Genomic DNA, 57130 nt, shown 5'->3' with positions numbered 1-57130 from the left:
TTCACCGCATGCACGGGCTGGCGCAGGTCGTGGCTGGCCGCAGCAAGAAAGCGGGACTTCTCCAGATCGCTGCGTTCGGCCGCTATCTTCTCCTGGCGCACCTGTTCCAGCAGCGCCAGGTTTTCATAACCCAGCCGCAACGCGTCCAGGTGGGTGCGGTTCATGCGATGGATGAACGCCAGGGTCGCGACCAGATATGCCAGGCCGCCCGTCACCAGCGCCAGATGGATGGCGGAAGGCTGCGCCGCCAGCGCGATGAACATCGGCGCGAAAGCCGGCACTTCGAACGCGTACATCACCGGCAGCATCATGTAGTTCGAATAGATGGCGCCCGTACCCAGTCCGAACAGGATGACGATGAAGAACAGCTGGTACTCCAGCGGGACGAAAAACGTCCAGTAGGCCAGGGGCAGTCCCCACAGGATGCCGGAGCACAGATTCCCGGCCAGCATGCGGCGCACCCAGCGCTGCGCCGCTGACGGGTCGGCGCGATGGCGGTCGTACGCCACCACGGCGGCCCAGCGCAGCACGCCCACGGCCAACGTGGCGCCCAGCCACAGCAGGATCTCGTGGTGGGGCAGCACGCCGATCAAGGCGAATGCGGAAAAACAGGCGCTGATCAGCGACCCGGCCAGGGCGAACGGAAAGCTTCGGCGCAATGCGTCGACCTGCACCTGATGGATGCGGGCGGCATAGGACGAACTTGGCGGCGTGGAAGCGGAAGTCTGACCGATGGTTGGCTGCAATGGCGTGGGGATGTTACGTGCGAGGGACCTGCCGCTTGCGCAGGGGCGGATCGAAACGTGTGCGGATTTTAGACCCATCGTGCGGATTTCCGCAGGCGCTGCGCGATTTTCGTTCGGCATTGACATTCCAACGGTGGAAAACCCCAGGATTTCCGCCTTGGCCCCGGGCGTATGCGCTCCCTGCCCGCTTTCCTGCGGCCGGCACCACGCCCGAGGCGCGCAACCCGTCAGACTCAATCCGACGGCCCGATCCGCGACGACTTGGTGGAAAGATCCGATGAAACTACCCGCATCCAGGCAAGAGCTGCTGTGTAACCTCCGCGACCGGCACAGGCAATTCCGCGTCGAGGCGGCCACCATACGCGCGAGCCTCTACCGAAGGACGGCCGAGGTGGGACATGCTTATCGCATGCCTATCGATGCCGCCACCGTGTTGGTCGACCTCATTCTTTGGAACACGATGATCCTGCAGTTCGCCGCCGCAGGGGCAGGAGATGCCGGCTCCCCCTTCTACAGCAGGGAAGCGATGCTGGACAGATTCTGCCGCCTGACCCACGGCTTCCGACGCGACTTCAACGGCAGCAGCCTGCACAGGCTGCATGAACTGACCCGTCTGGGGCAGGAACGCGTGGTCAGCAGCGTAGCGCGGCATACGGACGCCGCCCTCTTCGCGCCCTCGGGCGCAGGAACTGGAACCTTGGGCGGCCAACTCCAGATTCTGACTTGCATGGCTTATGCCAATGGGCTGTCGAAATTGCGCGCCTGGAAGCAGGCCGTGTAGCAGCATCGCTGCCCGGTCGCCGCGGACAAGGCTTGGGCCGCCGCTTTGACGCGGCGGCCCAAGCCCGGGGACTGGCTATGTCCTCCAGGGCCTGGCGACATTTGGCGGACCCTATGCCCCGGCGGGCATGCGCGCCGAATGCTCGGACCAACCTCCACCCAACGCCTTGTAGAGGTCGATCAGGTTGTTCAGGCGCGTCAGGCGCGTGCGCACCAGGATCTGTTGCGCGCCGTATAGCGAGCGATAGGCCTCAAGCAAGGTGAGATAGTCGTCCACGCCCTCCTGAAACCGCAGTTCCGCCAGCTCATAAGCGCTGCGGCTTGCCGTCACCGCCAACTGCTCCGAACGGATTTGGTCGTCAAGCGTGCGCTTGCCCGCCAAGCCATCGGCCACCTCGCGGAATGCCACCTGAATGGCCTGCTCGTAGTTGGCGATTTCCACCCGCTTCTTTACATGCGCCACGTCCAGGTTGGCCAACAAGGCGCCTCCCCGAAAAATGGGCAGCGTGATGTGCGGCAGGAACGCCCAGGCCCGCGACCCGGAGTCGAACAAGCCGTCCAGAGAGGCGCTGGCGGTTCCCGCCGAGCCCGTCAGGCTGATCGCCGGCAGGAAAGCGGCGCGCGCCGCGCCGATATTGGCATTGGCGCCGCGCAGCATCTGCTCCGCCGCGCGTATGTCGGGCCGTCGGACCAACAACTCGGAGGGTAGTCCGGTCGGCAAATCCGATGGAACGATACCGTCTGGCAGCGTCGTTGCCGCGTCCAGCTGGCTGGACAACTCGGGCGTCAGCGGCTGTCCCAGGAGCAGCACCAGCGCGTTGCGGTCCCTGGCTACTTGTCGCGTGTAGGCGGACCGGTTGGCCTCCGCATTACGCAACGCAATCTCGGCCAGACGCAGGTCGAGCTGCGTCGAGTTGCCGGCCGCAGCCAGATCGGCCGTCAGATCATACGAACGCTTTTGCGTGGCCAGCGTGTCTTCCGTCAGCCGCAACAGTTCCTGGTCGGCGCGCAGCGTGAGGTAGGCATTGGCCACTTCGGCAACCAGGCTCAGCTGCGTGGCGATCCGGTTCTCCTCCAGTGCCAGATATGTGGCCAGGGCCTGATCGCTGAGGCTGCGGATACGGCCCCAAAGGTCCAGTTCCCAGGCGGTCGTCACGCCGGCCACGTCATAGCGCTTCGAGACCTGGCCGTCCTGCGTGGCGCCAAGGTCGCCCGGAATGCGCTCGGATGCGCCACTGGCCGAGACGCTCAGGTTCGGCAGCATCGCGGCGCGCTGGATTCGGTACAACGCCTGCGCCGCTTCGACGTTGAGCGCGGCGCGGCGCATGTCCCGATTGTTGTGCAGCGAGATTTCTATCAATTGCTGCAAGAGCGGATCCCGGAAAAAGTCGCGCCATCCTATGTCGGCCGCGGCCATCGCATCGGGCTTGTGCCGCGCATCCTCGGCATCCGAAGAATAGGTCGCGTCGACAGGCGCAGCGGGGCGTTCGTACTTCGGCGCCAGGGAGCAGCCGGCCAACGCGGCCGCAAGCGTCAGCGGCGCGAGCTTCAGGCAGCGCCGGGAGCGGGTGTAAAGATGCTTCATGTCGTTATTCCTCCTGGCCATCATGCGTGTTGCTTGGCCGAGCGGGTCGCGGCCCGGCGGGCTTCCCGTCGCAGCGCCAATTTGCGCACCACGACGTAGAACACGGGCGTGAGCAACAGGCCGAACAGGGTCACGCCAACCATTCCCGCAAACACTGCGATACCCATGGCATGGCGCATCTCCGCCCCGGCGCCTGTGGCCAGCACCAACGGCACCACGCCGGCGATGAAAGCGAACGAGGTCATCAGGATGGGGCGCAGGCGCAACCGGGCAGCCTCCAGCACTGCCGCCAGCGGATCGGCGCCTTCGTCCTCCTTGGTGCGGGCGAATTCCACGATCAGGATGGCATTCTTGGCGGCCAAGCCGACCAGCACCACAAAGCCGATCTGCGTGAAGATGTTGTTATCGCCGTTGGACAGCCAGACCCCGCCTATCGCCGAAAGCAATGCCATGGGCGCGATGAGCAGCACGGCGAACGGCAGCGACCAGCTGTTGTACTGGGCGGCAAGAATGAGGAAGGCCAACAGCACCGCCAATGGGAAGATGTACAACGCTGAATTCCCAGCCTGCTTCTCCTGGTAGACGAGGTCCGTCCACTCGTAGACCATGCCTTCGGGCAAGGTCTCGCGGACGATGCGTTCTATCGCGTCCGTCGCCTGCCCCGAGGAATATCCCGGCGCGGGACCGCCGCTGATATCCGCCGACGGAAAGCCGTTGTAGCGGATGACCCTGTCCGGCCCGGACCCGCGCGTCAGCGTCACAAAGGCGCTCAGAGGAATCATTTCGCCACTGTCGTTGCGCACCTTGAGCATCCCGATGTCGTCGGCCTGCATGCGGAACGGCGCGTCGGCCTGCGCCATGACCCGGTAGGTGCGCCCGAAGCGGTTGAAGTCATTGACGTAGAGCGATCCCAGATTGATTTGCAGAGTCTCGAACACGTCCGTCAGCGATACCCCCAGGGACTTGGCCTTGACGCGGTCGATGTCCACCTGCAACTGCGGCGCGTTGGTCTGGAAGCTGGCCAGCATGTTCGCCAGTTCGGGAGCCTGCATGGCCTTCGCCATGATCTGCCCCTGCGCCTGGGCCAGCGCTTCGAACCCCAATCCGGCGCGGTCCTCGATCTGCAGCTTGAAGCCGCCCATGGCCCCCAGGCCCGGCACGGGAGGCGGCGGGAAGATACCGAGGAACCCGTCCGGAATCTGACTGAACTTGCCCATCAGCTTTCCGGCGATGGCGTTGGCGGAAAGCGAAGGATCCTGGCGTTCATCGAAGGGTTTGAGCATGGCGAACATCAGCGCCGAGTTCGGCACGTTCACCGGACCGTTGACCGAAAGCCCGGGGAAGGCAACCACGCTCTCCACGCCCGGTTCGGCCAGCGCGATCTCGGACATCTGCTTCACCGCCGCCTCCGTCCTGTCGAGCGAAGCGCCGCTGGGCAACTGTGCGATACCCACCAGGAAGTACTTGTCCTGGGCCGGCACGAATCCGTTCGGCACCTGGTGAAAGCCCAGCCAGGTCAGGCCGACGAAGCCGGCGTACAGCAGCAGCACGATGGCACTGCCGCGCACCGCCCGGCGCACCGTTCCGACGTAGGCATTCGAGGCGCTGTCGAAGAAGACATTGAAGCGCCGGAAGAAGCCGCCCAGCGCCCGGCCCATGATGCGCGTAAGCCAGTCGGCCTTGGCCGCGTCGTGATGCGGCTTGAGCAGGATGGCCGCAAGCGCGGGCGACAGGGTGAGCGAGTTGATGGCGGAGAGTATGGTCGAAATTGCGATGGTCAGCGCGAACTGGCGATAGAACTCGCCCTGCAGCCCGGACAGGAAGGCCGACGGAATGAAGACTGCCGCCAGCACCGAGGTGATCGCAATAATCGGCCCCGTCACCTCGTCCATGGCCTTGATCGCGGCCTGCCTTGGGGATTCGCCCAGGGCCATGTGCCGCTCCACGTTTTCGACCACCACGATGGCGTCGTCCACCACGATGCCGATCGACAGGACCAGGCCGAACAGCGACAGCGTGTTGAGCGAAAAGCCGAACATGTGCATCAGCGCAAAGGTCCCCACCAGCGACACGGGCACGGCCACCAGGGGAATGATGGACGCGCGCCAGGTCTGCAGGAACAGCACCACCACGATGACGACGAGAAGGATGGCCTCCAGCAGCGTGACCGCCACCGATTGCAGCGAGGCGCGCACGAACACGGTGGGGTCGTAGGCGATCCGGTATTCCACATCCTGCGGGAAGCTCTGCTGCAGCTCCTGCATCTTGCCGCGCACCGCATTGGAGACGTCGATGGCGTTGGCGCCGGGACTCTGGATGATCTGCAGAGCGGGCGCCGATTCGCCATCGATCAGGCTGCGCAAGGTGTAGGCATCCGCCCCCAGCGAAACGCGGGCAACGTCGCGCAGCCGGGTAACCTGGCCATCCGCGCCCGTCTTCACCACGATGTCGCCGAACTGCTCCGCGCTGGTCAGACGCCCCAGCGTGTTGACCGTCACCTGGTAGGCCGCCGTGGTATCCGGCTGCTGGCCCACCGACCCCGCGGCGACCTGCACGTTCTGCTCCCGCAGGGCCGCAACCACGTCGCTGGCGGTCAGGCCGCGCGCGGCGACGCTGGTGGGGTCTAGCCAGACGCGCATCGAGTACTCGCCAGCGCCCCAGACCAGCACGTCGCCCACGCCGGGCAGGCGCGCAAGTTCGTCGCGCACCTGCCGGATGGCGAAGTTCGATAGATAGAGCGAGTCGTAGCGTTTTTCCGGCGAAACCAGGTGCACCACCATCAACACGTCGGGTGAGGTCTTTTGCGTGACCACCCCGATGCGCTGCACTTCCTGCGGCAAGCGCGGCAAGGCGCGCGAGACCCGGTTCTGCACCTGGATCTGCGCCATGTCCGGGTCCGTTCCCTGCTTGAAGGCAATGGTGAGCACCATCTGGCCGTCGACGGCCATCTGGGAACTCATGTACAGCATGCCTTCCACGCCGTTGATCACCTGTTCCAGCGGGGCCGCCACGGTATCGGCGATCACTTCCGGATTGGCGCCGGGATAGCTTGCCGTCACCTGTACCGTGGGCGGGGTGACGGCGGGATACTCGCTCAGCGGCAACTGCCAGAACGCAATGCCGCCCGCCAACAGCATCAGCAACGACAGGACGATGGCGAAGATTGGCCGCGCAATGAAGAAATGAGGGAACTTCATGGGCGGGCCTCCGCAGCGGCTACCTGTTGCATAGGCACCATACGCGGCGTGACGCTCATGCCGGGGCGTACCAGCCCCTTGATGATGATCCTCTCACCAGCCTGCAAGCCGGTACTGATCATGCGCAGCCCATCCACCATCTGGCCCAGCTGCACCGCGCGGTACTGGGCCTGATTGTCGGCCCCCACGACCAGGACGTAGTTTTTCCCTTGGTCCGTGCCCACCGCCAGATCATCGACCAGAATGGCTGCGCGCTCGGCGCCGGTCGTCAGCCTGGCACGCGCGAACAGCCCCGGGGCCAACAGGCCATCGGGATTCGGCACGACGGCGCGGGCGCGGATGGTGCCTGTGCCGCGGTCGATCTGGTTGCCCACGAAATCCAGCGTGCCCTTGTGGGGAAAGCCCTGGTCCGTCGCGAGCGCCACGGCGACCGGCAGCGACGCCTTTCCGCCCTGGGAGTCTGGCCGGGCCAGCCTCACGGCGTTGAGGTAGGTCGCTTCGTCTATGTCGAAGTACACGTGCACCGGGTCGATCGAAACGATCGTGGTCAGCAGGTTGGCCGCGCCCCCCGCCCCGCCGTTGACCAGATTGCCTTCGGTCACCATGATCCGGTCGACGCGACCTGATATCGGGGCCGTGATGCGCGCGTAGGACAGATCAAGCCGCGCCGCCGCCACGGCTGCCTTGGCCACCAGGATCTCCGCCTGGCGGGCGTTGCGCGCGGACACGGCGTCGTCATAGGTCTTGCGCGACACCGCGCCGGTCGCCACCAGCCGCTGGGCGCGGTCGAAGTCAGCCTGGGCCTGGCTGGCCAGCGCCTCGGCCTGGCGCAACTGCGCCGCGGCCGTGTCGAGCGCCACCTGGAATGGCCGCGGATCGATCTGGAACAGCTGCTGTCCTTTGCGCACCAGGCTGCCCTCGGGAACGCTGACGGCATCTACCGCGCCGCTGACCCGCGAGCGTAATTCGACGGATTCCGGAGCCGCCAGATATCCGGTGAAGTCGGTCGATGGCGCGATGACACGCTGGATCACTTCGGCGACCGGAACCTGAGGCGCCATCGGCGCGCCCGCGGAAGGCGGCGGCTTGCTTTCATCTCCGGACGCATCACCGGCCGCCCACGCAATGGTTCCGGCCGCCGCGATGGCTCCAGCCACGACAACGATTCTGAATTTTCGACGCATCGACATGCCCCTTCTGTACGGCAGGGCTTCGGCCCTTCCGAAGCGCTCTGCAGAAATTCGGCAAGGCTAGGGATTCCAACGACAGGAAGGTCAAGCATGCGCTGGCGGATGCGGCGGGCTATTGACCTTGCAACTGTTGGAAGCAATAGATTGGGACCGCCGTCTGAACGGCAAAGGGCATCTCGATGCCGTTCCATACCAACCCGAAGTATCTGGAGCAACCCAATGAGCAGTAGAACGGTGGACATCCGGCAGGCGCGAGCCAGGCTGCCGGTTCCGGACGGCCAGACCATACTCGAAGCAGCACTGCAGAATGGCGTTGCCTATCCGCACGGCTGCCGATCGGGCCGCTGCGGCAGCTGCAAATCGCGCCTGATCGAAGGCGCGGTGGAAATGCTGCCGCACTCGCGCTACGCGTTGACGGAAGAAGAAACGCGCTGCGGCTTCATCCTGGCGTGCCGCGCGGTACCGAAGAGCGATGTGGCGGTGGCATGGCTGGGCAACGACGAAGCAGCCGCGGCGCCAATCCAGAATGTGGAAGGGACCGTCGTTGCCATGGACGAACTGACGCACGACATCATGCGCGTAAGGATCCGACCTGAAGCAACGAATACCTTGCCGTTCGCCGCCGGGCAGTATGCCGACATCAGGTTCGGGCCGTCGCCGGCGCGCAGCTACTCGATGGCCAACAGGCCAGGCGATCGCGAACTGGAATTCCACATCCGCCGTGTTCCGGGCGGGGTCGCGTCGGGCTATGTCCACGCCACGCTGCAACCTGGTGAACGCGTGGCGCTGCGCGCGCCGCTCGGCTCCTCGCATCTGCGCGATGGACATTCCGGACCGATGCTCTGCATCGCGGGAGGTTCGGGATTGGCCCCCATCAACTCAATTGTCGAAACCGCGCTCGCGCACGGCATGAGCCAGCCGATTCATGTCTACTTCGGCGCGCGCACGGAACGGGATCTTTACTTCGTCCAGCATTTCGAGGCGTTGGCACGCCGCCACGCCAACCTGAGCTTTGTGCCCGTGTTGTCCGAGGCGCATGCCACGCCATACCGGACCGGCTTCGTCACGCAAGCCGCCGGCGCAGACCTCGCGGACTTGAAAAGCTGGAAAGCCTATGTCGCCGGCCCGCCGGCGATGGTGGAAGCGGCGATGGCTCTGGCGTTCGAGCGCGGACTGAACGTCCAGGACATGCACGCCGATGTTTTTTTTACGCCACAGTAACCAGCCGGACCGGCCCCTCCCCGGCCGGCGGCATGCTTGACCTTCCCATGTTGGAAAGCTCTAGTCTTCTCTCATGCCTCTACCCATTCCTTTGAGCGAGGAGACTCCCATGAACATCGGCGAAGCGTCCAAGACCTCCAAGGTATCGGCAAAAATGATCCGCTATTACGAGCAGATCGGCCTGATACCCGTGGCGCAGCGGAACTCGTCCGGCTACCGCGCCTACAGCCGGATCGATGTTCACCGGCTGCACTTCATCCGCCGTGCCCGCAACCTGGGCTTTTCAGTCGCCGAGACCAAGGATCTGCTGAGCCTCTGGCACGACCAGTCGCGCCAGAGCGCGGACGTCAAGCACGTAGCCCAGGAACACCTGGCTGAACTGGACCGGCGCATCGAAAGCATGCGGCAGATGGCCGACACGCTCGAGGCGCTGATCCGCTGTTGCGCGGGCGACGATCGGCCGAATTGCCCCATCCTGCACACCCTAGAGCAGCCGGACGAAAAAGAACAGGAGCCCGCCGCGCGCGGCGGCGCCGTGCTGCGGAGCGCTCGCAAGGAATCGCCGGCAAAACCCGCATCAGCTTGCTGAGCGCCTGGAATCCGATATGCCAAAAATCACCGTACTCCCGCATGCCGAGCTGGCGCCCGAAGGCGCCGAGCTGGAGGTGCGGGCTGGCACCACAATTTGCGAGGCCCTGCTGGCCAACGGCATTGAAATAGAACATGCATGCGACATGAGCGCCGCCTGCACCACCTGCCACTGCATCGTGCGCAAGGGTTTCGAATCCTTGAACGAAGCGAACGAGTCCGAGGACGACCTGCTCGACCGCGCCTGGGGGCTGGAAGCCCAATCCCGCCTGAGCTGCCAGGCGATCGTCGCGGAAGAGGACCTTACCGTCGCCATCCCCAAATACACGATCAACCATGCGAAGGAAGAGCATTAGGATCTGGCTGAGGTGTCAGGAACTTCGGCCGATGAGCCTTGCATCCTGTCGGCCGCCTGCCTCGTAGATGTCCCATGCCTGTCCGGCGCTGGCGTCATCATGGATCATGGCCATCAGCGCCCGCACCACCGATGACGGATCGGCGTGTTGGTAGACATTGCGGCCATACACCAGCCCCACCGCCCCTTCATCGAGCAACTCGCGCGACCGCTCGAAGACCTGCCGCAGGTCCTCCCGGCCGCCGCCGCGCACCAGCACCGGGCAGCGCGCCGCCTGCACCACGCGGTGGAAATCGCGCGTGGCGGTCGTGGGGTCGGCCTTGACGATGTCGGCGCCCATTTCGCGCGCCAGCCTGACCAGCGTGACGATCTTCTCCGCGTCGCCATCGACCATATAGCCGCCGCGCGCGGAATGCGGCGCCATGACCAGGGGTTCGATCATCAGCGGCATGCCATAGCGGTCGCAGTCCGCGCGTACCCGCGCGATGTTGGCGACGCACTGGCGGAACAGGTCGGGCTCGTCCGGCAGCATGAACAGGTTGACCACCACGCAGGCCGCGTCCATCTGGACCGCAGGCAGCACCGGGTCCTGCTCGTTCTGCAGCACGGCCCACATGACGCGGTGGGTCGTGGCGTTGTAGGGATTGCCCATGTCCAGCCGCATGACCAGCGCGGGTTTGTCGCGGCCGGGGCGTTGCTGGAGCAGGTCGGCCTGGCCATAGTTCAGCTGGATGGCGTCGGGGCGCGCGGCGGCCAGTTGTTCCATCACGGCCGGCATGTCCTCCAGTCCGGACAGGAAGCTGGGTTCATTGCAGACGCCGTGGTCGACGGCGATGTCCAGGCAGCGGCCGCCGTTCAGCAGGCGGTTCAGGCGCGCTTCTTTTCTGTGCAGCATGGGGATTCCTTGTTCAATCCAGTGTTTGCAGATGGCGCCCGGCTGCCAGGTCGATGGCGGCAATGTCTTCAGGCGTAAGTTCCAGCGCGGCAGCGCCGGCGTTCTGCCTGGCCTGCTGCGGCGTGCGGGCGCCGCATAGCGCCACGGTGACCCCGCCTGGGCGCGTGGTCCAGGCGATCATCAGTTGCGAAGCCGAGCAGTCCAGCCGCTGGCGCAGCGGTTCCAGTTCCGCGAAGAAGCCTTGCAGCCGGCTGCGATTGGCAACGCTGAAACGGGGGTTGCCGGCGCGCTGGTCGTCGCCGGTAAAGCGGCGCTCCGGATCGATGGGTCCGGCCAGCAGGCCGAGCGCCAACGAGGAATACCCGAGGATGCCGACGTTGTGGCGGCGGCATAGCGGCATCAGCGTGGCTTCGATCTCGCGGTCGATCAGGCTGTAGCGTTCCTGAATGGCGTCCACCGGGCCATGGCGCAGGTATTCGGCCAAAGTGCCGGGATCCACGTTGCTGACGCCGATGGCGCGGATCTTGCCTTGCCGCTTCAGATCCAGCAGGGCGTCCATGGTCTCGGCGACCGGCGTGCCGGCGTCCTGCCAATGCGTGATGTAGAGGTCGATGTAGTCCGTCTGCAGGCGCGCCAGGCTTTGCTCTACTTCGTGGAAGATGGAAGCGCGGCCCAGGTGGCGGTGCACGGCCTGGCCTTCCTCGTCGAAGAAATGCTCGCCTTGGCGTGTATGCCAGACCAGCCCGCACTTGGTGGCGATGACGGCCTGCTGGCGGCGCCCCTTGAGCGCCTGGCCGACCAGGCTTTCGGCGTGCCCCAGGCCATAGGCAGGCGCGGTATCGATAAGCCGCACGCCCGCGTCCAGGGACGCCTGGATGGCGGCAACGGCAGCCGCATCGTCCCCGCCGCCCCACATCCAGCCGCCCATGGCCCAGGTGCCCAGGCCGACGGATTCGCAGGCAATGCCGGACGCGCCCAGTGTTGTTGTCTTCATCGTGAAACCTTTTTGACGTTCATGAGATGGTCGACGGTGACCGCGGCCAGCAGGATCAGCCCCTTGACGACGTCTTGCCAGTAGGGCGACACGTCCAGCAGGATGAGCGAGCTGGTGACGACCGACAGCAAGGCCAAGCCCAGCACCGCGCCCAGCACGGTGCCCGAGCCGCCCTTGAGACTGGCGCCCCCGATCACCACCGCCGCGATGACGTTGAGCTCCATGCCCACGCCGAAGTTGGGCGTGGCAGCGCCGAAGCGGGCCGTGTAGACCACCCCTGCGACGCCGGCCAAGGTCGAGCACAGCACAGTGACCCAGAACTTCACGCGGCCGGTGCGGATGCCGGCATAGAGCGCCGCCTTTTCATTGCTGCCGGTGTAGAACACCTTGCGCAACAGGGCGGCGCGGCGCAACGCGAAATCGCTGATGACGACGATGGCGGCGAAGATCAGGATGACGGCGGGTATGCCCGCGATGGATCCCTGCCCGATGAACTTGAACTGCGGCGGCAAGGAGAACAGCGATTGCGGCGTGCCCTGGGTGATGGCCAGGCACAGGCCGCGCACGATCACCATGAACGCCAGCGACGCGATGAAATGGCTGAGGCCGATGCGGGTGACGCAGCCGCCGATGAGCGCGCCCACCATCGTGCAGACGGCGATCGCGGCCAGGCTGGCGGTCCATGGGTCCAGTCCCATCAGGAAGAGCTTGCCGGTGATGACCATGGCCAGGCAGACCACCGAGCCCACCGACAAGTCGATGCCGCCGACGATGACCAGTATGGTCATGCCGACCACCACGATGCCTTCGATGGAAAACGACAGCAGCATGGCGCGCACGTTTTCCCAGGTCAGGAAATGCGGCGACGCGAAGCTCATGACGACGCACAGTGCGGCAATGATCAGCAGCAGCCCCGCTTCGCGGAAGCTGCCCAGCCGGCGTCCCGGGCGGGCCCCCGTCGGCAGGCCGGTGGCCGGAGGCATCAGGACTGCTTGCGCCGCCGGCTGGGTTTTCAGGTCGCTCGTCATGTCGCCTCCTCGGCGGACAGGCCGGAGGCCAGCCGCAGCAATTTTTCTTCCGTCATTTCGCTGGCCGCCAGTTCTCCGGCGAGCCTGCCGTTGCGTATGACCAGGGCCCGATCGCACAGCCCGATGATCTCCGGCAGCTCGGACGAGATCACCACCACGCCCACGCCCTGATTGGCCAGGTCGCGCAGCAGGTGATGGATCTCGGATTTGGCGCCGACGTCCACGCCGCGCGTCGGTTCGTCCATCAGCAGCACCGAGGGGCGGGTCGCCAGCAGTTTGGCGATGGCCACCTTCTGCTGGTTGCCGCCCGACAGGCAACTGGCATCGATCGCCACGCCGTCCGACTTGAGCCTGAGCCGGGCGCCCAGTTCAACCGCCAGGCTGCGTTCCGCCGTACGTTTGAGCAGGCCGAAGCGCGAGCTGATGCGGCGCAGCGCCATCGATGACACGTTCTGCTCGATCGGCATGTCCAGGAACAGGCCGGCGGCCTTGCGGTCTTCGCTCAGGTAGGCGATGCCGTGGCGCAGGGCGTCGGCATAGCGGCGCAGCCGCAGGGGCTGGCCGCGCAGCCGCACGGCGCCTCGCCGCGCGCGCCGCAGGCCGCACACGGTTTCGGCCAGCTCGCTGCGGCCCGCGCCCATCAGGCCGGAGATGCCCAGGATTTCGCCCCGCCGCAGCGTGAACGAGATGCCGTGGACGGCGGCGCCGTCGGCAAGGTCCTCGACTTCCAGCAGGGTCTCGGCTGGCGCATCGCCAGCCGCTTGCCGGGGCGGATAATAATTGCCCAGGTCGCGCCCCACCATGCAGCGCACCAGCGCATCCGGAGAAAGCGCCGCAATGTCGGCGCTGTGCACGTCGCGGCCGTCCCGCAACACCGTGACGCGATCGCAGTGCTCGAAGATCTCGGCCATGCGGTGACTGATGTAGACGATGCCAATGCCCTGGGCCTTGAGGTCATGCAGGACGCGGAACAGCGCCACGGACTCCACTTCCGTCAACGCGGCGGTGGGTTCGTCCAGGATCAGCACCTTGCAGTCCAGCGTCAAGGCGCGGGCGATCTCGACCAGCTGCTGGCTGGATATGCCCAGCGCATCGACCCGCAAGCCCGGATCGATGTCCTGGCCCAGCCGCCGCAGCACGGCCGCAGCGCGCTCTTGCAGGCCGGCGTAATCCATCCAGGTCTGCGTGCCGGCGCTGATCATGGGCATGAAGATGTTCTCGGCCACGGTCGCGTCGCCGCAGAGCGAGATTTCCTGGTGGACCAGGCCGATGCCCAGGCGCATCGCATGGGCCGGCCCATTGATGACCACGCGCTCGCCTTCCAGGTAGATGTCGCCGCTGTCGGGCTGGTGGATGCCGTCGATGATCTTCATCAGCGTCGACTTTCCAGCGCCGTTCTCGCCGCACAAGGCATGGATTTCGCCCCGGCGCAGCGTGAAGCGCACGTCGGCCAGGGCTTTGGACGCGCCGAACTGCTTGCTGATGCCCTGCAGTTCCAGCAGCGCTGCGGGCGCCTTCATTCGTTGATGCCCTTGGTGCCGCGACGCGCCAGGTACTTGTCCCAATAGAAGTCGTCGGCGTTCGCCTTGCTGACGATGGACAGGCCGTTGTCCAGGAACGGCACGGCCATGGGGTTGGTGCCGTTGCGCTTGGCGTCATTCATCGGGTCGATCAGTTGCTGGTTGCGCGCCAGGAACAGCAGCATCATGCCCATATAGCCCTGCACTCCCTGGTTCGGGTTGACGGAACCGAAGACCTCGCCCGACTTGATCATGTCCAGGATCTTGGCGTTCACGTCGCAGCACAGGACCTTGATGTTCTTCTTGGTCTCGATGGAGGCCTGCGCCGCCCCCAGCGCCGAGTTGGCTTCGGGCATGAACAGGGCGCCCAGGCCGGGGTTGGCCTGCGCCAGGCTCAGCGTGGCCTGGTAGGCCTTGTTCGGATCCTGGTTGCTGGCCGCGCGGCCCACCAGCTTCATGCCGGGATGCTGGGTCTTCATGCGGTTGATGAAGGCGGCGACGCGGCGGTCATGGTTGTCCTGGCCGGGGTTTTCCAGCACCGCGTATTCGCCCTTGCCATTGAGCGAGGCCGCGATGGCGTCGGCGGCCTGCGCGCCTTCGCGGTCGTTGTCGGACGTGACAAAGGACACGCGCTTGGAATTGGGCGAGTCGGCCGCAAAGGTCACCACCGGGATGCCCATGGCCGCGGCGCGGTTGATGGGTTCGATGAAGGGGTCGGGGTTCATGGGATGCAGCAGGATGCCGGCCGGCTTGCGCGCCAGTTCCTGCTCGAACGAGGCCAGTTGCTTATTGACGTCGTACTCGGGCGTGCCCGAATAGCGGGTGCGCACGCCGAGCGAATGGCCCAGCTGCTTCATCATTTCGTAGACAGGGAACCAGTACTCCACCCCGGACACCATCACGTTCATCACGTAGACGTCGTTGGCGTTGCCGCGCAGCCCGGGGGCTTGCGGAGTGTTCTGCGCAAAGGCGTTGACGCTCGCCAGGCCGGCGCCCGCCGCCGCTACGGTCTTCAAGAAATCTCGTCTCATGTTCCGCTCCTTTTTTCGCATCGTTCCAAGAACCCTGCAGCCCTCGGTGCCTGTTGTTCAACCTTGTTTTGGTCGAATCGTTGTTATGACATCGACGAACTATATTGCAGCCGGATTTTTTAGATTACTAGGGGAAACACTGCTATTCTGCGGAAAATATCTGTAGACAATGTTATGACATGAAAACAGACATCTACCTGGGCATAGACATGGGCTCCACGGGCTTGAAGGCAGTTGCCTTCGAGGCCGGGAGCGGGACCACACTGGCCGCATCGGGCGGCGCGCTGCCCTATCGGCAACTGGCGCAAGGCGGTTGTGAACTGCCCGCGGGCGCCATCCAGACGGCGCTGGCGCGGGCCTTGCAAGGCGTGGCAACCCAGTTGGGTCCGCGCGTGGCCGACCTGCGCGCGCTGTGCTGCACCGGCCATGGCGCCGGCCTGTATGCGCTGGATGCAAGCGGCCAATTGCTGGAAGGCCGCGCGGTGGCATCGACTGACCAGCGCGCCGCCGCGCGCGCCCGGGCGCTGGGCCGCAACATGGGGGACGCACTGTATGACGAAGTCGGCTGCCGGCCGTGGTCAGGACAGTCGTCGCTGATCGCTGCAGAACTCTACGGCGCGGACGCCGCTCAACTCCGCCGCATCCGCCACCTGGCGTTCGCCAAGGACTATCTGGGATTCCTGTTGACCGGCGAAATCGCCACGGACGCCAGCGACGCCAGCACGGCCGGCCTGCTGTCGCTCAACACGGGGACTTGGTCCACGATGGCTTTCGAGGCCGCCGGCCTGTCCGGCCTGTCCGCCACGGCGCTGGCGCCCATCGCGCCCAGCGGCGCCGTGATCGGCCGGCTGCGGCCGGCCCAGGCGGCCGCTTTCGGTTTGCCCGCCGGCCTGCCCGTGGCGCTCGGCGCAATCGATCTGCTCGCCTCGCTGAAGGCGGTGAACGCGGAGCGCCAGGGGCACGCCGTGGCCGTGCTCGGCACCTGGTGCGTGAATGCCGTGGTGGCGCCGGCCCGCGAACCGAAGCCGGAGGTGGGCGCCATCGTCAGCTTCGGCGATCCGGACCGCAGGCTTTATCTGGAAAACAGCCCCTCATCGATGGCGAACGTGGCCTGGCTGGCGCGCACCTTGCAGTTCCAGGATGCGGCCGCGGCGGTGGATTGCGCGATGGGCGTGCCCCTGGGCGCCGACGGTCTGCGTTTTCTGCCCTTCATCAATGGCGGCAGCTGGCCGGCGGGAGCCTGCGCGGGTTACGTCGGCCTGCAAGGCCATCACACCCGCGCGCACATGGCGCGTGCCGTGGTGGACGCCGTGGTAGCGCTGCACGCGCGGCACCTGAAGCGCCTGGCGGCGCTTGGACTGGGCGTGCCAGACAAGGTCGCCGCGCTGGGCGGCGGCGCCCGGGACTTGCGTTTGGCGCGCCTGCTGGCGGGCTTTCTGGGCCACGCCGTGGAACGCTGCGGCGACGACGAAACCGGCGCGCGCGGCGCTGCGCTGTATGCCGCGCTGTCGCAGAACCCTGGCGGCGGCGACTTGCTGCCCGCCCCATGCGAACGGGTCGAACCTCTGGCCGCCGAAGCGCAGGCGCACGCCGATTTCTACGCCAGCTTCCATGGCCTGGTGGACAGCATGGCCCCGGCTTTCGGCCATCTTGCGGGATCCGCGCGATGACTCCTCGCACATCCGCTTTCATGCGCCCGGCTTCGTTGGCGGGACGCCATTTTTCGACGGTGATCGTAGGCGCGGGCATCAACGGGGCTGGCGTGTTCCGCGACCTGTCGCTGCAGGGCGTGGATTGCCTGATCGTGGACAAGGACGATGTGGCCGCCGGCGCCAGCAGCGCGCCATCGCGCATGATCCACGGCGGCTTGCGCTACCTGGAAAGCGGATCATTTTCCCTGGTGGCGGAGGCCACGCGCGAACGCAATCTGCTGCTGCGCAATGCGGCGCATCTGGTGCAGCCACTGGAAACCGTGGTGCCGCTATCCAGCCGCTTCGGCGGACTGTGGGGCAGCATGCTGCGCTTTGCCGGCCTGAACGCCTCGCCTGGCGCGCGCGGACTGTGCGTGGTGGGACTGGGCTTGCGCCTCTATGACAAGCTGGGCCGCAACCAGCGCGTCATGCCGGAACATCGCATCGAGCGCCTGCCGGCGGCGGACAGCGCGCTGTTCGGCGCGGCGGTGCGCTGGACCGCCACGTATTACGACGCCTGGATACGGCATCCGGAATGGCTGGTGCTGGAGCTGATCGACGATGCGCATCGCGGCCACCCGGCCTCGGTCGCGTCGAACTATTGCAGCGTGACGGCTTGCCAGGGCCGCGCCATTACCCTGCGCGATGCGCTGACCGGCGAATCCGTGCAAGTGACTGCCGACACGGTCGTCAACGCAACGGGCGCCTGGCTGGACCGCGCGGCTGGCGCCCTGGAAGGCGACGGCTCGCGCGTCATGGGCACCAAAGGATCACACCTGATCCTGGATCACCCCGCACTGCGCACCGCGCTCCAGGGACGCATGGCGTACTTCGAGGCGTCCGACGGCCGGGTGTGCATCGTCTACCCGTTCCTGGACCGGGTGCTGGTGGGATCCACCGACATTCCGGTGGATGATCCCGACCTCGCCGCGACCGAACCGGCGGAGATCGACTACCTGCTCGATGTACTGCATGAGGTGTTTCCCCGCCTGGACTTCAGCCGGAAGGACGTGGTCTACACTTACGTGGGCGTCAGGCCGCTGGCCCAGTCGGATGCCGACAAACCCGGGCAGATATCGCGCGACCACGCGGTGGTGATCGACCCGCCCAACGCGCGCCGCGAGGTGCCGATGGTGTGCCTGGTCGGCGGAAAATGGACGACGTTCCGTTCGCTGGCGCAACTGGCGGCCGACGCGGTGCTGCAGCAACTGGGCCGCGCGCGGCGGCAGTCGACCGAGCAGGTGGCGATCGGTGGAGGCGCGGGCATGCCCGCCGATGCGGCGGGACGGCAACGCTTTCTGGACAGCATTCAGGCCGCCACCGCGCTGGACCGCGGGCGCGTCGCCGAACTGTTCATGCGCTATGGTGCGCGGGCGGGCGCCGTGGCGGCGGATTTCGCCGCGGCGGGCGATAAGCCCTTGCGCCACGCGCCAGATCATTCAACGGCCGAGATCCGCTATCTGTGCCGCGAAACGTCTGTGCAGCACCTGGCCGACCTGGCGATCCGGCGCACCTTGCTGGCCATTCGCGGCCATGTCACGCCGGCACTGCTGGCGGAACTGGCGGATATCGCCGCAGCCGAGCTGGGCTGGAGCCCGGCGCGCCGGCAAGACGAGTTACGAGCCTGCACCGCGACGCTGCGGGACCGGCACTGTGTTCAACTTCCTCCAGACGAGGCGCCCTGGGCAGAGCCCGCCGATTCCGCCTTGGCTACAGGTTCGATTTCAAACTCTTTGACGACATGAGCAGCCCCATCTCCACCGAAGCCATATTGGACCGCAGCGCCGGCGCCCCGCTCTGGACACAGTTCCGCGACGTGGTGCGCGGCAAGATCCTGCAAGGCGAACTGGCCGTGGGCGACAAGCTGCCCACCGAGGCCGAGTTCGGCGAGCAATATGGCATTTCGCGCATCGTCGTGCGCGAAGCGCTGGCGGACCTGGTCCGCAACGGCCTGATCTACAAGATACGCGGCCAGGGCGCCTTCGTGTCGGCGCGCGAGCGCGACGAAGACTTCGTGTCCACCGTGCTGGGCTTTTCGGACGAAATGGAGCGCAAGGGCCGCACGGTACGCACCCAGGTGCTGCTGCAGGAACTGCGCGCGCCCACGGCGCACGAAGCCAGTTCACTGGGGCTGACCGAAGACAGCCAGGTGGTGGCGCTCAAGCGGTTGCGCAGCGTCGACGGCGAACTGCAATTGCTGGTGGAAACCGCCGTGCCCGCGGACCTGGTGCCGGGCCTGCACCGCACCCGCCTGGAAAACCGTTCGCTCTACGACGTGCTGCGCAGACAGTACGGCCTGCGCATCGTGCGCGCGGAACGTTGGATAGACGCGGTGCAACCGGACGCCCAGACCTGCGAATTGCTGGGCATGAAAGATCCCGAACCCATGCTGCGCATCGAGTCCATCGCCTATGGCGCCAACGGGCGGGCGCTGGAGCACTACCGCGCCTTGCACCGCTGCAAGTCCAGCCGGCTGCATGTGCAGACTACTACCTGAGACGGCAGGAGGCTGGCCTGTTTGGCGATCAAATTGACAGGATCACTGCGCGGCTGCTGTCGAAGTCAACGGCCTAACGGGCGGCTGCTCATGCTGTAGCGCCTGCCACAGATCATAGTTAGCCTGCATTGCGACCCAAGCCTGGGCAGTACTGGCCCCGGCATGCTCCAGACGGACGGCAAGATCCGGGCTGATGCCCGCCTTGCCGTTGAGAACTCGTGAAAGCGCCACGCGCGACATGGCCAGCCTGTCGGCAGCCTCGGTCAACGATAGCCCCAAGGGAACAATTACATCGTTCCGGAGAATTTCACCCGGATGCGGAGGGTTCTGCATCATGATTGGCCTTGAACGGCTGCTGGACATGCAATATGTCAGCCAAAACCTTCTGCGACAAGCCTCGTGTCTACCGCAGTTCTTGAAGTGGCATATCCTGAAGCATCCGTCCACGCAGATGGGCGCAAGACGTCAAGATGCTCTTCGAGCGCTACTCGAAGTGGATCGACAAGATGGCAAATCAGCCAGGGGAGAGACACGATGCGGCGGCTTGCTGCGCGGCATCTTCGGGCGAGGCAATCAGGCCTTCTGAACCGGAGTCGGAACAGCCACATTCAGGCCCGGTGCGGACCCAAGCCATTCCTTAGTCTTGGATTTGGTGGCGCGCCCGACAGGAATCGAACCTGTATCAAGAGCTTCGGAAACTCTCATTCTATCCATTGAACTACGGGCGCAGCGCAAGGAGGCGGTATTGTACCCAGTTTTCGCTGAACTGCATGAACGGGATCAAATCTTCCGGCAAACTCAGCGAAAACCCCGTCGGTTGCATTGGACTCGTGTCTATGACACCGTTATATAATCCAGCGTTTGCTTGCAAGGCGGGCTCTTCATGCCGCCGACTTGTGCAGTACTGATTTTCTGTTGCCGCCGCCAGGCGCCCCCGGTACCCGTTAGCAGGATTTGGTCATGAGCAACGAGCAGGAACACATAGAAGAGCACTCCTCCCCCATCAAGACCCCGAAGCAACTGATCGTCACGATCGTCCTGTCTTTCGTGATCCCGATCGCCATCATCATCCTATTGGTGAACATGGTGGTCTCGGGCACCAAAACAGGAGCGGGTTCGGACACGCTGTCCCAAGAAGCTGTCGCCAAGCGCATTGCCCCGGTCGCGGGTTTCCAGCTGGTCGATGCAAATGCCCCCAAGGTCTTCAAGACCGGCGAACAGGTCTTCGCCGCCGTCTGTACGGCCTGTCATACCGCCGGCGTGGCTGGCGCACCCAAGGTGGGCGATAACGCCGCCTGGGCGCCCTTCATCACCGCGGGCTACGACGCCATGATGAACGTGGCCCTGCACGGCAAGGGCGGCATGCCCGCCAAGGGTGGCAACCCCACGCTGTCCGACTACGAAGTCGCGCGCGCCGTGGTGTACATGGCCAACAAGTCGGGCGCTTCGCTGCCCGAACCCGCCGCTCCGGCCGCGGAAGGCGACAAGAAGGAAGCCGCTGCCGCTCCCGCCGCAGCGCCTGCAGCGCCCGCCGCTGCCGCCCCCGCTGCGGCAGCTCCGGCACCGGCCGCCGCCACGCCTGCTCCCGCTCCCGCTCCGGCAGCCCAAGCCGCCGCGCCGCAAGCAGCGGCAGTCAATCCGGCTGGCGAAAAGCTGTACAAGAGCGTCTGTTTCGCCTGCCATGCCACCGGCGTGGCCAACGCCCCCAAGTTCGGCGACAAGGCCGCCTGGGAGCCCTACATCAAGACCGGCATGGACGCCATGGTGAAGGTCGCCATGCAAGGCAAGCCGCCGATGCCCCCGAAGGGCGGCGCGGCCAACGCGTCGGAAGACGACATCCGCGCAGCGGTGCAGTACATGGTGGATGCGGCCAAGTGAAGTAAGGCTCGCGGCCCATGATGAATAAAGCCCCTTGATCTGATCAAGGGGCTTTTTCTTTGCGCCAGACCACGGGCGCGACTCGATTGCGAAGTCTTGTGCTGGCGCTCAGGCGCGCGCCACCCAGGCGCCTTCCACCTCGGCCAACTGGCTGCTGATCTGGCCGGCGGCCTCGATGACCGCCGCGCGGAACGGCTCGAGACGGCAATGCTCGGCGCGCACGATCAGGCTCAGCCCGGCCACCACGCGTTGCTCCAGAAAAATCGGCGCTGCAATGCCTATGGTCCCTGGCGTGATCTCGGAATCGCTGACGGCGACGCCCGCCTCGCGGATGGCATCGAGTTCCAGGCACAGGTCCTTCAGGCTCTTCCAGTGCGAAATGGCGCGCACTTCCTCTTCGTGGGCCAGGTACATGCGCTCCAGGGCGCGGCGGCTCTGGTGCGCCAGGATGACTTTGGAGGTCGCGCCGCGGAACATCGGCATGGTGGCGCCGCGTTCGTAGCGGCCCACGCGCGCGGCCGGGTCGCCGATTTCCTGGTGGATGCACATGACCTTGTCCTGGTAGCTGCGCGTGAGCACCGAGGCCGACGAGGGCGTGGTGGCCTCCACCAGCCGCCGCATCAGCGGCTCCGCCACCTTGAGCAAGGGGTCGCCATGGCGCATCAGCAGGTCGAAATGGGCAAACGTGGGCCCCAGCACGTAGCGCGCGCCCATCACCGGGGTCAGGAAATCCGCGCGCACCAGTTCCTGCACGTCGCGATAGGCCGAGCTGACGGACACATCCATTTCAACGGCGATTTCCTCCACCGACCATGCGGCGCTCCTGTCATAGAGCTGCAGGATGTGCAGTATCCGGTTGCGCGTCCTGATTTCACCCGCCACGTCGCCCTCTCTTTGTTGTTGCGCCTTTACGGCCCGCAATTTCGCATCCATTGCGAAATTTAATTTCTCCGCGATTCTAGCAGCGTCATCCCTCCCTCTGCCCCGGGGCCGTGGCGCGAAATCGCGGGGGGCTTGCCAAAGCGTCAACTCGATGCAAAAATTCATTTAATCGCAATGGTTGCGAATTTAATGTTTTTTGCAAAGGCGCATCATGGCAATCGATGGAACCTCCGAAACACGCATTCCGGTCACCTTGCTGACGGGATTCCTGGGCAGCGGCAAGACCACTCTGCTGAATCACTGGCTGCGCGATCCGGCGCTGGCCGATGCCGCGGTCATCGTCAACGAGTTTGGCGAGATCGGTATCGATCACGCGCTGATCGCCAGCAGTAACGACAACACCATCGAACTGAGCACGGGATGCCTGTGCTGCACCGTGCAGGGCGATCTGGTCGAGACGCTGCGCGATTTGCGCGCCAAGCGCAGCGCTGGCCAGATTCCGGCCTTCGACCGCGTCCTGATCGAGACCACGGGCATGGCCGACGTGGTGCCGGTCATCCAGGCCTTGATGACGTTTCCGGTGGCGCGCTCGTTTCGCCTGAACCGCGTGCTGACCGTGGTGGATGCCGTCAACGGGCCAGGCACCCTGGCGGCACACCCGGAAGCCATCAAGCAGGTGGCTGTGGCCGATGCCTTGATCGTCACCAAGACCGACCTGCCGGACGCGCGCGCCGCGGCGCTTGTGGACACGCTTGCGCAAGTCAACCCCGGCGCCACGCGCCTGGTCTGCGACCCCGCCGCCCGGCCGGACGCCGCCGTGCTGGACGGAGCCGACGTCTATGACGTGAATGTGCGCCCGGAGCAGGCGCGGCAATGGCTCAATGCCGCGCCCTACGCGGACGGGCATGGGCACCACCATGAACACACGCATGCGCATGACCATGCGCGCATCGACAGCTTCTGCCTGGACTTCGCCGACCCCTTGCACTGGTCCCAGGTCAGCGCCTGGCTGGATGCGCTGGTCATGGCGCATCCCGACGAGCTGCTGCGCGTCAAGGGCATCCTGCACATAGCCGGCCACGAACGGCCCATCGTGCTGCAAGCGGTGCAGCGCCTGTTCCATCCGCCTGTCGAGTTGCCGCAATGGCCGGACGCGGACCGGCAATCCCGCATGGTTTTCATTACCAAAGGCCTGAGCAAGGACTACGTCATGCAGGTCTGGGACACGGTGCGCGAGCGCGCCCTCCCGCCTGCCGCCCGCGCGGCCTGATCGTTTCGGCATTCCCCATCACAAGGAAAACAGCATGGACACTTTGATCAAGAACGGCCTGGTGGTCACTCCCCAGGGACAGGTGCGCGCCTCTATCGGCATCCGCGACGGCAAGATCGCCGGCTTGTACGAGGCAGGCAGCGAACCCGAGGCGCGCAACGTCATCGACGCCAGCGGCCTGGCCGTACTGCCGGGCGCGATCGACATGCACTCGCACCACCGCCAGGGCTCGCAGAAGGGGTTCGAGTACAAGGACACCATCCTCACCGCCACGCAGCAATGCGCCGCTGGCGGCGTTACCACCAGCGTGGGCATGCCCAACGTCAATCCGCCGCCCAACTCGCTGGACCTGCTGGAAAAGCAGTTCGCCATCTACCGCAGCGATGCCGTGGTCGACTGGAACTTCAACCCGGCGCCGACGATAGAGTCGGAAATGGAAGCCATGACCGCCACGGGTATCGCCGCGTTCAAGATCTTCATGGTGGTGGACACGGGCCGAGACTACCCGCACATGCCCGGCATCGGCGTGCATGATCACGGCAAGCTGCTGCGCATCATGCAGCGCTGCGCCGAACTGGACGTGCCCTTGATGGTGCATCCCCACGACCAGGCCCTGATGGACGTGATCGAACAGACCTACTGGGACCGGGGCGAACGTGACGCTCTCGCCTATGCGCGCGCCTACGCCGCCCACGATGGCGTGATCTGGGAAACCGCCATTGCCACGCTGCTGCGGCTGCAGAAGGCGGCCGGCTGCCACCTGCACATCCTGCACACCCAGACCGCCGGCAGCGTGCAGCTCATCCGCGAGGCCAAGGCGGCAGGCCAGAAGGTCACCTGCGAAATCAATCCCTGGGCCCTGTTCCTGGGTTGCGAATGGTCGGCCATCCAGCGCCTGGGCTCGTATGCGCTGTCGTACTGGGTGCCGGAGAAGAACGTGCCCGGCTTGTGGGAAGGCCTGAACGACGGAACGATCGACATCATCGCCACCGACCATGCGCCGCACACGCGCGAAGAAAAGGAAGTGGGCTGGACCGATGGCTGGAAAGCCCATACCGGCACGCCATCGACGCAGTTCTACCTGAGCATGTTCCTGACGGCGGCCCAGGAAGGCAAGATCAGCCTGGAGCGCGTGGCCGAGGCATGTTCGGCCAAGCCCGCGGAATTGTTCCGACTGCGCAGCAAGGGTGAAATCCGAGCGGGCCTGGACGCCGATCTGGTGCTGGTCGATCTGGAGACGGAATACGAGGTGCGTGACGAGGACGTGCTCAGCCTGGTGGGCTGGAGCCCCTATGCCGGCCGCCGCCTCAAGGGCAAGCCGGTGCACACGCTGGTGCGCGGCGCCACGGTGTACGCGGACGGTAAAGTGGTCGGCGCCAAGGGCGGCGGCCAGATGGCTGCCGCGGTACGCTGAAGCCCAGGCCGCGCATCACTACGACACAAGGGGAAAACATCATGAATCGTCGTCAGTTCTCGCGGCTGCTGGCTTCTGCGCCATTGCTGCTGCCCACGTTGGTCCGCGCCCAGGACGGGACCGCCATCACGTTGATCGTGCCGTATCCGCCTGGCGGCAATACCGACTACGTGGCGCGCATTACCTCCGATTCGCTGCGCCGCACCCTGGGCTCATCGGTCGTGGTGAAGAACCAGGCCGGCGCAGGCGGCACCATTGCCACCGATGCGCTGATACGCTCGCGCAACGACGGCAACACGCTGATGGTGGGCTCCATCGGCCAGGTTTCGCTGGTGCGGTTTTTGTTCAATGTGCGTTACGACCCGTTGAACGATCTGGTGCCGGTCGCCAACATCGCCAGCAATCCGCTGGTGCTCACGGTGCCGTCCAGTTCGCGTTTCCAGAGCCTGGCGCAACTGATCGAGTATGGCCGGGCCAAGCCGGGCGCGCTGACCGTCGCGCACGGCGGCGAAGGGTCGATGTCGCACATGTCGGTGCTGGTGTTTCTCAAGCGCGCGGGTGTCGAGGCGACACTGATCGGCTACCGGGGCGGCGCCCCCGCCCTGCTCGACACCATGGGCGGCACGACCGATCTGTACTCGGCCAACATCTCCGAAATCCTGCCGTACAAGGACAGCGGCCGCATTCGTTTCCTGGGCGTGTCCAGCCGCCAGCCCGTGCCTCAGTTGCCCGGCGTGCCGGCCATCGCCGACACCATCTCCGGACACGAGATCGAAACCTGGAACGGCCTGTTCGCGCCCCCTGGCACGCCCGCCGAAGTGGTGGACAGGCTGGCCGACGCCGTGCAGGTCATGCTGCGCGACCCGGAGGTGCTCAGTAAATTCGACGCGTCCGGCAGCCAGCCGCGGGCAGGCGAAGTAAAGGAGAAGTTCGCCCGGCGCATCCGCGACGACATCGCGCTATGGACGCCGCTGGTGTCCCTGATCGGGGTCAAGCCGGCGAACTGAGGCGGCCGGCGTCGCGAAAAAAAGCCCGCAAGACATGATGTCTTGCGGGCTTTTTCGCATGCCAGGGCGGCGCCTGCCATGCTCATCGCGTCACTCTTCGCCAGCCGCCTTGGTCAGCGACATGCCCAGCTGCACGCGGCGCTGCAGCCACAGGCTGGGGCGATAGCGTGGATCGCCGGTCACGCGCTGCATGCTCTTGAGGATTTCCAGGATGCGGTCGGCGCCGAGCTTGTCGCCCAGGGCCAGCGGGCCCACCGGATAACCCAGGCCCAGCGTCACCGCCAGGTCGATGTCCTTGGGCGTGGCGATCTGCTGCTGCGCGATGTCGCTGGCGATGTTGACGATGGTGGCGACGATGCGCTGGGCGATGAAGCCAGGCGAATCCTCGATCACCGTGACGGGCACGCCGTCCGCAGCCAGCAGCGCGTGCGCGGCGTCGCGCCACTTGGCTTCGGTGGCGGGCGACACCATGATGGTGCGGCGCTTGGCGCTGTCGAAAGCGTAGAGCGTGTCCAGGCCGACCGTGCGGGCCGCGTTCAGGCCTTGCGCGGAAACGGTGGTGGAGACGTCTTCGCCGTAGGGCGTGACCAGGATGAGCGCGTCGGCGTCGGGCGTGGAACCGGTCACCAGCGTGGCGCCCAGCTTTTCGACCAGCGCAGCGGCGCGGGCGTAGCCTTCACCGTGCTTGGGGCTGACCCAGACCTTCAGGTTTTCGGGCAGCGCCGGCACGGGCGGCTCGGCTGGCACTTGCTTCTGGCCGTCGGCGTAGACGTAGAAACCTTCGCCGGCCTTGCGGCCGATCAGCCCGCCCGCCAGGCGCACGGTGGTGATGGGCGAAGGACGGAAGCGCGGCTCGTCGAAGAACTGGCGGTAGATGGACTCCATGACGGGGTGCGACACGTCCAGCGCCGTCAGGTCCAGCAGTTCGAACGGACCCATGCGGAAACCGGCCTGCTCGCGCATCACGGCGTCGACCTGGGCGAAGGTCGCCACGGCTTCCTGCGCCACGCGCAGGCCTTCGGTATTCATGCCGCGGCCAGCGTGGTTGACGATGAAGCCCGGCATGTCCTTGGCGCGCACGGGCGTGTGGCCCATGCGGCGCGCCAGCTCGGCCAGCGCGTCGCCGACTTCGGGCGCGCTGCGCAGGCCGTCGATGACTTCGACCACCTTCATCAGCGCGACCGGGTTGAAGAAGTGGTAGCCGGCCACGCGCTGCGGCCGCTTGCAGGCGGCGGCGATGGCGGTGATCGACAGCGACGAGGTGTTCGACGCCAGGATGCAGTCTTCGGCCACCACGCCTTCCAGCGCGGCAAACAGGTCACGCTTGACGTCCAGGCGTTCGACGATAGCTTCCACCACCAGCTGGCAGTTGGACATGTCGGTCAGCGCGGTGGCGGATTCCACGCGTTCCAGCGCGGCCTGCGCGTCGGCCGCGCTCAGCTTGCCCTTCTGGGCCAGCTTGTCCCAGGTCTGGCGCAACGATTCGCGCGCAGCCGCCACGGCATCGGCGCTGGTGTCGTACAGGCGCACGCGCAGCCCGGCCTGCGCCGCGATCTGCGCGATGCCGCGCCCCATGGCCCCGGCGCCGACGACGCCGATGGTTTGAATCTCCTTCATCAACACTCTCCTGCCTTTATTGGATGGGGTTCAGGCCCGGCTTTGCGCCAGCGCCAGGATTTCTTCGGCCGACAGGCCCAGCTTCTCGGACAGCACCTGTTCGGTGTGCTCGCCCAGCATGGGCGGCGGACGACGGTACTCGACCGGGCTGTCGGAAAACTTCAGCGGGCTGGAGGCAATGGGCACTGTGCCCGCGGTCGGATGCGGCATTTCGCGCTTCATGCCGCGCGCCAGGACCTGCGGGTCTTCGTAGACCTGGTCCAGCGTGTTGATGGGGCCGGCGGGAACGCCCACGCCTTCCAGCGCGGCCAGCCAGTGGTCGCGCGCGCCGGTGGCCATGCGTTCGGCCAGGAGCGGCACCAGTTCGGCGCGGTTCTTCACGCGCTGCGGATTGGTGGCAAAGCGCGGATCGGCCGACAGCTCGGGCAGGCCGATCGCGCCGCAGTAGTTGCGGAACTGGCTGTCGTTGCCGACCGCCACGATCAGGTGGCCGTCGCTGGCCGCGAAGACCTGGTAAGGCACCAGATTCTGGTGCGCATTGCCGGCGCGCTTGGGCGCCACGCCCGAGGTCATGTAATTGAGGTTCTGGTTGGCCAGCATGCTGACCTGGCAGTCCAGCAGCGCCATGTCGATGTGCTGGCCCAGGCCGCTGCGCGAGCGCTCGTGCAGCGCGGCCAGGATGCCCACCGTGGAGTACATGCCGGTCATCAGGTCGGTCACCGCCACGCCCGCTTTCTGCGGCCCGCCGCCGGGCAGGTCATCGCGTTCGCCGGTGATGCTCATCAGCCCGCCCATGCCCTGGATCATGAAGTCATAGCCGGGGCGGCTGGCGTAAGGGCCGGTCTGGCCGAAGCCGGTGATGGAGCAGTAGATCAGGCGCGGGTTGAGCTCCTTCAGGCTTTCGTAGTCCAGGCCGTACTTGGACAGGCCGCCCACCTTGAAGTTTTCAACCAGGATGTCGCTTTGCAGCGCCAGTTCGCGCACCAGCTCGGCGCCGCGCGGCGAGGCGATGTCCAGCGCCACCGACAGCTTGTTGCGGTTGGCGGACAGGTAATACGCAGCTTCGGTGGTGTCGTTGCCCGCCTCGTCCTTCAGGTACGGAGGCCCCCAGGCCCGCGTGTCGTCGCCCGCGCCGGGGCGTTCGATCTTGATGACCTCGGCGCCGAGGTCGGCGAGGTTCTGGGTGCACCAGGGACCCGCCAGGACGCGGGTGAGATCCAGCACGCGTATGCCGGTAAGGGGAGCGGGACGTTGCGACATTAGTCTTTTCGCTAGAAGAGAAATGAAAACGTCCGGCTTGCGGCGGCGCGCAAGCCAGACTGGAATTCCGTCATGCCGGCGGCGCGCGGCCGCTGGCGCGTCATATGCCGGCGCGGCCATGGGCCGTGCGCCGGATCACCGTCAGTCATGCAGGATATTAGCCTCTTGCGCCGGGTCCGCGCTCAGGAATGCGCCTTGATGGTTTCGCGGGCGATCACCAGCTGCTGGATCTGCGAAGTGCCTTCGAAGATGCGGAACAGACGCACGTCGCGGTAGAAGCGCTCGACCGCGTACTCCGACATGTAGCCGGCGCCGCCGTGGATCTGCACCGCACGGTCAGCCACGCGGCCCACCATTTCGGTGGCGTACAGCTTGCAGCAAGCGGCCTGCATGGTGGTGTTCTCGCCGCGGTCGCGCATGCGGGCGGCGTCCAGCACCATGCAGCGCGCGGCGTAGAGTTCGGCCTGGCTGTCGGCGATCATGGCCTGGATCAGCTGGAATTCGGCGATGGGTTGGCCGAATTGCTTACGCTCAATGGCGTACTTCACGGCATCGCTCAGCAGGCGGTCGGCGATGCCCACGCACAGCGCCGAGATATGCAGGCGGCCCTTGTCCAGCACCCGCATCGAGGTGCGGAAACCGTTGCCCTCTTCGCCGCCCAGCAGCGCGCTGGCCGGGACGCGGCAGTTGTCGAACACCACGTCGCTGGTCAAGGCGCCGGCCTGGCCCATCTTCTTGTCGGGCTTGCCGATGGTCAGGCCGGGCGTGCCTGCTTCGACCAGGAAGCACGAAATGGAATTGGCGCGGCGTTCCGGCGCGGTGCGGGCCATGACAGAGAACAGGCCGGCGATGGGCGCGTTGGTGATGTAGCGCTTGGTGCCGTTGAGCACGTAGCTGTCACCATCGCGCACCGCGGACAGGCGCAGCGCCATTGCGTCGGAACCTGCGTCGGGTTCGGTCAGCGCGAACGAGCCGATCAATTCGCCGCTGGCCAGCTTGGGCAGGTAGCGGGCGCGCTGCTCGTCGGTACCGGCCAGCACGATGGCCTGCGAGCCGATGCCGATGTTGGTGCCGGCCAGCGAACGGAACGCGGGCGAGGTCTGCCCCAGTTCGAAGACCACTCGCACTTCCTCTTCCATGGTGAGGCCCAGGCCGCCATGGTCGGGCGAGATGGACAGGCCGAACAGGCCCAGGTCGCGCATCTCGTTGACGATGTCGGGCGGCACCTGGCCGCTTTCGGCGAGTTCGTCTTCGGCGGGGATCAGGCGTTCGTGCACGAAGCGGCGCACGGCGTCCAGCAACAGGTTCAGGGTTTCGGTATCGAGGGCCATGGTGGGAGTCTCAAGAAGATACGGGGCAAGCCGGGGACAGCCGCGCCTCAGGCGCGCATGCCTCCGACCAATAGATCGAAATAGCCGGCGGCGATGGCTTCGGCGCTGTCGCCCTGGCCGGGCTTGTACCAGCGCACCATCCAGTTCAGCATGGACAACACGGCGCGGCCCGCGGCGGCCACGTCCAGCACGCGGAACTCGCCGGCGGCGACGCCTTGCGCGATCAGTTCGCGCAGGCGCTTCTCGTAGCCGTCGCGCAGCCGGGCGGCGTCTTCGCGTTCGGTCAGGGCCATGCCGGAATAGCCGATCAGCATGGTGACGAATTCGGCGTGGTGCTGCTCGAAGTAGCGCGCGTGGCCCACCATGAAGGCGCGCAGCCGGGCCGTGGCGCCCTCCGCCCGCGCCACATCCTGGGCGACGGCCTGCGTCAGGCCGCTGAGCACGGCCAGGATGATGGCGTCGTAGATGTCCTGCTTGGTGGTGTAGTAGTGGTAGATGGCCGCCTTGGACACGCCGAGCGCGCCGGCCAGGTCGGATACCGAGCTGCCGTCGTAGCCGCTTTGGGCGAAGAGCTTGGCGGCTTCTTCCAGGATGCGTTCGCGCGGGGCCGCCACGGTGGGCGGCCGGCCGGCGCGGGCGCGTTTCTGGGCGGGAGGGGCGGAGGTCGCCATGGCAGCCTTTGCAAGGGCCGCGCCGCAGCTGCCGGAGGGACTCGCGTACCTCCATTGACAGCGCTTCAGCGCATGCCGTTTAATAAGGATTAATTAATTACCGGACGGTCGGTAGGTAATTATAGGCACACCCGCCAACGGTGTTCAAGTCCCGATGTTCAAGTTCTCCCGTGACCTTTTTCCGCGACGAAGCCATGCCCCACTCTCTCGTGAATGATTTGTACGGCCAGATGTCCCTGCCGGTCATCTGCGCCCCGATGTTCATCGTGTCCAATCCCAAGCTGGTGGTGGCGCAGTGCACCAGCGGCATCGTGGGTTCGTTCCCCGCGCTGAACGCGCGTCCGCAGAGCCTGCTGACCGACTGGCTGGACGAAGTCCAGGCCGGCCTGGCGTCGCACCGCGAGGCCAACCCCGGCGCGACGGTGGCGCCGTTTGCGGTCAACCAGATCATCCATCAGTCCAACGACCGGCTGGAGCAGGACCTGGCCGTGTGCGCCAGCCACCGCGTGCCGCTCATCATCACCAGCCTGCGCGCCCCCGGCGACCTGGTCAAAGGCATCCATGACTGGGGCGGCAAGGTGTTCCATGACGTGACCACCATCCGCCACGCCGAAAAGGCGCTGGAAGCCGGCGTGGACGGCCTGATCCTGGTGTGCGCCGGCGCTGGCGGCCATGCGGGCACGCTCAGCCCCTTCGCGCTGGTGTCCGAAGTGCGCCGCTTCTATGACGGCCCGCTGATCCTGTCGGGCGCGATCACCTCGGGTGCGCACATCCTGGCCGCGCAGGCCATGGGCGCGGACTTCGCCTATATGGGTACGCGCTTCATCGCCAGCGAGGAAGCCAACGCCAGCGAAGGCTACAAGTCCGCCATCGTGGACGCCAGCGCCTCGGACATCCTGTATACCCCGTTCTTCACCGGCATTCCCGGCAACTACCTGAAGGCCAGCATCGCCGCCGCCGGCCTGGACCCGGCCAACCTGCCGCAGCCAGACAGCGGCGCGTCCAATTTCGGCTCCACCCGGGTCAAGCCCTGGAAGGACATCTGGGGCGCGGGCCAGGGCGTAGGCGGCATCGCCAGCGTGCTGCCGACCCGCCAGATCGTGGACACGCTGCGCAGCGAATACGCGGACGCCAAGTCCCGCCTGGCCGACGGTTTCGGCGCATGAGCGCCGGCCTGCAGGTCAGCCGCGACGGCGCGGTGCTGACGCTGACCATCAATCGCCCGGACCGCCGCAACGCGCTGGATACGGCCACTTATGCCGCCCTGACCGAGCAGATCACTCTGGCATGCGCCGACACGGCGCTGGCGGCAGTGGTCCTGACCGGCGCGGGCGAGCATTTCACGGCGGGCAATGATTTGCGCGACTTCCAGGCGGAACGCGGCGCAGGCGACAGCGCCGCCTTGACCTTCCTGCGGGCGCTGGTCATGGCGGACGTGCCGGTCATCGCCGCAGTCGAAGGCTATGCCATCGGCATCGGCGTGACCCTGTTGCAGCACTGCGATTTCGTCCACATCGGCGAAGGCGCCACTCTGCGCATGCCGTTCGTGGCGCTGGGGCTGTGCCCGGAAGGCGCTTCCAGCCTGCTGATGCCGCGCCTGGCCGGCGCCCGCCGCGCCGCTGAATGGCTGTTGCAGGGCAAGGCCTTCACGGCGCAGGACGCCTGCGACGCCGGGCTGGCCACTTCGGTCACGCCCAAGGGCCAGGCGCTGGCGGCGGCGCAAGCCACCGCCGCCGACCTGGCGCGCCAGCCGCCGGCCGCGCTGCGCCTGACCAAGGCCATGCTGCGCCGCCCGGACCGCCAGGCGATCCAGGACACGCTGGACTATGAAGCCCAGCAATTCCGCATCCGCCTGCAATCCGAGGAAGCGCAGGCGGCGTTCGCGAAGTTCTTCAAGAAGTAGGAAAGCCGGATTGCGCGCCCTAGCCTGGCGCGCGTAATCCGTCGCCTCAGAACGGCGAATCCGGCCGGAAGTTCGGGGCGCGGCGTTCGCGCAGGGACTGGATCCCTTCGCGCACGTCCGGGCCGCCAAAGCCCATGAATTCCAGCGCCAGCGACGTATCGAAGCTCGGCCCGGCCATGCGCAGCCAGTTGTTCAGCGAGTACTTGGTCCAGCGGATGGCGGTCTGGGAACCGGCGGCCAGCTTGTTGGCGACCTCGAAGGCGCGGCCGATGAGTTCGGCCTCGTCCACGCACAGCGACACCAGGCCGATGCGCTCGGCTTCCTCGCCGGTCACGGTTTCGCACAGCATCAGGTAGTACTTGGCGCGCGCCATGCCGCAAAGCAGCGGCCAGACGATGGCGGCGTGGTCGCCGGCCGTCACGCCCAGGCGGGTATGGCCGTCGATGATGCGCGCGTCGCGCGCCGCGATTGAGATGTCGGCCAGCAGGCCGGCCACCAGGCCCGCGCCCACGGCCGCGCCATGCATGGCGGACACGATGGGCTTGTTGCAGTTGATGATGTTGTAGACCAGGTCGCGAGCCTCGCGCCAGACGCGGGTGCGCACGTCGAAGTCGTCGGCCATCTGCTGCACCAGGTCCAGGTCGCCCCCGCCCGAAAAGCCCTTGCCCTCGCCGCGGATCACCACCACCCGGGTGTCCGGGTCGGTGTCGATATCGCGCCAGATGTCGGCCAATTCGCGGTGCATGCGGTCATCGGCGGTGGACAGCTTGCCCGGCATGCCGCCCTTGGCGCCCATGATCACCTCCAGCACCCCGCCGGGGTGCCGGCGCAGTTTCAGGGACTCATAGGCGGAATAGTGTTCCAGCGTGATGTCGCTCATGTTCGTCTCCACGTAATCTTGTCTTGAGGCCGGGCCGGATGCCGGCCGGTTTGGGCGCACTATAGTAGATACGCGCTTTCGCGCCACGCCGCCATCCCCAGGAGCCTCAGCCCATGAACACACCCGCCCCGTCCGCCGGCGGCACCATCGACCGCGCCGCCCTGCCCGCCCTGTTCGCGCCGCGCGGCCAGGACACCCACAAGGGCAGTTTCGGCACAGTGGGCGTTGTGGGCGGCGGCCCGGGCATGACGGGCGCGGCGCTGCTGGCTGCGCGCGCCGCCCTGAAGACCGGCGCCGGCAAGGTGCTGGTCGGCTTCGCCCAGGACGCCGCGCCGCTGGCCTGCGATCCGCTGCAGCCCGAACTGATGCTGCGCGACGCCCGCTCGCTGCTGGAACAAGACTGGGGCGTCACCGCCTGGGTGGCGGGCTGCGGCATCGGCACGGACGCCCTGGCGGCCAACGCCTTGTCCGAACTGTTCGTGCTGCGCCGCGGCTCGCCCCTGGTGCTGGACGCGGACGGCCTGAATCTGCTGGCCCGCGGCGACATCCAGCCCAACTGGGGCGAGGGCGCCGTGGTGCTGACGCCTCACCCGGCCGAGGCCGGGCGGCTGCTCGGCATGGACACGGCCGAGGTGCAGGCCGACCGGCCGGCCGCCGCCAGGAAACTGGCCCAGCGCTACCGCGCCTGGATCGTGCTGAAGGGCGTGGGCACCGTGGTCTGCTCCCCGAATGGCGGCCTGTGGGTCAATACCAGCGGCAATCCGGGGCTCGCCACCGCCGGAACGGGGGACGTATTAGCGGGCATGCTGGGCTCGTTGATCGCCCAGAAGCTGCCGCTGGAGCAAGCGGTCGCCGGGGCAGTCTGGCTGCACGGCGCGGCCGCCGACGCGCTGGTCGCCCAGGGTGTCGGCCCCATCGGACTGACCGCCGGCGAGCTGGCGGATGCCGCCCGCGCCCTGCGCAATGGCGGCTAAGTTCCCTGCGGCATAAACATTTTTACAACATATAGGGGTTTACCCTAGAAATGGCATTGCTTTTATTCTAGGGTTATCCCTATAATGGTTTACCCCAAGACGAAACGGACTGGAGCAAACCATGAGCGAACTGACCCTGAACCACACTGCCCGCCTGACCGACGCGCTGGAGCGTGACCTGCTCCGCGGCGCCCTCGAGAACCAACCGAATTCCCATCCGCTGACCAGCCTGAAGAAGGCCGGCCAAGCCGTAGTGGCAGCTGTTGCCGCCGTGTTTTCCTTCATCGACGAAGTGAACGAGTCGATGAACAAGGCCCGCGCCGCCAGCTCGCGCTTCTCCGGTTCGCAGTGGTAAGCCCTGCCGCGCCGGCCTGAGTCGCGATCGATCTCCCGCGATTCAGCCCGGCGCGACCCCGCCGCAACGCCCGCCGGTTTCCCGGCGCCCCTTGCGGCGGTTCTTCGGCGCCCAGCCCCTCACCCGGGCGCCATCGCGCCGCGCAGGCCTCCAGACGAGGCAGCGCGGCGCCCTCTTTCCCCCTCCCTCTCCGCGTTTTCCCTAGCGCCGCGCTTGCCATTGCGCATTGACAGTGCGCGAAGCCCCTACCGATAATCGGCCCCTTGCCGTCGTGCCCGGCGCCAAAACCCCCTGAGCCCCTTCCAGGCGAGGCCGCCCGCGCGGCTGGCGCAGGCCGGTTTACACGCAGGCGCGATCCGGTTCGTTCCCCATCCGGAGTTTTCACCATGAAGTTGCGTACCACCCTGGCCCTTGCGGCCGCCGCCATTCCCCTGGCCGCCGCCCAAGCCCAGACGCTGAAGATCGGCCTGTCGGCCGAGCCCACCTCGGCGGATCCCCACTACCACAAGATGACGCAGAACGACGCCTTCTCTGCGCACGTCTACAGTTCCCTGGTGGGCCGCAGCGCCGACATGAAGCTGGTTCCGGCCCTGGCCACCTCCTGGAAGACGCTGGACGACCAGACCTGGGAATTCAAGCTGCGCGACGACGTCAAGTTCTCCAACGGCAAGCCGTTCACGTCCGAAGACGTGCTGTTCACCATCTGCCGCACGCTGAACAACGAAACCAACGTGTCGCAGTCCTATATGGACATGACCAAGCGCATCACCGACGTGCAGACGCCGGACGCGCACACCGTCATCATCAAGACCGGCGAACCCTTCCCGCTGATGCCCGCCGAACTGGCGCGTTCGCTGCCCATCGTCTGGAACGGCATCGTCGAACACGGCAAGCTCACGTTCGACCCCAAGAAGGGTTGCGGCGTGACCGGCCCCTGGCCCACCGTGGCCGACTTCAACAACGGCAAGGACGCCATCGGCACCGGCCCGTACACCCTGAAGTCCTACGTCAAGGGCACCGGCATCGAGCTGGTCCGCAATGAAAACTACTGGGGTCCCAAGCCGTACTGGAAGGAAGTGAAGTTCGTGCCGGTGCCGTCGGCCGGCCCGCGCCTGACCGGCCTCTTGTCCGGCGACTTCGACATGATCGAAAACCCCGCCGCCCGCGACCTGCCGCGCCTGAAGGACAACCCCAAGTTCGGTTTCGTCGCCACCCCGTCGACCCGCCTGGTGTTCTTCCAGCCTGACGTGGGCCGCAACCCGAGCCCCTTCGTCAAGAGCGCCGACGGCAAGAACCCGCTGCAGGACCTGCGCGTGCGCAAGGCGATTTCGATGGCCATCGACCGCAAGACCATCACCGCCCGCATCATGGACGGCATGGCCACGCCCGCCTTCCAGTACATGCCCGACGGCATGTTCGGCGCGCTGCCCCAGGCGCCGGAAATCAAGTTCGACCCGGAAGGCGCCAAGAAGCTGCTGGCCGAAGCCGGCTACCCGAACGGCTTTGAACTGACCCTGTCGTCGACCAACGACCGCTACGTCAACGACGGCCAGGTGGCGCAAGCCGTGGCCCAGTACCTGGCCCGCGTCGGCATCAAGACCAATGTGGACGCCATGACGGCCTCCATCTATTTCCCCAAGCGCGCCAAGCGCGAGTTCAGCTTCTCGATGGGCGGCTGGCCGGCGGAAACGGGTGAAGCCTCGGCCCTGTTCCAGCTGTGGGTGGCATCCCTGGATTCCCCCAACAGCCTGGGCACCAGCAACTACGGCGGCTTCAGCAATGCCGACTTCGACAAGGTCTACAAGGAAGCCATCGTGACGGTGGACGCGCCCAAGCGCGAGAAGCTGCTGCAGCAATCCACCCAGATCGCGCTGGACAACGTGCCGCTGATCCCGCTGCACTTCGAAAGCAGCATCTGGGCCTTCCGCAAGGGCATCACCTACGAAGGCCGCCGCGACCAGTACACGCTGGCCACTTCGGTCACGCCCGAAAAGAAGTAATCAGGTCCGCCTGAACGAAGAACGGCTGCCCCAGGGCAGCCGTTTTTTTGCCTGGGCGGAGGACTTCTGCGTCCTTGGCGGACTATGCGGCCGCCCTGCCTTGCAGCGCGTCGTCCAGCTCCCGCGCCAGCAATTCGACAAAGGCCTCGGCCGCTGGCGGCAGCACCCGGCCCGGCATGACCTGGATCTGCAGGGTGCGCGATTGCAGCTCGGCATTGGAAATCGGCACGGCGATCAGCTCGTCGCGCCGCAGGCTCCAGGCCACCGAGATATAGCCGCTGAGCATGATGGCGTCCGACCCGAAGACGAAGCCGTGCAAGGGCGAGGAATCGTTGCAGGTCAGCGCTGGCTCCAGCTGCACCGACTCCAGCGCGCAGCCCATCTCGAACAGCTGGCGCGTAGTGGTGCCCGGCCCGGTCAGCGCCAGCGGATACTGGCTGAGATCCTGCAGGCTGACGCTGGCGCGCCCCGCCAACGGATGGTCGGCCGCCATCACCGCATGCACCGGCGCGCGGCGCGAATAGCGCGGACTGACCCCGCCGATGCGTTCGGCGATGAAGACCATGCCCAGTTCCACGCTGCCTTCGGCCACCCGGCGGCTGACTTCGGCCGGCGACCCCACGTGCAGGTCGAAGCGGATGTTGGGCCAGTCGCGACGAAAACGCGCCATCACCGAGGGCAGGAAGATCCGCGCCACGCCCTCGACCGAGGCCACCCGGATCTCGTTGCGCGCGGCCCCCTTGATGGCGGCGATTTCCTGCAGCACGGAATCGGCTTCCAGCATGGTGCGGCGGGCATGCGCCAGCAGCAGCTGGCCCGCTTCGCTCAGGACCATGCCGCGCGCGGCGCGCTCGAACAGCGGCGCGCCCGCCTCTTCCTCCAGCTTGGCGATCTGCCGGCTGATGGCAGACACCGCCACATGCAGGCGCTCGGACGCGCCGCTCAGGCTGCCCGCCTGGGCGACCTCCAGAAAATACTTCAAGGCGATGCCGTGCACGTCAGCCCTCGCGGTTCTCAGAGAATGGGAATGGGGAACAAGCTTTGCCTTTTCTGCAAAGCTCGAGATAAATATTCTAATTGTAGAGAAAGCAGCCAAGCTCCTAGAATTCGCCCAATACTCAAAGGCGGCGCGCGCCTGACGCGCCCTATATATAAGGGAAAACCCGTGCTAGCAGCCTGTTTCAGCGCCCGTCGCGCCGCGGCGCCCGCTCATGCCGGCCGCTAGCCGCCCCCCCAGCGCCATCGCCTATACAATCCCGTCGCTTCATCGGAGTTCCCATGCCCACGTCCGCCCCCGCGTCCACACCGCGTCCATTTCTACTTGCCTGTCCGAACTTGTCGGCAGAGCGGGTGGGCAACACGGATACCCCGGGGGTCTGGCATTTCGATTCGGGCGTGCCGGGCAAACGCGTCATGCTGAGCGCGCTGATCCACGGCAATGAACTCTGCGGCGCCTGGGCGCTGAAGGACGCGCTGGCGGCGGGCCTGCGCCCGCGCCGCGGTTCGCTGACGCTGGCGTTCTGCAACCTGGCGGCGTTCGATCGCTTCGACCCTGCGAATTACGCGCCCGCGCGCTTCGTCGACGAAGACATGAACCGCGTCTGGAGCGACGACAAGCTGAGCGTGCCGACCAGCCAGGAACGCCGCCGCGCCGCCGAGATCCAGCCCTGGGTCGAGCAGGCCGACTGGCTGCTGGATTTCCATTCGATGAGCAATTCCGACGTGCCGCTGCAGCTGACCGGCATGGAGCAACGCAATATCGACCTGGCGCTGGCCCTGGGCAACCCCGCCACCATCATCGCCGACGCCGGCCACGCCGCGGGCGTGCGCATGCGCGACTACGGCCGCTTCGGCGAAGCCGGCGACAACGGCACCCGTTCCCTGCTGATCGAATGCGGCTTCCATGGCGCGCCCGAAGCGCGCGGCGTGGCTGTCGACCAGATGGCGCGCTTCCTGGTGGAAGCGGGCACGGTGGACCGCGGCGACCTGCCCGCGGATTGGTTCGCCCCCGCCGCGTCCACGCAGCGCGCACTGCGCGTGACGCATGCGATCGCCGCCAAGAGCGCCGATTTCCGCTTCGCCCAACCCTGGAAGGGCCTGGAAACGCTGGCCCGCGCCGGCGACCTGATCGGCTGGTCCGAGGGCGAGCCCGTCGTCACGCCTTATGACGATTGCGTGCTGATCATGCCTTCCACCGCCAATCTGCGGCCCGGCGTGACCGTCGTCCGGCTGGCGCAGCCCATCGCCTGAAGACCTGCGGCGGCCCGCCAGGAACGCCGCCCCGCAACACCATAACCAATACAACAAAGGGACAAAATCCATGTCTGCCCAGACGCTCTACCGCAGCATGCTCACGGCCTTCGCCATGGCCGCCTGTACCACCGCGGCCATCGCCCAGGATGCCGCCGGCGTTCTGCGGATCGGCCTGTCGTCCGAGCCGACGTCGATGGATCCGCACTACCACCAGGCCACGCCGAACGATGCGATGACCTCGCACATGTTCGAGACGCTGGTGGGGCAGGATGCCAAGATGAACCTGATCCCGCGCCTGGCCACGGCCTGGAAGCCGGTGGACGACACGACCTGGGAATTCACGCTGCGCGATGGCGTCAAGTTTTCCAACGGCCAGCCCTTCACGGCACAGGACGTGCTGTTCACTTTCTGTCGCGTGGTCAACAACGAGCAGTCCATCAGCAGCTCGTACCCCTCCATCGTGCAGAAGTTCGCCGACGTGCAGGTGCGCGACGGCAACACGCTGGTGATCAAGACGCGCCAGCCCTATCCGCTGCTGCCCAACGACCTGACCCGCATGGGCATGCTGTGGAACGGCATCGCCGAACATGGCCCGATCAGCTTCGACCTGAAGAACAAGTGCGGCGTCACCGGCGCCTGGCCTACCGTGGCCGACTTCAACACCGGCCGCTCCGTGATCGGCACCGGGCCCTACACGCTCAAGAGCTACGTCAAGGGCACCGCCATCGAACTGACGCGCAACGACGCCTACTGGGGCGCGAAGCCGGCATGGAAGGACGTAAAGCTGGTGCCGGTGCCTGCCGCTGGCCCGCGCCTGACCGGCCTCTTGGCGGGCGACTTCGACCTGATCGAAAATCCCGCCGCGCGCGACGTGAAGCGCATTTCGGAAACGCCGGGTTTCGGCCACGTCATCACCCCGTCGGTGCGCGTGGTGTATTTCCAGCCCGACGTGGCGCGCAATCCCAGCCCTGGCGTGAAAGCCGCGGACGGCAAGAACCCGCTGCAGGACGTGCGCGTGCGCCGCGCCATTTCCATGGCCATCGACCGCAAGGCCATCGCCGACCGCATCATGGACGGCGCCGCCACGCCGGCCAACCAGTTCCTGCCTGACGGCATGTTCGGCACCCTGCCCAACCCGCCCGCGCTGAAGTACGACCCGGCCGCCGCCAAGAAGCTGCTGGCCGAAGCCGGCTACCCGAATGGCTTCGAGCTGACCGTCTCATCGACCAACGACCGCTACATCAACGATGCGCAGGTCACGCAGGCAGTGGCGCAATACCTGTCGCGCGTGGGCATCAAGACCACCGTCGACACCATGACGCGCTCGGTCTACTTCCCCAAGCGCGCCAAGCGCGAGTTCAGCTTCGCCATGGGCGGCTGGTCGTCGGAAACCGGCGAGGCCTCGTCCTTCCTGCAATACTGGGTCAGCGCGTTCGACAAGGAACACGGCCTTGGCACCAGCAACTACGGCGGCTATGACAACCCCGAGTTCGACCGCGTGTTCAAGCGCGCCCTCGTCACCGTGGACCCGGCCGCGCGCGAAAAGCTGCTGCAGGAATCGCTGACGCTGGCGTTGGCCGACCTGCCCAGCATTCCCCTGCATTTCGAAAGCAGCATCTGGGCGTTCCGCAAGGGACTGACCTATGAAGGCCGCGCCGACCAGTACACCCTGGCCATGTCGGCCAAGCCCGCCAAGTAAGACCCTACGCGGCGCCCGCAAACCCTGAGCCCACCAAGGAAATAATCTCGTGGCCTTGTTCATCCTACGCAGACTGATACAGAGTCTGTTCGTGCTGCTGGCCGTTTCGGTCGTGGTCTTCTTCGCGGTCTATGCCGTGGGCGATCCGATCGAACTGCTGGTCAGCCCCGAAGCCAGCCAGGCCGCACGCGAGGCGATGATCGCCCGCCTGGGCCTGGACCTGCCGGTATGGCAGCAATACACAGGATTCCTGTGGCGCGCGCTGCACGGCGACCTGGGCACATCCTTCGTGCACGGCATCCCCGCCATCGAGCTGATCGTGCAGCGCATCCCCGCCACGTTCGAGTTGGTGGTGGTCGCCATCATGCTGACCTGTGTGTTCGGCATTCCGCTGGGGCTGATCGCGGGCCTGTACCGCGACCAGCCGCTGGGCCGCGGCATCATGGCCACTTCGGTGCTGGGCTTTTCGCTGCCGAACTTCTGGCAAGGCATGATGCTGATCCTGCTGTTCGCGGTATGGCTGGGCTGGCTGCCCGCCACCGGCCGCGGCGACACGGTCACCGTGCTGGGCGTGCCGCTGTCCATCCTGACTGCCGATGGCTGGTCGCACCTGATCATGCCGGCGATCAACCTGGCGCTGGCCAACATCGCCCTGGTGCTGCGCCTGACCGCGTCCGGCGTAGTCGAGGCCCGCAGCCAGGACTACGTGAAGTTCGCGCGCGCCAAGGGCGTCAAGCCCGGCCGCATCGTGCGCCGCCACATCCTGCGCAACATCCTGATCCCCGTGGTCACCGTGATCGGCATGGAATTCGGCACCCTCATCGCCTACTCCACCATCACCGAAACCGTGTTCGCCTGGCCAGGCATGGGCAAGCTGCTGATCGACAGCGTCTACCAGCTGGACCGCCCGGTCGTGGTGGCCTACGTGATGCTGGTCACCCTGATCTTCGTGATCATCAACCTGGTTGTGGACATCCTGTACGCCACGCTCGATCCGCGCGTGCAGCTCGTGACTCCCGCTCAATAATCCGCCATGGCTCAAACTCCGAATCCCGGCCGCACCCGCACCGTCCAGCCCCTGGCTGAGACGCCCCAGCGCGCCTCCATCCTGAAGAAACTGCACGCGCGCCCGACGGTGCGCGGCTCCGTCATCGCGCTGACCATCCTGATCGTCCTGGTGGTCTTCGCGCCTTTCTTCGCGCCGCAGAATCCCTACGACCTCGCCAACCTTTCGCTGATGGACGGCCGCCTGGCGCCGCGCCAGGCGCTGATGGACGGCAGCATCGCCTGGCTCGGCACCGACGACCAGGGCCGCGACATGCTCAGCGCCATCCTGTATGGCCTGCGCATCAGCCTGATGGTGGGCCTGTCCGCCGTGGTCCTGGCCACTGCCGTGGGCGGCGCCATCGGCCTGGTGGCCGCTTATGTCGGCGGCGTAGTCGACACCGTGCTCATGCGCATCGTCGACTTCATCCTGGGCTTTCCGACCATCCTGGTGGCGCTGGTGCTGCTGGTGGTGCTGGGGCGAGGGGTCGACAAGGTGATCCTGGCGTTGGTGCTGGTGCAGTGGGGGCATTACGCCCGCATCATGCGCAGCCGCGCCCTGCAGGAACGCCGCAAGGAATACGTGGAAGCCGCCGCCAACCTGGGCTTCCCCGCCTGGCGCATCATGCTGTTCCACCTGCTGCCCAACTGCCTGGGCCCCGTCATGGTGTTCGCCACCATCCAGATCGCGACCGCGATCGCGCTGGAAGCCACGCTGTCGTTCCTGGGCGTGGGCGTGCCCATCACCGAGCCGTCGCTGGGCCTGCTGATTTCCAACGGTTTCCAGTACCTGCTGTCGGGCGACTACTGGATCAGCCTGTTCCCGGGCATCGCCCTGCTGGTGCTGATCCTCTCCATCAACATCGTGGGCGACCGCCTGCGCGAAAGCCTGGACCCGAAGAGATGAGGCCCACCCCCGAAGCGCTGCGCGCTTCCCCCTCAAGGGGGCATGCCTGCGGACCGGCAAAGCCGGCTCCGCGGCATCCCGATGGAGCTATCTCCATTACATGCGCCGCGGTTGGCGCAATGGGCAACTGAAATGAGCGAAAACATTCTTGAGGTGCGCGGCCTGCGCACCGCATTCCATACCGAAGCCGGCGCGTGGCTGGCGGTCGACGGCGTCGACCTGACCGTGCGCCGCGGCGAGATCGTCGGCCTGGTCGGCGAATCGGGTTCCGGCAAATCCGTCACCGGCTTTTCGCTCCTGGGCCTGATCGACCCGCCCGGGGAAGTGGTGGACGGCGAAGTGAAGTTCAAGGGCACGGACCTGCGCAAGCTGAGCGAAGAGCAGATGCGCCAGTTGCGCGGCAACCGCATCGCCATGATCTTCCAGGATCCCCTGATGACGCTCAATCCGGTGCTGCGCATCGGCGAGCAGATGATGGAAGCCATCCTGACCCACGAAGACGTGCCGCGCGCCGAAGCCGAGGAACGCTGCCGCGAGGCGCTGGCCATGGTCGGCATTCCTTCGCCCGAAAAGCGCCTGAAGAGCTATCCGCACGAATTCTCGGGCGGCATGCGCCAGCGCGTGGCGATCGCGATCGCCATGCTGAACAAGCCCGACCTGATCATCTGCGACGAGCCGACCACGGCGCTGGACGTCACCATCCAGGGCCAGATCCTCTACCGCATGCAGGAGATCTGCCGCGAGCACAACACCGCGCTGATCTGGATCACCCACGACCTGGGCGTGGTGGCTGAACTGGCTGACCGCGTGGCCGTGATGTACGCCGGCCGCATCGTCGAAAGCGGCCCGGTCGAAGAAGTGCTGGACGCGCCGCGCCACCCCTACACCAAGGGCCTGCTGGATTCGATGCCCGGCGCCACCCAGCCCGGCGCGCGCCTGCACCAGATCAACGGCATGGCGCCCAGCCTCGCCGGCCGCCCCTCGGGCTGTCCGTTCCGCCCGCGCTGCACCAGCGCGGTCACGCGTTGCACCGAACAAGCCCCCACTGTCACCACCGAAGGCGCGCGCAACTACCGCTGCTACGTGCCGATTACCCGCGAGGCCCAGCCGGTATGAGCCAAGCCGATACTCCCGTCATCGAGCTCAAGAACGTCCACAAGCGCTTCGAGCAGCGGCCCGACCTGGCCCAGCGCATCCTGGCCCTGACCGGCCGTCCCATCGACCGCCGCACCGTGTATGCGGTCAACGGCGTGGACCTGTCCATCAAGCGCGGCGAAGTCGTGGGCCTGGTCGGCGAATCCGGCTGCGGCAAGTCCACACTGGGCCGCGTCGTTGCCGGCCTGCATGGCCAGACTGAAGGCCAGCTGCTGTACCAGGGCCAGGAAGCCCGCCGCCTGCGCGGCGCCGACAAGCTGGCCTACACGCTGGGCGTGCAGATGATCTTCCAGGATCCGCAGGCCTCGCTGAATCCGCGCCAGCGCCTGCGCCAGATCCTGGGCGAATCGCTCAAGGTCCACAAACTGGCGCCCGCCGCCCAGATTCCCGCGCGCATCGACCAGGCGCTGAAGGAAGTGGGCCTGGACCCCGAGTACCGCGACCGCTTCCCGCACCAGATCTCGGGCGGCCAGCGCCAGCGCATCGGCATCGCGCGTGCGCTGATGGTGGCGCCGAAGTTCCTGGTCTGCGACGAGCCCGTGGCCGCGCTGGACGTGTCGATCCAGGCGCAGGTGATCAACCTGTTCATGGACCTGCGCGAACAGCACGGCTTCACCTACCTGTTCATCAGCCATGACCTGGGCGTGGTCAAGCACATCTCCGACCGCGTGGCGATCATGTACCTGGGCAAGATCGTGGAAATCTCCACGTCGGCCGAGATCTTCGCGCGCGCCAACCATCCCTACACCCAGGCCCTGATGGCCGAGGTGCCGGACGTGGGCCGCCGCGGCCGCAAGTTCACGCCGATCAAGGGCGAGATCCCGTCGCCGCTGAATCCGCCGCCGGGCTGTACCTTCAATCCCCGCTGCCCCCACGCCATGCCGCGCTGCCGCGAGCAGGCGCCGGTCCTGAAAGAAATCTCGGCAGGCCATTGGTCGGCCTGCCACCTGAATGAGGCGAACGCCTGATGAAACCCTCCGAGATGTCCAACGTCGACCGCATCGCCATCGAACTGGGCCATGCCGGCCGCAACGCCATCCTGTATGTGGACGAGGACCGCAACTCCGACCGCCCCTTCAAGCTGCAGACCTACCGCCCCTACGGCTACACGCCCGACATGCCGGTGGTCATCGTGCAGCACGGCGTGCTGCGCAACGGCGACGAGTACCGCGATTTCTGGGTGGAAGCCGCCGACAAGCACAAGCTGCTGATCGTGGCGCTGACCTTCTCCAACGAGATCTGGCCCGGCGTGGAAAGCTACAACAACGGCCGCGTGTTCTCGGCCGGCGGCAATCCGCGCCACATCGACGGCTGGACCTACGCGTTGGTGGGCAATGTCATCAAGGACCTGATCGCCGGCGAAATCACCGACGGCCAGAACGTCTACCTGTTCGGCCACTCCGCCGGCGGCCAGTTCGTGCACCGCCTGATGAGCAGCCAGTCGCACGCGCCGTTCAAGGCCGTGGCTGCCGGCAACCCGGGCTGGTACACGCTGCCCACGTTCGACTATCCCTTCCCTGAAGGCATGGACGGCGTAGGCATGACGGAAGACCACCTGGTGAAGCTGCTGGCCTATCCGATGACCATCCTGGCGGGCGACCAGGACATCGCCACCGACGACCCCAACCTGCCGTCCGAACCCGCCGCCATGCGCCAGGGCCCGCACCGTTTCGCACGCGCGCAGAACTACTTCGAGTTCGGCCGCAAGGAAGCCGAGCGCCGCGGCGTGCCGTTCGGCTGGAAGCTGCAGGTCGTACCGGGCATCGGCCACGACGGCCGCGCCATGTCCGCCGTCTGCGCCAGCCTCTGGTTCGACGGCAAGATGCCCGACGCCGCCGAACTGGCCCGCCTGGCCGGCCAGCAGGTCGCCTGACCGCCCCCACTTTCTTCGTTGCAGATATCCGATACCGTCATGTCCAACACCCAGAGCACTGAACAGATCGTCGCCGGCATCAAGAGCTGGCTGCAATGCGAATCGCCCTCGAACTTCCCCGAGGGCATCGCCGCCATGGCGCGCATCATCGCCGACTACGCCGCGGCCGCCGGCCTGACGGTGGAGCTATCGTCCCTGGGCCCGACCACGGGTCCGCTGCTGTACGCGACCAACCGCGCCCCCGGCGACACGCGCCCCGGCATCCTGATCCTGGCGCACATGGACACGGTGCATCCGGTGGGCACGCTGCTGGAGAACCCGGTGCGCATCGAAGGCGACCGCCTCTATGGGCCGGGCGGCTACGACATGAAGGCCGGCATCTACCTGGCGCTGACGGCGCTGTCCGGCCTGGCGCGCCCCGGCGCGACCCAGCTGCCGGTGGACTTTCTGGTGGTGCCCGACGAAGAAACCGGCAGCCACGCGTCGCGCGCGCACATCGAGCGCTTTGCCGCCAACGCCAAGTACGCGCTGGTCTGCGAACCCGCCCGCCCCAACGGCGGCAAGTGCGTCACGGCGCGCAAGGGCACCGGCATGCTGAACCTGAACGTCAAGGGACGTCCGGCCCATGCCGGCATGCAGCATGAGAAGGGCCGCAGCGCCATCCGCGAAATGGCCCACCAGGTGCTGGCGCTGGAAGCCATGACCGACTATGACCGCGGCATTACCGTCAGCGTCGGCACCATCGCCGGCGGCACCGTGACCAACACCGTGCCGGCGCTGTGCCGCTGCGTGGTCGACTTCCGCGTGCCCGACATGGGCGCCGCCGAAGACGTGCTGCGCCGCATGCGCGAGCTGTGCGCCGTGGGTCCGGACGTGGAACTGGACATCGACGTGGAACTGAACCGCCCGCCCATGGTGAAGACCGAAGCCGCCGCCGATCTGCTGGCGCTGGTGCAGGGCTATGCCGAACGCGCCGGCTTCCTGCTGGAAGACGCGCCCATGACGGGCGGCGGCAGCGACGCCAACTTCACGTCCGCCATGGGCATCCCGACGCTGGACGGCCTGGGCGCCGACGGCGACGGCGCGCACACCTTGAACGAGTACATCCTGGTTTCGACGCTGGAACAGCGCATGAAATTCTGGGAACTGCTGCTGAAAGAACTGGCGTAAACAGTCCTTGCCGCCACCGATAGCCGTGCGCCGGCGGCTGCTGGCGCCGGCGTTCGCCATGCAGGTCCTGTTCGCGGCTGGCGCAGCGCACGCGCACGCCGGACAGGCCGAACCGGACCGCAGCCTGCTGGCCGACCGTCCGGCCCGTCCCGCGCCGGCCCAGCCGGGCTGGCTCGTCGTCGTCGACAATTGGCAGACGCTGGAAGGCGGCGCCAACACGGCCCGCATCAAGCAACGCACCACCGGCCTGTATGGCGGCGGCGAATTCGACGCGGGCGCCGGCTGGCGGCTGGGCGGCGCGCTGGGCGCTACCCGCAGCCGCGTCCGCATCGACGCGGCCAATGCGCGGGTGGACGTATACAGCTATACCGCGGGGCTCTACGGCAAGAAGTCGTTCGACGCCGGCCCCGGCAAGCTGAACCTGCTGACGGCCGCCTCCTACACCTGGCACGACATCGACACCCGGCGGCATTTCGAGATGCCCGGCATCGCCCGGCAGACCTTGACCGCCGACTTCAGCGCCTACACCGCGCAGGCCTTTTCGGAACTGGGCTACGAGCTGCCGCTGTCGGAAAGCGCGACCATCGAACCATTCGCGGGCCTGGCGGTGCGCAACGTGCGCACGCGCAGCTTCAGCGAATCGGGCGGATTCACCGCGCTCTCGGCCGATGCGGGACGGATCCGGCAGACCACCACCACGCTGGGCCTGCGCGGCCAGACCGGCTTCGCGCTCGGCCCCACCTTCGGCAGACTGCACGCGACACTGGGCTGGCGCCGCGCCTTTGGCGACGTACAACCGGAAACCACCCTGGTGCTGGACGGCGGCAGCGTGCTGACGGTCGCCGGCGCGCCCATCGCCCGGTCCGCCGCGCTGGCGGGCGCCGGCCTGGAAATCGCCGTGTCGCGCTCGGCCGTCATCGGCCTGGCATACGGCGGCCAGTATGGCGGCGGCAACCGCGAACACACCGGGTCGCTGAGCCTGCGCTGGGCCTTCGGCAGCCTCTGAAAACCGCGGCCCTTTCGCCTTAGAATTACGCACCCAGACTGCGCACTTCCTCTTTCATCATGGCCGATTCCCCCAAGCCCCTCAGCGCCATCGCCTATGGCGTCGCCACGCTGGCCGCCGACGGCGCCATCCTGGATACCTGGTATCCGCGTCCCTCGCTGGCCGACAACTCGCCGGCCACCGGCACCCGCCACCTGTCGCCCGAGGAAGCCCGCGCCGCGCTGGGCGAACATGTGCCCACCGCCCTGGTCCGCGACACCCGCCGCAAGGTCGACATCGTCGCCGTGCGTACCGCGATCTCGTCGCTGGACGAACCGCCGGTCGATGCGCACGACGCCTATCTGCGCCTGCACCTGCTCAGCCACCGGCTGATCCGTCCGCACGACGCCAACCTGGACGGCCTGTTCAACGTGCTGGCCAACGTCGCCTGGACGTCGGCCGGGCCCTGCGCGGTGGATCAGGTGGATGCGCTGCGCTGGCATCTGCGCGCCTCCGGACAGATCCTGGAAATCCGCGGCGTGGACAAGATTCCCCGCATGACCGACTACGTCATGCCCAGCGGCGTGCGCATCGCCGACACCGCGCGCGTGCGCCTGGGCGCGCATCTGTCGCCCGGCACCACGGTGCTGCATGAAGGTTTCTGCAATTTCAACGCCGGCACGCTGGGCGCGTCCATGGTCGAAGGCCGCATCAGCGCCGGCGTCATCGTCGACGACGGCAGCGACATCGGCGGCGGCGCATCCATCATGGGCACCATGTCCGGCGGCGGCAAGCAGGTGGTATCCATCGGCAAGCGCTGCCTGCTGGGCGCCAACTCGGGCATAGGAATTTCGCTGGGCGACGACTGCGTGGTGGAAGCCGGCTGCTACGTCACCGCCGGCACGCGCGTGCTGACGCCGGAAGGCGCGGTGGTGAAGGCCACCTCGCTTGCGGGTCAGCAAGGCCTGCTGTTCCGCCGCAATTCGCAGACCGGCGCCGTGGAGTGCCTGGTGCGCACCGCTGCCTGGGGCACGCTGAATCCGGCCCTGCATACGGGCCACTGAAGCCCGGCCCGGCTCAGGCCCCCGGCGGCACCGGCACGAACGGATAGTGCGCCACCGTGCCGCCGCCCGCGATGATGGCGGTGGCTTCGGGCACTTCCTCCCAGGCGCCGGGCATCTCGGTCAAGGGCTCCGACAGCAGCAGGAATGCGTCGTCATCCAGCGCCGCGATCTGCGGATTGTCGGGATATAGCTGGCGCAGATGGCGCACGCAGGTGTTGTGGAACAGCGTGCGTGAATCGGCCTCGCTGGAATAGCGCACGGCGATCAGCCGCTGGCCGTCCAGCGCGCACACCGTCATGTTGATGGGCTGCGCCACGCCATGCCGCCTGCCCGTCTCTTCCACCGCACCCACCATGCGGGCCAGCGCCGCCAGCGGGTCTTCCTCCAGGCCGAAGCTCAAAGCCAGCAGGAACATCACCTCGGAATCCGTCGACCCTTCCAGCGAGCCGAAATAGGCCGGCGCGATCATCAGCATCAGGTCGCGCCTGAGCAACGGATAGTCGCGGATGACGCCGTTGTGCACGAACAGCCACTGGCCGTGGCGAAACGGATGGCAGTTGGTTTCCTGCGCGGGCGTGTCGGTGGCGGCGCGGATGTGCGCCACGAACAGCGGCGCGTGGATCGCGCGCGCCGCTTCCCGCAGATTGCGGTCGTTCCAGGCCGGATGCACGCTGCGGTAGCGGAACGGCGGCTCCGGCGGCCGGCCTTCGTGTTGACGGCCATACCAGCCCAGCCCGAAGCCGTCGCCATTGGTGGTGGTAGCGCCCAGCCGCGAGTGCAGGCTCTGGTCGATCAGGGAGTGCTTGGCCTTGAACAGCACGCTCTCCATCTGTATGGGACTACCGGTATAAGCCAGCCAGCGACACATGGCGCGCTCCTTCGATCCACGGAATTGCCGCGCCCCGGACGGCGGGGCGGGCGCAGTCCAGTGTAGGAGCAGGCCGCGGCTTTCCACAAGCCGCCGCCCCGCCCCTATTTCTTCAGCAACGCCTTGAGCATGGCCATGCGCTCCTTGGGATTCATTGCAGCGGTGGCCGCGTCTTCCTGCATGCGCACATCGCCCAGGCCCATTTCCTCGATGAAGCGCGAAGGCTCGCGCACCAGGTCTTCGCGCGCGCGGCGGCGGCGCTTGCACCAGCTCAGGTTCAGGCTGCGCTGCGCGCGCGTGATGCCCACGTACATGAGCCGGCGCTCTTCCTGGATGCGCGAAGCCAGGTTCTCGGCCGCGCGCGCCGGATCGCCGACCTCGTCATCCTTGCCCAGGTGCGGCAGCAAGCCTTCCTCGACGCCCGCGAGGTACACGTGCGGATACTCCAGCCCCTTGGAAGCATGCAGGGTGGACATCTTCACCGCATCGGGCTCTTCTTCCTCGCCGCGCTCCAGCATGGTGACCAGCGCCACATGCTGCACCAGGTCGAAGAGCGTCATGTTGTCTTCTTCGGCCTTGCGCTTGAGCCATCCGGTCAGCTCCAGCACGTTCTGCCAGCGCGTCTGCGCGGGCCGCTCTTCGAACAGCTCGTACAGATGGCGTTCGTACTGGATGGCTTCCAGCAGATCGTCCAGCAGCACGCCCGCGGGCTCGGACGACGCGGCGTCCTTCGCATCGGCCGCGCCACGGCCGGCGCGCCATTGCATGCGGCGGATGAACTCGGTGAAGGTGCGCAGCGGCTCCAGCTGCCGTGGCGCCAGCAGGCTTTCCAGGCCGGTCTCGGCCACGGCCGCCAGCAGCGACAGCTCGCGGCTTGCGGCGTACTGCCCCAGCGTCTGCAAGGTGGCCTGGCCGATGCCGCGCTTGGGCGTGGTGGCCGCGCGGATGAAGGCCGGATCGTCGTCGTCGTTGGCCAGGATGCGCAGATAGGCCAGCACGTCGCGCACTTCGGTCTTGTCGAAGAAACTCTGCCCGCCCGAGATCGTGTACGGGATCTTCAGGTTGCGCAGCGCCTGTTCCAGGATGCGCGATTGATGATTGCTGCGGTACAGGATGGCAAAATCCTTCCACTGCGCCTGGCGCTCGAAGCGCGAAGCCGACACCTTCATGGCGATGGATTCGGCCTCCTGCTCCTCGCCGTCCATGGCCGATACCAGGATGGGTTCGCCCACGCCCAGATCGGACCACAGCTTCTTGTCGAACAGCTTGGGGTTCTTTTCAATCACCTGGTTTGCGGCCGCCAGGATGCGCTGCACCGACCGGTAGTTCTGCTCCAGCTTGATGAGCTTGATGTTGGGGTAGTCGGTGGTCAGCTTGGCCAGGTTCTCGATGGTTGCGCCACGCCAGGCGTAGATCGCCTGGTCGTCATCGCCCACCGCCGTGAACATGGCGCGCGAACCCGTCAGGAGCTGCACCAGGCGGTACTGGCACACGTTGGTGTCCTGGTATTCGTCCACCAGCAGATAACGCACGCGGTTCTGCCAGCGGGTGCGCACTTCTTCGTTGTTGGCCAGCAGCAGCGCGGGGATGCGGATCAGGTCGTCGAAGTCCACCGCCTGGTAGGCGGCCAGCGTGGCGGCGTAGCTGCGGTAGACGTTGGCCGCCTCCACGTCGGCCGGCGTGATGGCTTCGCGCGCGGCATCGTCCGGTTCCATCAAGCCGTTCTTCCACAGCGAGATGATGCCCTGCACGTGGCGCAGGCGGGCCTTGTCGGTCGTGTTCAAGAGTTCCTGGATGATGGCCATGGCATCGTCGGCGTCCAGGATCGAAAACGTCGGCTTCAGGCCCGCGTTGCGCGCCTCCTCGCGCAGCATCTTCACGCCCAGCGAATGGAAGGTGCTGATGATCAGGCCCTTGGACAGCTTGCGATCCACCAGGGTCTTCACGCGTTCGTCCATCTCGCGCGCGGCCTTGTTGGTGAAGGTCAGCGCCACCACGTTGCGCCCCATATAGCCGCACTCGCGCAGCAGGTAGGCGATCTTCTGCGTGATCACGCGCGTCTTGCCGCTGCCGGCGCCGGCCAGCACCAGGCAGGGGCCGTCCAGATACAGCACCGCTTCGCGTTGAGCGGGGTTCATGCCTTGGGCTATAGGTTCGCTGGCGGACATTCGAGTCAGGTGATCATGCATCGCGGCGGCCGCATTGAAGCTGCGGCCAGCAAGCATGAAGCTTGCGGCCGCCCGTCAGCGGGCCGGTAACACGCGAGAAAAAGGGGACGGGCGCAGCCGCCACGGCGGGCCTGCCGCGCCGGCGCGATAGAGGAGAAAGATCATAGAACAATCGGATCGACGGCGCATTGGCCCCGGCCGCAGCCGATCAGATTTCCAGCGGATCGACTTCCAGTTGCCAGCGCACGCGGGCCTCGTTGGCCAGGTACGGCAGGTGGTGCGACCAGGACGCCAGGAAGGCCTGCAAAGCCGGCCGGCTGCTGCTTTCCGCCAGCAACTGGGCGCGCTCGATATTGGCCACGCGCACCACGCGCAGCGGCACCGGGTCGTACAGCATGATGGCGTCCAGGCCTGGAAAATCGGCCGCCCATTCACCCTCGGGCAAGGCCCGCGCCCGCTCCAGGAATTCCAGCGCCACCTTCAGCTCGCGCGCCTCCGCGGTCAGCAGAGCCTGGTAAACGAAAGGCGGCAGGCCGGTGCTTTCCCGCTCGTGCAGGGCATGGCGGGCAAAGCCCGCGTAGTCATGCCGCAGCAGCGCCTGATAGACCGGCTGCTCGGGGTAGTTGGTCTGTATCAGCACCTCGCCGTTGCCTTGATGGCGGCCGGCGCGGCCCGCCACCTGCATCAGCTGCGCGAACAGGCGCTCGGGCGCGCGGAAGTCATGCGCGAACAACATAGAGTCTGCATTCAGCACACCCACCAATCCCAGGCGCGCGAAGTCGTGGCCCTTGGCCACCATCTGCGTGCCCACCAGGATGTCCACCTCGCCGGCATGCACCGAGGCGAACAGCGCTTCGGCGCTGCCCTTCTTGCGCGTGCTGTCGGCGTCGATGCGCAGGATGCGCGCCTCGGGAAACAATTCCGCCAGATGTTCTTCCACCCGCTGCGTGCCGCGCCCCATGGGCGCCAGGTCCTGGTCGCCGCATTCGGGACAAGCGCGCGGCACCGGGGCCTGGTAGCCGCAGTGATGGCACTGCAGGCGATGGCCGCGGCCGTCGGTACGGTGCAGGACGGTAAATGCAGTGCAGCGCGGGCAATTGCTGACCCACGCGCAGGACTGGCAATGCAGCACCGGCGAATAGCCGCGGCGGTTCAGGAAGATGAGGGACTGTTCCTTGCGTTCCAGGCGCTGTCCGATGGCATCCAGCAGTTGCGGCGACATGCCCTGCTTCAGTTGCAGGCGCCGCGTGTCGATCAGGCGCATGGACGGCAGGCTGCTGGCGCGCGCCCGGCCCGGCAGGGTCAGGCGCAGGTAGCGCCCGCGCTCGGCATGCTGCCAGGTCTCCAGGGACGGCGTGGCCGACCCCAGCACTACTGGAATATTCAGGTCATGGGCGCGCCACACCGCCAGGTCGCGCGCCGAATAGCGCAAGCCGTCCTGCTGCTTGTAGGACGCGTCGTGCTCCTCGTCCACCACGATCAGGCCCAGCTGGCTCAAGGGCGCGAACACCGACATGCGCGTGCCCAGCAGCATGCGGGCCTCGCCGCGCTGGGCGCGGGTCCAGGCCTGCAAGCGTTCGCCATCGGACAGGCCGCTATGCATGACGGCCAGACCGTCCGGTCCAACGAGTGCCTCCAGGCGCGCGCGCAGCGCGCCTTCGAGCTGCGGCGTCAGGTTGATTTCGGGCACCATCAGCAACACCTGGCGTCCTGCCGCCAGCACCCTTTCGGCCGCGCGCAGGTACACCTCGGTCTTGCCGCTGCCCGTCACCCCGTGCAGCAACACGGGCTTGAACCCGTCCAGCGCGCCTATGGCGTCCACCGCCTCGCGCTGGGCGTCGTTGAGCTCCGGCGGCTGGTCGGCCTGGGCCGGCGCGCGCGCCGTCTTGCGCTTGCGCCCGTCCAGGCGCGCCACGGGGCCGCCCGCCGAGCGCTTGCCCTGGTAGGCCGTGGGCTTGCGCAGCGGCGGCGGCAGCGTGGGCAGCATCACCTCGCCCAGCGGCCGCTGGTAGTAGTCAGCGGCAAAGCGGGCCAGGCGCAGCCAGTCCTCGTCGAAGGGCGGCAGGTCATCCAGCACCTCTTCGATCGGCCGGATCTGCTTGGGGTCGAAGGACGGCTCCGCCGGGTTGTCCACCACCACGCCGATCAGCTTGCGGCGGCCGAACGGCACGATGACCCGCAGGCCCACCGTCACCGGCGCGTCGCTGCGGTAGTCGAACGGACCCGGCAGGGGCACGTCCAGCGCCACCCGCACCCAGCAGACCGCGGGGGTCGTGTTCGACAGCGTTTCAGACATGGGTGCTAGGACGGAGCATGTAGAAGGATGATCCCGGATGATGCCGGCGCGCTCCATTTTCCGCCTGTGGATAACTTTGGGGAAAAGGCAGGAGCAACATCGGAAATTGGAATTTGACAAGATTGCGCAAACTTGCGAAATCTTGTTGAAAACCCTCATTTCACCATTTAAAACAATGACTTATGAGAGCTTCCGAGATTGTAAACTAGCATCTAAAGGGTTTTCCCCGAGGGCAATCTTGCTGTGCACAAGTGTCCTCAGGGACCCTCCTGCTCCGGCCCTGTAGACCGAAGCGTCCACTCACTTACCCTCGCAGCGAACGGCTGTGCTGGTGGACTTCATCAACCAATTCGGCTACGGCTTCTGGCGGAGTAAAGCGGGATATGCCGTGGCCCAGGTTGAACACGTGGCCGCCCTTGCCGACCGGTCCGAACGCGTCCAGCACGCGCCGCGCCTCGGCACGGATGGCGGGTCCGCCACCGAACAAGGCCATGGGGTCGAGGTTGCCCTGGAACGCGACCGAGTCCCCGGTGCGGCGCCGCGCGGCGGCCAGATCCACCGTCCAGTCCAGGCCCACGGCATCGGCGCCGCAAGCGGCGATCTGTTCCAGCCACTGGCCGCCGCCCTTGGTGAAGACAATGGCCGGCACGCGGCGGCCTTCGTGTTCGCGGGTCAGCCCGGCCACGACCTTGCGGGTGTAGGCCAGCGAGAACTGCTGGAACAGTCCGTCGGCCAGCACGCCGCCCCAGCTGTCGAACAGCATCACGGCTTGGGCGCCGGCGGCGATCTGCGCGTTCAAGTACTGCAGCGTGGCTTCGGCGTTGATTTCGAGGATGCGGTGCAGCAGGTCGGGACGCGCATACAGCATCGTCTTGATCAGGCGATAGTCGTCGCTGCCCTGGCCTTCCACCATGTAGCAGGCGATGGTCCAGGGACTGCCGGCAAAGCCGATCAGCGGCACCTTGCCGTCCAGGTCGCGCCGGATCGTGCGCACGGCATCGAATACATAGCGCAGCTTGTCCATGTCCGGCACTTCCAGGCGCGCCACGTCTTCTTCGGTACGCACCGGACGGGCGAAGCGCGGGCCCTCGCCTTCGGCGAAGTCCAGGCCCAGGCCCATGGCGTGCGGCACCGTCAGGATGTCCGAGAACAGAATGGCCGCATCCAGGTCGAAACGCTCCAGCGGCTGCAGCGTGACTTCCGAGGCGTAGTCCGGGTTCTGAGCGAGGCCCATGAAGGAACCTGCGCGGGCCCGCGTCTGGCGGTATTCAGGCAGGTAGCGGCCGGCCTGGCGCATCAGCCAGATCGGGGTATAGGGCACGGGCTCGCGCAGCAGCGAGCGCAAGAACACATCGTTCTTCAGTACGGAAGCAGACACGACTATCCTCGATGATCGGAAGCCGTGATTTTACTTCCCCTGGCTGACAAGTCGCAGCCAGGCTCTGCGCCGGACTTGCCGGCGCGCAAGCGGGGCGCTTTCAGGGGCAAGGCGGCGCGCGCGGCGCCCCGCCCGCTGGCCGTGCGTCGACCGACCGCCGGCAGGTCCGTCGCTTCAGGCCCCCCGCTCCTGCGCGGCCTGCCGGTACGGCGCCGCCTCGATGCCGTGCTTGCGCATCAGCGCCCAGAACGCCCGCCGGTGCTTGCAGCAAGCCCGCGCCGCCTGCGCCACGTTGCCGCCATGGCGCGACAGCGCAAGCCGGATATAGTCGCGCTCGAAGCCGTCCACCACCCGCGCCTTCGCGATGCGGAAGGATTCATGCGCAGGCCGCGGATGCGGTTTGCGCATGCCCGACAAGGTTTGCTCTACCAGATCCTGTGGCACCCGGGCGTGCAACGCAGCGAGCCTCGGCGCCCCGTCCGCGCCCAGTTCCATCCGCGCCTCGCGATAAGCCGTCGTGGGCTCGCGGATATCCGCCCGCGCCGCGCCACGCCCGTGCGCCGCGCCGGCCAGGCGGCCAAGCCGCACCCGCATGCTTTCCAGGCAGGCCGGCTGCATGATGAAATCCGACGCGCCCAGGCTCAGCAGGTCTTCGATCGCGGGCGCCTTCACATCGGAGATCAGCAACAGCACCGGCGTGCTCAATGCGCTGCCCGCCTGTTGCAGCGCCATGCGCGTCCAGGCGAGCGATGACGGCGCCACCGGCAGGATGCAGCAGTCGTAGCGCCTGAGCGCCACCGCCAGCCGGGCCAGCGCCTGCACGTCCGCTTCCTGGCTGTCGGCCTGCGCGTCGGCGTCGGTCTGCGCGCCTGACACGGCATCGCGCGCCGCCATGCCCGCGGTCGCATAGCGCACCGGACTCAGCGACACCAGATGGAGCCGCACGCGCGTCTGCCTGGCCGGGTGCAGCGCGACCAGATCGCGCATCGGCCCATCATGGCCGGGCGCCAGCAATACCCCGCAATCCAGGACTTCTCGCACGCTTCCCCCTACGCTTGACTAGGAAGATTGAAGGCTACTGTTGCAACCGGCGTGCAGCTATTCGTAGTGATCGCATTGCGGCCCGCCCAAAGGACGGCGGACCTTCACACGGCAATGAAAAAAACAGGCATGAAAAAAGCGGCCCTGAGGCCGCTTCTTTCGATTCCGGGGCGAACCCCGGGGCACAGCTTCGCCGCTTAGTGCGAACGGCCGCCTTGGCGCAGCTTGCGCGCCGCGATGGCTTGCGCAGCCAGCATGGCGAGTTCCGCTTCGACCACGGCGATGTCCGCCTTGTCCTTGGCGTTGGCCAGGGCCTGTTCGGCCTTCTGGCGCGCTTCCAGGGCGCGGGCTTCGTCCAGGTCGGCGGCACGGATAGCCGTGTCGGCCAGAACCGTCACGCTGCCCGGCTGCACTTCCAGAATGCCCCCGGCGACGAAGATGTTTTCCTCGCCTTGGTCGGCACGAACGA

50 protein-coding genes and 1 tRNA gene (2 of these 51 running past the window's edge) are annotated in these 57130 nt (G+C 66.7%); 27 read left to right on the top strand and 24 right to left on the bottom strand.

The window, feature by feature from the left end:
• On the bottom strand, positions 1–746 hold the start of the coding sequence (locus IB268_RS02400; protein ID WP_192353758.1) for a hybrid sensor histidine kinase/response regulator. It extends 1084 nt beyond the left edge of the window; only the first 746 of its 1830 coding nucleotides appear in the window; its start codon is at positions 744–746; its stop codon lies beyond the left edge, outside the window.
• A gap of 277 nt (positions 747–1023) precedes the next feature.
• Here IB268_RS02400 and IB268_RS02395 point away from each other — a divergent pair, with 277 nt between their 5' ends.
• Complete coding sequence (locus tag IB268_RS02395; protein ID WP_175161176.1) at positions 1024–1527, top strand: ClbS/DfsB family four-helix bundle protein; 504 nt, start codon at positions 1024–1026, stop codon at positions 1525–1527.
• A 111-nt stretch (positions 1528–1638) separates the two neighbouring features.
• Here the strand turns inward: IB268_RS02395 and IB268_RS02390 are convergent, their stop codons facing one another.
• From IB268_RS02390 to IB268_RS02380, 3 genes are read right to left on the bottom strand one after another with little or no spacing between them, the layout of a single operon-like run.
• The gene (locus IB268_RS02390; RefSeq protein WP_175180424.1) at positions 1639–3111 is read right to left on the bottom strand and encodes an efflux transporter outer membrane subunit; all 1473 of its coding nucleotides are present in this window, start codon (positions 3109–3111) and stop codon (positions 1639–1641) included.
• Positions 3112–3131: 20 nt separating this feature from the next.
• Entirely contained in the window at positions 3132–6308 is a 3177-nt protein-coding gene (locus IB268_RS02385; protein WP_125471752.1) for an efflux RND transporter permease subunit, read from the bottom strand.
• Positions 6305–7369 carry an efflux RND transporter periplasmic adaptor subunit gene (locus IB268_RS02380; protein WP_304515478.1) on the bottom strand — a complete coding sequence of 355 codons (1065 nt, stop codon included), beginning with the start codon at positions 7367–7369 and terminating at the stop codon, positions 6305–6307. The genes IB268_RS02385 and IB268_RS02380 overlap by 4 nt, the downstream gene beginning before the upstream one ends.
• 348 nt (positions 7370–7717) lie before the next feature.
• Here IB268_RS02380 and IB268_RS02375 point away from each other — a divergent pair, with 348 nt between their 5' ends.
• The 3 genes from IB268_RS02375 (at position 7718) to fdx (ending at position 9663) form a co-directional block, all read left to right on the top strand.
• Complete coding sequence (locus IB268_RS02375) at positions 7718–8719, top strand: 2Fe-2S iron-sulfur cluster-binding protein (RefSeq protein WP_125471754.1); 1002 nt, start codon at positions 7718–7720, stop codon at positions 8717–8719.
• Positions 8720–8828: 109 nt separating this feature from the next.
• Complete coding sequence (cueR, locus tag IB268_RS02370; RefSeq protein WP_054455110.1) at positions 8829–9308, top strand: Cu(I)-responsive transcriptional regulator; 480 nt, start codon at positions 8829–8831, stop codon at positions 9306–9308.
• A 16-nt stretch (positions 9309–9324) separates the two neighbouring features.
• The gene (gene fdx, locus IB268_RS02365) at positions 9325–9663 is read left to right on the top strand and encodes an ISC system 2Fe-2S type ferredoxin (protein WP_054455112.1); all 339 of its coding nucleotides are present in this window, start codon (positions 9325–9327) and stop codon (positions 9661–9663) included.
• Positions 9664–9678: 15 nt separating this feature from the next.
• Here the strand turns inward: fdx and IB268_RS02360 are convergent, their stop codons facing one another.
• The 5 genes from IB268_RS02360 to IB268_RS02340 are packed head-to-tail and all read right to left on the bottom strand — an operon-like array spanning position 9679 to position 15130.
• A complete protein-coding gene (locus tag IB268_RS02360; RefSeq protein WP_054455113.1) occupies positions 9679–10557 on the bottom strand; it encodes a class I fructose-bisphosphate aldolase in 879 nt (292 codons plus the stop codon).
• A 13-nt stretch (positions 10558–10570) separates the two neighbouring features.
• Positions 10571–11551, bottom strand: a complete 981-nt coding sequence (locus tag IB268_RS02355) for an aldo/keto reductase (protein WP_192353756.1) — start codon at positions 11549–11551, stop codon at positions 10571–10573.
• Positions 11548–12534 (bottom strand): ABC transporter permease, encoded by a 987-nt coding sequence (locus tag IB268_RS02350; protein WP_175161234.1) that lies wholly within the window; start codon positions 12532–12534, stop codon positions 11548–11550. The genes IB268_RS02355 and IB268_RS02350 overlap by 4 nt, the downstream gene beginning before the upstream one ends.
• A 41-nt stretch (positions 12535–12575) precedes the next feature.
• Positions 12576–14099 carry a sugar ABC transporter ATP-binding protein gene (locus IB268_RS02345; protein ID WP_192353755.1) on the bottom strand — a complete coding sequence of 508 codons (1524 nt, stop codon included), beginning with the start codon at positions 14097–14099 and terminating at the stop codon, positions 12576–12578.
• The gene (locus IB268_RS02340; protein WP_054455120.1) at positions 14096–15130 is read right to left on the bottom strand and encodes a substrate-binding domain-containing protein; all 1035 of its coding nucleotides are present in this window, start codon (positions 15128–15130) and stop codon (positions 14096–14098) included. The genes IB268_RS02345 and IB268_RS02340 overlap by 4 nt, the downstream gene beginning before the upstream one ends.
• Positions 15131–15309: 179 nt before the next feature.
• Here IB268_RS02340 and IB268_RS02335 point away from each other — a divergent pair, with 179 nt between their 5' ends.
• From IB268_RS02335 to IB268_RS02325, 3 genes are read left to right on the top strand one after another with little or no spacing between them, the layout of a single operon-like run.
• Positions 15310–16800 carry an FGGY family carbohydrate kinase gene (locus IB268_RS02335; RefSeq protein WP_192353754.1) on the top strand — a complete coding sequence of 497 codons (1491 nt, stop codon included), beginning with the start codon at positions 15310–15312 and terminating at the stop codon, positions 16798–16800.
• Positions 16797–18566 carry a glycerol-3-phosphate dehydrogenase/oxidase gene (locus IB268_RS02330; RefSeq protein WP_175180419.1) on the top strand — a complete coding sequence of 590 codons (1770 nt, stop codon included), beginning with the start codon at positions 16797–16799 and terminating at the stop codon, positions 18564–18566. Before IB268_RS02335 ends, IB268_RS02330 begins: the two co-directional genes overlap by 4 nt.
• Complete coding sequence (locus tag IB268_RS02325; protein ID WP_175180418.1) at positions 18563–19318, top strand: GntR family transcriptional regulator; 756 nt, start codon at positions 18563–18565, stop codon at positions 19316–19318. Before IB268_RS02330 ends, IB268_RS02325 begins: the two co-directional genes overlap by 4 nt.
• Positions 19319–19360: 42 nt before the next feature.
• On the opposite strand, the gene IB268_RS02320 is transcribed toward IB268_RS02325, so the two are convergent.
• Positions 19361–19651, bottom strand: coding sequence for a HigA family addiction module antitoxin (locus IB268_RS02320; RefSeq protein ID WP_225591314.1), 291 nt, complete (start codon positions 19649–19651; stop codon positions 19361–19363).
• Between the two features lies 1 nt (position 19652).
• On the opposite strand from IB268_RS02320, the gene IB268_RS02315 reads away from it, so the two are divergent.
• The gene (locus IB268_RS02315) at positions 19653–19904 is read left to right on the top strand and encodes a hypothetical protein (RefSeq protein WP_192353752.1); all 252 of its coding nucleotides are present in this window, start codon (positions 19653–19655) and stop codon (positions 19902–19904) included.
• A gap of 67 nt (positions 19905–19971) precedes the next feature.
• Here the strand turns inward: IB268_RS02315 and IB268_RS02310 are convergent.
• Positions 19972–20046 (bottom strand) — tRNA-Arg (locus tag IB268_RS02310).
• A 232-nt stretch (positions 20047–20278) separates the two neighbouring features.
• Here IB268_RS02310 and IB268_RS02305 point away from each other — a divergent pair.
• Positions 20279–21196: a cytochrome c5 family protein gene (locus tag IB268_RS02305; protein WP_192353751.1), complete on the top strand. Its 918-nt coding sequence runs from the start codon at positions 20279–20281 to the stop codon at positions 21194–21196.
• A 108-nt stretch (positions 21197–21304) separates the two neighbouring features.
• Here the strand turns inward: IB268_RS02305 and IB268_RS02300 are convergent, their stop codons facing one another.
• Complete coding sequence (locus tag IB268_RS02300; RefSeq protein ID WP_054455132.1) at positions 21305–22129, bottom strand: IclR family transcriptional regulator; 825 nt, start codon at positions 22127–22129, stop codon at positions 21305–21307.
• A gap of 160 nt (positions 22130–22289) precedes the next feature.
• Between IB268_RS02300 and IB268_RS02295 the strand changes: the two genes are divergently transcribed.
• The 3 genes from IB268_RS02295 to IB268_RS02285 are packed head-to-tail and all read left to right on the top strand — an operon-like array spanning position 22290 to position 25769.
• The gene (locus IB268_RS02295; RefSeq protein WP_192353750.1) at positions 22290–23348 is read left to right on the top strand and encodes a GTP-binding protein; all 1059 of its coding nucleotides are present in this window, start codon (positions 22290–22292) and stop codon (positions 23346–23348) included.
• Complete coding sequence (locus IB268_RS02290) at positions 23329–24762, top strand: dihydroorotase family protein (RefSeq protein WP_255509607.1); 1434 nt, start codon at positions 23329–23331, stop codon at positions 24760–24762. The genes IB268_RS02295 and IB268_RS02290 overlap by 20 nt, the downstream gene beginning before the upstream one ends.
• Before the next feature lie 41 nt (positions 24763–24803).
• Positions 24804–25769, top strand: a complete 966-nt coding sequence (locus tag IB268_RS02285) for a tripartite tricarboxylate transporter substrate binding protein (RefSeq protein WP_119452137.1) — start codon at positions 24804–24806, stop codon at positions 25767–25769.
• A gap of 90 nt (positions 25770–25859) precedes the next feature.
• Here IB268_RS02285 and IB268_RS02280 read toward each other — a convergent pair whose 3' ends face one another.
• From IB268_RS02280 to IB268_RS02265, 4 genes are all read right to left on the bottom strand, one after another.
• Entirely contained in the window at positions 25860–27386 is a 1527-nt protein-coding gene (locus IB268_RS02280) for a 3-hydroxyacyl-CoA dehydrogenase (RefSeq protein ID WP_054455140.1), read from the bottom strand.
• A 30-nt stretch (positions 27387–27416) separates the two neighbouring features.
• Positions 27417–28646: a CaiB/BaiF CoA-transferase family protein gene (locus IB268_RS02275; protein WP_054455142.1), complete on the bottom strand. Its 1230-nt coding sequence runs from the start codon at positions 28644–28646 to the stop codon at positions 27417–27419.
• A gap of 182 nt (positions 28647–28828) precedes the next feature.
• The gene (locus tag IB268_RS02270; RefSeq protein ID WP_054455144.1) at positions 28829–29977 is read right to left on the bottom strand and encodes an acyl-CoA dehydrogenase family protein; all 1149 of its coding nucleotides are present in this window, start codon (positions 29975–29977) and stop codon (positions 28829–28831) included.
• 47 nt (positions 29978–30024) lie between these two features.
• A complete protein-coding gene (locus IB268_RS02265; protein WP_192353749.1) occupies positions 30025–30648 on the bottom strand; it encodes a TetR/AcrR family transcriptional regulator in 624 nt (207 codons plus the stop codon).
• 194 nt (positions 30649–30842) lie between these two features.
• Here IB268_RS02265 and IB268_RS02260 point away from each other — a divergent pair, with 194 nt between their 5' ends.
• On the top strand, positions 30843–31814 hold the full coding sequence (locus IB268_RS02260) for a nitronate monooxygenase family protein (protein WP_175161198.1): 972 nt from the start codon (positions 30843–30845) through the stop codon (positions 31812–31814).
• The gene (locus IB268_RS02255; protein ID WP_054455148.1) at positions 31811–32551 is read left to right on the top strand and encodes an enoyl-CoA hydratase-related protein; all 741 of its coding nucleotides are present in this window, start codon (positions 31811–31813) and stop codon (positions 32549–32551) included. The genes IB268_RS02260 and IB268_RS02255 overlap by 4 nt, the downstream gene beginning before the upstream one ends.
• Positions 32552–32597: 46 nt before the next feature.
• Here IB268_RS02255 and IB268_RS02250 read toward each other — a convergent pair whose 3' ends face one another.
• Positions 32598–33431, bottom strand: a complete 834-nt coding sequence (locus IB268_RS02250) for an enoyl-CoA hydratase/isomerase family protein (RefSeq protein ID WP_054455150.1) — start codon at positions 33429–33431, stop codon at positions 32598–32600.
• Positions 33432–33544: 113 nt separating this feature from the next.
• Here IB268_RS02250 and IB268_RS02245 point away from each other — a divergent pair, with 113 nt between their 5' ends.
• The 3 genes from IB268_RS02245 to IB268_RS02235 all read left to right on the top strand — a co-directional run bounded on the left by IB268_RS02245 (position 33545) and on the right by IB268_RS02235 (position 36760).
• Positions 33545–34405 (top strand): NAD(P)H-hydrate dehydratase, encoded by an 861-nt coding sequence (locus tag IB268_RS02245; RefSeq protein WP_192353748.1) that lies wholly within the window; start codon positions 33545–33547, stop codon positions 34403–34405.
• Positions 34406–34526: 121 nt separating this feature from the next.
• Positions 34527–34760, top strand: a complete 234-nt coding sequence (locus IB268_RS02240; protein ID WP_054455155.1) for a hypothetical protein — start codon at positions 34527–34529, stop codon at positions 34758–34760.
• Positions 34761–35146: 386 nt separating this feature from the next.
• Positions 35147–36760, top strand: a complete 1614-nt coding sequence (locus IB268_RS02235; RefSeq protein WP_054455157.1) for an ABC transporter substrate-binding protein — start codon at positions 35147–35149, stop codon at positions 36758–36760.
• 82 nt (positions 36761–36842) lie between these two features.
• On the opposite strand, the gene IB268_RS02230 is transcribed toward IB268_RS02235, so the two are convergent.
• Positions 36843–37757: a LysR family transcriptional regulator gene (locus IB268_RS02230; RefSeq protein WP_054455159.1), complete on the bottom strand. Its 915-nt coding sequence runs from the start codon at positions 37755–37757 to the stop codon at positions 36843–36845.
• Positions 37758–38038: 281 nt separating this feature from the next.
• On the opposite strand from IB268_RS02230, the gene IB268_RS02225 reads away from it, so the two are divergent.
• The 10 genes from IB268_RS02225 (at position 38039) to dapD (ending at position 48910) form a co-directional block, all read left to right on the top strand.
• Positions 38039–39010: a succinylglutamate desuccinylase/aspartoacylase family protein gene (locus IB268_RS02225; RefSeq protein ID WP_054455161.1), complete on the top strand. Its 972-nt coding sequence runs from the start codon at positions 38039–38041 to the stop codon at positions 39008–39010.
• 70 nt (positions 39011–39080) lie between these two features.
• A complete protein-coding gene (locus IB268_RS02220) occupies positions 39081–40712 on the top strand; it encodes an ABC transporter substrate-binding protein (protein ID WP_192353747.1) in 1632 nt (543 codons plus the stop codon).
• A gap of 49 nt (positions 40713–40761) precedes the next feature.
• On the top strand, positions 40762–41739 hold the full coding sequence (locus tag IB268_RS02215) for an ABC transporter permease (RefSeq protein ID WP_054455165.1): 978 nt from the start codon (positions 40762–40764) through the stop codon (positions 41737–41739).
• Positions 41740–41745: 6 nt separating this feature from the next.
• Complete coding sequence (locus IB268_RS02210; protein ID WP_125473640.1) at positions 41746–42663, top strand: ABC transporter permease; 918 nt, start codon at positions 41746–41748, stop codon at positions 42661–42663.
• A 132-nt stretch (positions 42664–42795) separates the two neighbouring features.
• Positions 42796–43779, top strand: coding sequence for an ABC transporter ATP-binding protein (locus IB268_RS02205; RefSeq protein ID WP_175161204.1), 984 nt, complete (start codon positions 42796–42798; stop codon positions 43777–43779).
• A complete protein-coding gene (locus IB268_RS02200) occupies positions 43776–44786 on the top strand; it encodes an ABC transporter ATP-binding protein (protein WP_013391145.1) in 1011 nt (336 codons plus the stop codon). Before IB268_RS02205 ends, IB268_RS02200 begins: the two co-directional genes overlap by 4 nt.
• Positions 44786–45691: a hydrolase gene (locus IB268_RS02195; RefSeq protein ID WP_054455171.1), complete on the top strand. Its 906-nt coding sequence runs from the start codon at positions 44786–44788 to the stop codon at positions 45689–45691. The genes IB268_RS02200 and IB268_RS02195 overlap by 1 nt, the downstream gene beginning before the upstream one ends.
• A 39-nt stretch (positions 45692–45730) precedes the next feature.
• Positions 45731–46861, top strand: coding sequence for a M20 family metallopeptidase (locus IB268_RS02190; RefSeq protein WP_054455173.1), 1131 nt, complete (start codon positions 45731–45733; stop codon positions 46859–46861).
• Between the two features lie 7 nt (positions 46862–46868).
• The gene (locus IB268_RS02185; protein ID WP_225590431.1) at positions 46869–47867 is read left to right on the top strand and encodes an autotransporter outer membrane beta-barrel domain-containing protein; all 999 of its coding nucleotides are present in this window, start codon (positions 46869–46871) and stop codon (positions 47865–47867) included.
• Between the two features lie 59 nt (positions 47868–47926).
• Positions 47927–48910 carry a 2,3,4,5-tetrahydropyridine-2,6-dicarboxylate N-succinyltransferase gene (dapD, locus tag IB268_RS02180; RefSeq protein ID WP_054455175.1) on the top strand — a complete coding sequence of 328 codons (984 nt, stop codon included), beginning with the start codon at positions 47927–47929 and terminating at the stop codon, positions 48908–48910.
• 13 nt (positions 48911–48923) lie between these two features.
• On the opposite strand, the gene IB268_RS02175 is transcribed toward dapD, so the two are convergent.
• The 6 genes from IB268_RS02175 to IB268_RS02150 form a co-directional block, all read right to left on the bottom strand.
• Positions 48924–49778 (bottom strand): class II glutamine amidotransferase, encoded by an 855-nt coding sequence (locus tag IB268_RS02175; RefSeq protein WP_054455178.1) that lies wholly within the window; start codon positions 49776–49778, stop codon positions 48924–48926.
• A 104-nt stretch (positions 49779–49882) separates the two neighbouring features.
• On the bottom strand, positions 49883–51946 hold the full coding sequence (locus tag IB268_RS02170; protein ID WP_192330505.1) for a UvrD-helicase domain-containing protein: 2064 nt from the start codon (positions 51944–51946) through the stop codon (positions 49883–49885).
• Positions 51947–52154: 208 nt separating this feature from the next.
• Positions 52155–54242, bottom strand: coding sequence for a primosomal protein N' (locus IB268_RS02165; protein ID WP_054455181.1), 2088 nt, complete (start codon positions 54240–54242; stop codon positions 52155–52157).
• 304 nt (positions 54243–54546) lie between these two features.
• Positions 54547–55620, bottom strand: coding sequence for a uroporphyrinogen decarboxylase (gene hemE / locus IB268_RS02160; protein ID WP_054455182.1), 1074 nt, complete (start codon positions 55618–55620; stop codon positions 54547–54549).
• A 174-nt stretch (positions 55621–55794) separates the two neighbouring features.
• Positions 55795–56607, bottom strand: a complete 813-nt coding sequence (locus IB268_RS02155) for a helix-turn-helix domain-containing protein (protein WP_054455884.1) — start codon at positions 56605–56607, stop codon at positions 55795–55797.
• 251 nt (positions 56608–56858) lie between these two features.
• Positions 56859–57130: the 3' portion of a F0F1 ATP synthase subunit epsilon gene (locus IB268_RS02150; RefSeq protein WP_013391134.1), read on the bottom strand. Its footprint extends 154 nt past the window's final position; only the last 272 of its 426 coding nucleotides appear in the window; the start codon falls outside the window, past its right edge — the gene reads right to left on this strand; its stop codon occupies positions 56859–56861.

Origin of the sequence: Achromobacter sp. ACM01 (assembly GCF_014851745.1) — a bacterium.
Taxonomy (GTDB): domain Bacteria; phylum Pseudomonadota; class Gammaproteobacteria; order Burkholderiales; family Burkholderiaceae_B; genus Achromobacter; species Achromobacter aegrifaciens.
The sequence above is the reverse complement of the archived record's forward strand: the minus strand, read 5'-3'. Positions and strand labels throughout refer to the sequence as shown.

Bases quoted from the DNA above. Each gene is read 5' to 3' on its own strand.
- IB268_RS02395 (WP_175161176.1), top strand. From the start codon at position 1,024: ATGAAACTACCCGCATCCAGGCAAGAGCTGCTGTGTAACCTCCGCGAC.
- IB268_RS02390 (WP_175180424.1), bottom strand. From the start codon at position 3,111: ATGAAGCATCTTTACACCCGCTCCCGGCGCTGCCTGAAGCTCGCGCCG.
- IB268_RS02385 (WP_125471752.1), bottom strand. From the start codon at position 6,308: ATGAAGTTCCCTCATTTCTTCATTGCGCGGCCAATCTTCGCCATCGTC.
- IB268_RS02380 (WP_304515478.1), bottom strand. From the start codon at position 7,369: ATGGCGCCTCAGGTTCCGGTCGCCGAAGTGATCCAGCGTGTCATCGCG.
- IB268_RS02375 (WP_125471754.1), top strand. From the start codon at position 7,718: ATGAGCAGTAGAACGGTGGACATCCGGCAGGCGCGAGCCAGGCTGCCG.
- cueR (WP_054455110.1), top strand. From the start codon at position 8,829: ATGAACATCGGCGAAGCGTCCAAGACCTCCAAGGTATCGGCAAAAATG.
- fdx (WP_054455112.1), top strand. From the start codon at position 9,325: ATGCCAAAAATCACCGTACTCCCGCATGCCGAGCTGGCGCCCGAAGGC.
- IB268_RS02360 (WP_054455113.1), bottom strand. From the start codon at position 10,557: ATGCTGCACAGAAAAGAAGCGCGCCTGAACCGCCTGCTGAACGGCGGC.
- IB268_RS02355 (WP_192353756.1), bottom strand. From the start codon at position 11,551: ATGAAGACAACAACACTGGGCGCGTCCGGCATTGCCTGCGAATCCGTC.
- IB268_RS02350 (WP_175161234.1), bottom strand. From the start codon at position 12,534: ATGCCTCCGGCCACCGGCCTGCCGACGGGGGCCCGCCCGGGACGCCGG.
- IB268_RS02345 (WP_192353755.1), bottom strand. From the start codon at position 14,099: ATGAAGGCGCCCGCAGCGCTGCTGGAACTGCAGGGCATCAGCAAGCAG.
- IB268_RS02340 (WP_054455120.1), bottom strand. From the start codon at position 15,130: ATGAGACGAGATTTCTTGAAGACCGTAGCGGCGGCGGGCGCCGGCCTG.
- IB268_RS02335 (WP_192353754.1), top strand. From the start codon at position 15,310: ATGAAAACAGACATCTACCTGGGCATAGACATGGGCTCCACGGGCTTG.
- IB268_RS02330 (WP_175180419.1), top strand. From the start codon at position 16,797: ATGACTCCTCGCACATCCGCTTTCATGCGCCCGGCTTCGTTGGCGGGA.
- IB268_RS02325 (WP_175180418.1), top strand. From the start codon at position 18,563: ATGAGCAGCCCCATCTCCACCGAAGCCATATTGGACCGCAGCGCCGGC.
- IB268_RS02320 (WP_225591314.1), bottom strand. From the start codon at position 19,651: ATGCAGAACCCTCCGCATCCGGGTGAAATTCTCCGGAACGATGTAATT.
- IB268_RS02315 (WP_192353752.1), top strand. From the start codon at position 19,653: ATGATTGGCCTTGAACGGCTGCTGGACATGCAATATGTCAGCCAAAAC.
- IB268_RS02305 (WP_192353751.1), top strand. From the start codon at position 20,279: ATGAGCAACGAGCAGGAACACATAGAAGAGCACTCCTCCCCCATCAAG.
- IB268_RS02300 (WP_054455132.1), bottom strand. From the start codon at position 22,129: ATGGATGCGAAATTGCGGGCCGTAAAGGCGCAACAACAAAGAGAGGGC.
- IB268_RS02295 (WP_192353750.1), top strand. From the start codon at position 22,290: ATGGCAATCGATGGAACCTCCGAAACACGCATTCCGGTCACCTTGCTG.
- IB268_RS02285 (WP_119452137.1), top strand. From the start codon at position 24,804: ATGAATCGTCGTCAGTTCTCGCGGCTGCTGGCTTCTGCGCCATTGCTG.
- IB268_RS02280 (WP_054455140.1), bottom strand. From the start codon at position 27,386: ATGAAGGAGATTCAAACCATCGGCGTCGTCGGCGCCGGGGCCATGGGG.
- IB268_RS02275 (WP_054455142.1), bottom strand. From the start codon at position 28,646: ATGTCGCAACGTCCCGCTCCCCTTACCGGCATACGCGTGCTGGATCTC.
- IB268_RS02270 (WP_054455144.1), bottom strand. From the start codon at position 29,977: ATGGCCCTCGATACCGAAACCCTGAACCTGTTGCTGGACGCCGTGCGC.
- IB268_RS02265 (WP_192353749.1), bottom strand. From the start codon at position 30,648: ATGGCGACCTCCGCCCCTCCCGCCCAGAAACGCGCCCGCGCCGGCCGG.
- IB268_RS02260 (WP_175161198.1), top strand. From the start codon at position 30,843: ATGCCCCACTCTCTCGTGAATGATTTGTACGGCCAGATGTCCCTGCCG.
- IB268_RS02255 (WP_054455148.1), top strand. From the start codon at position 31,811: ATGAGCGCCGGCCTGCAGGTCAGCCGCGACGGCGCGGTGCTGACGCTG.
- IB268_RS02250 (WP_054455150.1), bottom strand. From the start codon at position 33,431: ATGAGCGACATCACGCTGGAACACTATTCCGCCTATGAGTCCCTGAAA.
- IB268_RS02245 (WP_192353748.1), top strand. From the start codon at position 33,545: ATGAACACACCCGCCCCGTCCGCCGGCGGCACCATCGACCGCGCCGCC.
- IB268_RS02240 (WP_054455155.1), top strand. From the start codon at position 34,527: ATGAGCGAACTGACCCTGAACCACACTGCCCGCCTGACCGACGCGCTG.
- IB268_RS02235 (WP_054455157.1), top strand. From the start codon at position 35,147: ATGAAGTTGCGTACCACCCTGGCCCTTGCGGCCGCCGCCATTCCCCTG.
- IB268_RS02225 (WP_054455161.1), top strand. From the start codon at position 38,039: ATGCCCACGTCCGCCCCCGCGTCCACACCGCGTCCATTTCTACTTGCC.
- IB268_RS02220 (WP_192353747.1), top strand. From the start codon at position 39,081: ATGTCTGCCCAGACGCTCTACCGCAGCATGCTCACGGCCTTCGCCATG.
- IB268_RS02210 (WP_125473640.1), top strand. From the start codon at position 41,746: ATGGCTCAAACTCCGAATCCCGGCCGCACCCGCACCGTCCAGCCCCTG.
- IB268_RS02205 (WP_175161204.1), top strand. From the start codon at position 42,796: ATGAGCGAAAACATTCTTGAGGTGCGCGGCCTGCGCACCGCATTCCAT.
- IB268_RS02200 (WP_013391145.1), top strand. From the start codon at position 43,776: ATGAGCCAAGCCGATACTCCCGTCATCGAGCTCAAGAACGTCCACAAG.
- IB268_RS02195 (WP_054455171.1), top strand. From the start codon at position 44,786: ATGAAACCCTCCGAGATGTCCAACGTCGACCGCATCGCCATCGAACTG.
- IB268_RS02190 (WP_054455173.1), top strand. From the start codon at position 45,731: ATGTCCAACACCCAGAGCACTGAACAGATCGTCGCCGGCATCAAGAGC.
- dapD (WP_054455175.1), top strand. From the start codon at position 47,927: ATGGCCGATTCCCCCAAGCCCCTCAGCGCCATCGCCTATGGCGTCGCC.
- IB268_RS02175 (WP_054455178.1), bottom strand. From the start codon at position 49,778: ATGTGTCGCTGGCTGGCTTATACCGGTAGTCCCATACAGATGGAGAGC.
- IB268_RS02170 (WP_192330505.1), bottom strand. From the start codon at position 51,946: ATGTCCGCCAGCGAACCTATAGCCCAAGGCATGAACCCCGCTCAACGC.
- IB268_RS02165 (WP_054455181.1), bottom strand. From the start codon at position 54,242: ATGTCTGAAACGCTGTCGAACACGACCCCCGCGGTCTGCTGGGTGCGG.
- IB268_RS02155 (WP_054455884.1), bottom strand. From the start codon at position 56,607: ATGCGCGATCTGGTCGCGCTGCACCCGGCCAGGCAGACGCGCGTGCGG.